Origin of the sequence: Chelativorans xinjiangensis, assembly GCF_009812055.1 — a bacterium.
In the GTDB taxonomy this organism is placed as follows: Bacteria; Pseudomonadota; Alphaproteobacteria; order Rhizobiales; family Rhizobiaceae; genus Chelativorans; species Chelativorans xinjiangense.
The window spans coordinates 1-55,976 of the sequence record NZ_WQNH01000042.1; the positions used below are offsets into that span (position 1 = coordinate 1).

General features: G+C 65.3%; 54 protein-coding genes (1 of these 54 running past the window's edge). 20 read left to right on the top strand and 34 right to left on the bottom strand.

Annotated elements, in window-relative coordinates:
- Nucleotides 1–330 precede the first annotated feature (330 nt).
- From GM910_RS20550 to GM910_RS20570, 5 genes are all read left to right on the top strand, one after another.
- Nucleotides 331–693, top strand: coding sequence for an ArsR/SmtB family transcription factor (locus tag GM910_RS20550; RefSeq protein ID WP_159590697.1), 363 nt, complete (start codon nt 331–333; stop codon nt 691–693).
- 47 nt (nt 694–740) lie between these two features.
- Entirely contained in the window at nt 741–2,585 is a 1,845-nt protein-coding gene (locus GM910_RS20555) for an ABCB family ABC transporter ATP-binding protein/permease (RefSeq protein ID WP_159590861.1), read from the top strand.
- Nucleotides 2,586–2,699: 114 nt separating this feature from the next.
- Nucleotides 2,700–3,359 (top strand): dihydrofolate reductase family protein, encoded by a 660-nt coding sequence (locus GM910_RS20560; RefSeq protein WP_159590699.1) that lies wholly within the window; start codon nt 2,700–2,702, stop codon nt 3,357–3,359.
- Nucleotides 3,360–3,558: 199 nt separating this feature from the next.
- Entirely contained in the window at nt 3,559–4,257 is a 699-nt protein-coding gene (locus GM910_RS20565) for a phosphatidylserine decarboxylase (protein ID WP_159590701.1), read from the top strand.
- The gene (locus GM910_RS20570) at nt 4,257–5,072 is read left to right on the top strand and encodes a CDP-alcohol phosphatidyltransferase family protein (protein WP_159590703.1); all 816 of its coding nucleotides are present in this window, start codon (nt 4,257–4,259) and stop codon (nt 5,070–5,072) included. The genes GM910_RS20565 and GM910_RS20570 overlap by 1 nt, the downstream gene beginning before the upstream one ends.
- A gap of 10 nt (nt 5,073–5,082) precedes the next feature.
- Here GM910_RS20570 and GM910_RS20575 read toward each other — a convergent pair whose 3' ends face one another.
- From GM910_RS20575 to rpsF, 11 genes are all read right to left on the bottom strand, one after another.
- On the bottom strand, nt 5,083–5,802 hold the full coding sequence (locus GM910_RS20575; protein WP_159590705.1) for a 2-acyl-glycerophospho-ethanolamine acyltransferase: 720 nt from the start codon (nt 5,800–5,802) through the stop codon (nt 5,083–5,085).
- A 195-nt stretch (nt 5,803–5,997) separates the two neighbouring features.
- Nucleotides 5,998–6,744, bottom strand: a complete 747-nt coding sequence (locus tag GM910_RS20580; RefSeq protein WP_159590707.1) for an SDR family NAD(P)-dependent oxidoreductase — start codon at nt 6,742–6,744, stop codon at nt 5,998–6,000.
- Between the two features lie 27 nt (nt 6,745–6,771).
- Nucleotides 6,772–8,244 (bottom strand): amidophosphoribosyltransferase, encoded by a 1,473-nt coding sequence (gene purF, locus GM910_RS20585; protein ID WP_201285561.1) that lies wholly within the window; start codon nt 8,242–8,244, stop codon nt 6,772–6,774.
- A 53-nt stretch (nt 8,245–8,297) separates the two neighbouring features.
- Complete coding sequence (locus GM910_RS20590; RefSeq protein WP_159590709.1) at nt 8,298–8,843, bottom strand: CvpA family protein; 546 nt, start codon at nt 8,841–8,843, stop codon at nt 8,298–8,300.
- Nucleotides 8,844–8,927: 84 nt separating this feature from the next.
- Nucleotides 8,928–10,313, bottom strand: a complete 1,386-nt coding sequence (radA, locus tag GM910_RS20595) for a DNA repair protein RadA (RefSeq protein ID WP_159590711.1) — start codon at nt 10,311–10,313, stop codon at nt 8,928–8,930.
- Nucleotides 10,314–10,530: 217 nt separating this feature from the next.
- A complete protein-coding gene (alr, locus tag GM910_RS20600; RefSeq protein ID WP_159590867.1) occupies nt 10,531–11,682 on the bottom strand; it encodes an alanine racemase in 1,152 nt (383 codons plus the stop codon).
- A 20-nt stretch (nt 11,683–11,702) separates the two neighbouring features.
- Nucleotides 11,703–13,193, bottom strand: a complete 1,491-nt coding sequence (locus GM910_RS20605) for a replicative DNA helicase (protein ID WP_159590713.1) — start codon at nt 13,191–13,193, stop codon at nt 11,703–11,705.
- A gap of 217 nt (nt 13,194–13,410) precedes the next feature.
- Nucleotides 13,411–14,664, bottom strand: coding sequence for a cyclopropane fatty acid synthase (locus GM910_RS20610; protein ID WP_159590715.1), 1,254 nt, complete (start codon nt 14,662–14,664; stop codon nt 13,411–13,413).
- Between the two features lie 253 nt (nt 14,665–14,917).
- Complete coding sequence (gene rplI / locus GM910_RS20615) at nt 14,918–15,553, bottom strand: 50S ribosomal protein L9 (protein WP_159590717.1); 636 nt, start codon at nt 15,551–15,553, stop codon at nt 14,918–14,920.
- Nucleotides 15,554–15,830: 277 nt separating this feature from the next.
- On the bottom strand, nt 15,831–16,079 hold the full coding sequence (rpsR, locus tag GM910_RS20620; protein ID WP_159590719.1) for a 30S ribosomal protein S18: 249 nt from the start codon (nt 16,077–16,079) through the stop codon (nt 15,831–15,833).
- Nucleotides 16,079–16,540 carry a 30S ribosomal protein S6 gene (rpsF, locus tag GM910_RS20625; RefSeq protein WP_159590721.1) on the bottom strand — a complete coding sequence of 154 codons (462 nt, stop codon included), beginning with the start codon at nt 16,538–16,540 and terminating at the stop codon, nt 16,079–16,081. Before rpsF ends, rpsR begins: the two co-directional genes overlap by 1 nt.
- A 358-nt stretch (nt 16,541–16,898) precedes the next feature.
- Between rpsF and GM910_RS20630 the strand changes: the two genes are divergently transcribed.
- Nucleotides 16,899–17,237, top strand: a complete 339-nt coding sequence (locus GM910_RS20630; RefSeq protein WP_159590723.1) for a type II toxin-antitoxin system TacA family antitoxin — start codon at nt 16,899–16,901, stop codon at nt 17,235–17,237.
- 35 nt (nt 17,238–17,272) lie between these two features.
- On the opposite strand, the gene GM910_RS20635 is transcribed toward GM910_RS20630, so the two are convergent.
- From GM910_RS20635 to GM910_RS20650, 4 genes are all read right to left on the bottom strand, one after another.
- Nucleotides 17,273–18,181 carry a S66 peptidase family protein gene (locus tag GM910_RS20635; RefSeq protein WP_246226245.1) on the bottom strand — a complete coding sequence of 303 codons (909 nt, stop codon included), beginning with the start codon at nt 18,179–18,181 and terminating at the stop codon, nt 17,273–17,275.
- Between the two features lie 15 nt (nt 18,182–18,196).
- Nucleotides 18,197–18,958: an ABC transporter permease gene (locus GM910_RS20640; protein ID WP_159590725.1), complete on the bottom strand. Its 762-nt coding sequence runs from the start codon at nt 18,956–18,958 to the stop codon at nt 18,197–18,199.
- Nucleotides 18,955–19,884 (bottom strand): ABC transporter ATP-binding protein, encoded by a 930-nt coding sequence (locus GM910_RS20645; RefSeq protein ID WP_159590727.1) that lies wholly within the window; start codon nt 19,882–19,884, stop codon nt 18,955–18,957. Before GM910_RS20645 ends, GM910_RS20640 begins: the two co-directional genes overlap by 4 nt.
- 180 nt (nt 19,885–20,064) lie before the next feature.
- The gene (locus tag GM910_RS20650; protein ID WP_159590729.1) at nt 20,065–20,352 is read right to left on the bottom strand and encodes a hypothetical protein; all 288 of its coding nucleotides are present in this window, start codon (nt 20,350–20,352) and stop codon (nt 20,065–20,067) included.
- A 285-nt stretch (nt 20,353–20,637) separates the two neighbouring features.
- On the opposite strand from GM910_RS20650, the gene fabD reads away from it, so the two are divergent.
- The 7 genes from fabD (at nt 20,638) to gmk (ending at nt 26,981) form a co-directional block, all read left to right on the top strand.
- Nucleotides 20,638–21,579, top strand: coding sequence for an ACP S-malonyltransferase (fabD, locus tag GM910_RS20655; RefSeq protein ID WP_159590731.1), 942 nt, complete (start codon nt 20,638–20,640; stop codon nt 21,577–21,579).
- Between the two features lie 47 nt (nt 21,580–21,626).
- Entirely contained in the window at nt 21,627–22,364 is a 738-nt protein-coding gene (gene fabG, locus GM910_RS20660; RefSeq protein ID WP_159590733.1) for a 3-oxoacyl-[acyl-carrier-protein] reductase, read from the top strand.
- Nucleotides 22,365–22,550: 186 nt separating this feature from the next.
- Nucleotides 22,551–22,787, top strand: a complete 237-nt coding sequence (locus tag GM910_RS20665; RefSeq protein ID WP_159590735.1) for an acyl carrier protein — start codon at nt 22,551–22,553, stop codon at nt 22,785–22,787.
- Between the two features lie 57 nt (nt 22,788–22,844).
- Nucleotides 22,845–24,101 carry a beta-ketoacyl-ACP synthase II gene (gene fabF / locus GM910_RS20670; protein WP_159590737.1) on the top strand — a complete coding sequence of 419 codons (1,257 nt, stop codon included), beginning with the start codon at nt 22,845–22,847 and terminating at the stop codon, nt 24,099–24,101.
- Nucleotides 24,102–24,203: 102 nt separating this feature from the next.
- Nucleotides 24,204–25,388 (top strand): endolytic transglycosylase MltG, encoded by a 1,185-nt coding sequence (gene mltG, locus GM910_RS20675; RefSeq protein WP_159590739.1) that lies wholly within the window; start codon nt 24,204–24,206, stop codon nt 25,386–25,388.
- 42 nt (nt 25,389–25,430) lie between these two features.
- A complete protein-coding gene (locus GM910_RS20680; protein WP_159590741.1) occupies nt 25,431–26,318 on the top strand; it encodes a YicC/YloC family endoribonuclease in 888 nt (295 codons plus the stop codon).
- Between the two features lie 6 nt (nt 26,319–26,324).
- Nucleotides 26,325–26,981: a guanylate kinase gene (gmk, locus tag GM910_RS20685; protein WP_159590743.1), complete on the top strand. Its 657-nt coding sequence runs from the start codon at nt 26,325–26,327 to the stop codon at nt 26,979–26,981.
- A 124-nt stretch (nt 26,982–27,105) separates the two neighbouring features.
- Here gmk and rsmA read toward each other — a convergent pair whose 3' ends face one another.
- The 6 genes from rsmA to lptF form a co-directional block, all read right to left on the bottom strand.
- On the bottom strand, nt 27,106–27,933 hold the full coding sequence (rsmA, locus tag GM910_RS20690; protein WP_159590745.1) for a 16S rRNA (adenine(1518)-N(6)/adenine(1519)-N(6))-dimethyltransferase RsmA: 828 nt from the start codon (nt 27,931–27,933) through the stop codon (nt 27,106–27,108).
- Nucleotides 27,930–28,958: a 4-hydroxythreonine-4-phosphate dehydrogenase PdxA gene (gene pdxA, locus GM910_RS20695; protein ID WP_159590747.1), complete on the bottom strand. Its 1,029-nt coding sequence runs from the start codon at nt 28,956–28,958 to the stop codon at nt 27,930–27,932. The genes rsmA and pdxA overlap by 4 nt, the downstream gene beginning before the upstream one ends.
- A 25-nt stretch (nt 28,959–28,983) precedes the next feature.
- Entirely contained in the window at nt 28,984–29,937 is a 954-nt protein-coding gene (locus tag GM910_RS20700; protein ID WP_159590749.1) for a peptidylprolyl isomerase, read from the bottom strand.
- A gap of 81 nt (nt 29,938–30,018) precedes the next feature.
- Entirely contained in the window at nt 30,019–32,229 is a 2,211-nt protein-coding gene (locus tag GM910_RS20705) for an LPS-assembly protein LptD (RefSeq protein WP_159590873.1), read from the bottom strand.
- Between the two features lie 161 nt (nt 32,230–32,390).
- Entirely contained in the window at nt 32,391–33,476 is a 1,086-nt protein-coding gene (lptG, locus tag GM910_RS20710) for an LPS export ABC transporter permease LptG (protein WP_159590751.1), read from the bottom strand.
- The gene (gene lptF / locus GM910_RS20715; protein WP_159590753.1) at nt 33,473–34,654 is read right to left on the bottom strand and encodes an LPS export ABC transporter permease LptF; all 1,182 of its coding nucleotides are present in this window, start codon (nt 34,652–34,654) and stop codon (nt 33,473–33,475) included. Before lptF ends, lptG begins: the two co-directional genes overlap by 4 nt.
- A 400-nt stretch (nt 34,655–35,054) precedes the next feature.
- Here lptF and GM910_RS20720 point away from each other — a divergent pair, with 400 nt between their 5' ends.
- On the top strand, nt 35,055–36,554 hold the full coding sequence (locus GM910_RS20720; RefSeq protein WP_159590755.1) for a leucyl aminopeptidase: 1,500 nt from the start codon (nt 35,055–35,057) through the stop codon (nt 36,552–36,554).
- 2 nt (nt 36,555–36,556) lie between these two features.
- On the top strand, nt 36,557–37,003 hold the full coding sequence (locus GM910_RS20725) for a DNA polymerase III subunit chi (RefSeq protein ID WP_159590757.1): 447 nt from the start codon (nt 36,557–36,559) through the stop codon (nt 37,001–37,003).
- Between the two features lie 259 nt (nt 37,004–37,262).
- Here GM910_RS20725 and GM910_RS20730 read toward each other — a convergent pair whose 3' ends face one another.
- From GM910_RS20730 to GM910_RS20740, 3 genes are all read right to left on the bottom strand, one after another.
- Nucleotides 37,263–37,964 (bottom strand): HAD family hydrolase, encoded by a 702-nt coding sequence (locus tag GM910_RS20730; protein WP_159590759.1) that lies wholly within the window; start codon nt 37,962–37,964, stop codon nt 37,263–37,265.
- Nucleotides 37,961–39,838, bottom strand: coding sequence for an ABC-F family ATP-binding cassette domain-containing protein (locus tag GM910_RS20735; protein WP_159590761.1), 1,878 nt, complete (start codon nt 39,836–39,838; stop codon nt 37,961–37,963). Before GM910_RS20735 ends, GM910_RS20730 begins: the two co-directional genes overlap by 4 nt.
- Nucleotides 39,839–40,123: 285 nt before the next feature.
- Nucleotides 40,124–40,636: a DinB family protein gene (locus tag GM910_RS20740; RefSeq protein WP_159590763.1), complete on the bottom strand. Its 513-nt coding sequence runs from the start codon at nt 40,634–40,636 to the stop codon at nt 40,124–40,126.
- Between the two features lie 158 nt (nt 40,637–40,794).
- On the opposite strand from GM910_RS20740, the gene GM910_RS20745 reads away from it, so the two are divergent.
- Together GM910_RS20745 and ndk are read left to right on the top strand one after the other, a co-directional pair.
- The gene (locus GM910_RS20745) at nt 40,795–41,487 is read left to right on the top strand and encodes a glutathione S-transferase family protein (protein ID WP_159590765.1); all 693 of its coding nucleotides are present in this window, start codon (nt 40,795–40,797) and stop codon (nt 41,485–41,487) included.
- A gap of 77 nt (nt 41,488–41,564) precedes the next feature.
- A complete protein-coding gene (gene ndk / locus GM910_RS20750; protein ID WP_159590767.1) occupies nt 41,565–41,987 on the top strand; it encodes a nucleoside-diphosphate kinase in 423 nt (140 codons plus the stop codon).
- A 323-nt stretch (nt 41,988–42,310) separates the two neighbouring features.
- Here ndk and GM910_RS20755 read toward each other — a convergent pair whose 3' ends face one another.
- The 5 genes from GM910_RS20755 to GM910_RS20775 all read right to left on the bottom strand — a co-directional run bounded on the left by GM910_RS20755 (nt 42,311) and on the right by GM910_RS20775 (nt 46,569).
- Nucleotides 42,311–42,784: a molybdenum cofactor biosynthesis protein MoaE gene (locus GM910_RS20755; protein WP_159590769.1), complete on the bottom strand. Its 474-nt coding sequence runs from the start codon at nt 42,782–42,784 to the stop codon at nt 42,311–42,313.
- 2 nt (nt 42,785–42,786) lie between these two features.
- On the bottom strand, nt 42,787–43,038 hold the full coding sequence (moaD, locus tag GM910_RS20760; protein WP_159590771.1) for a molybdopterin converting factor subunit 1: 252 nt from the start codon (nt 43,036–43,038) through the stop codon (nt 42,787–42,789).
- A gap of 5 nt (nt 43,039–43,043) precedes the next feature.
- On the bottom strand, nt 43,044–43,655 hold the full coding sequence (gene pgsA / locus GM910_RS20765; RefSeq protein ID WP_201285563.1) for a CDP-diacylglycerol--glycerol-3-phosphate 3-phosphatidyltransferase: 612 nt from the start codon (nt 43,653–43,655) through the stop codon (nt 43,044–43,046).
- Nucleotides 43,656–43,852: 197 nt separating this feature from the next.
- The gene (gene uvrC, locus GM910_RS20770) at nt 43,853–45,808 is read right to left on the bottom strand and encodes an excinuclease ABC subunit UvrC (RefSeq protein WP_159590773.1); all 1,956 of its coding nucleotides are present in this window, start codon (nt 45,806–45,808) and stop codon (nt 43,853–43,855) included.
- The gene (locus GM910_RS20775; RefSeq protein WP_159590775.1) at nt 45,805–46,569 is read right to left on the bottom strand and encodes an SDR family oxidoreductase; all 765 of its coding nucleotides are present in this window, start codon (nt 46,567–46,569) and stop codon (nt 45,805–45,807) included. The genes uvrC and GM910_RS20775 overlap by 4 nt, the downstream gene beginning before the upstream one ends.
- A 239-nt stretch (nt 46,570–46,808) precedes the next feature.
- On the opposite strand from GM910_RS20775, the gene GM910_RS20780 reads away from it, so the two are divergent.
- Nucleotides 46,809–47,471, top strand: a complete 663-nt coding sequence (locus tag GM910_RS20780; protein ID WP_159590786.1) for an outer membrane protein — start codon at nt 46,809–46,811, stop codon at nt 47,469–47,471.
- A gap of 286 nt (nt 47,472–47,757) precedes the next feature.
- Nucleotides 47,758–48,426 (top strand): outer membrane protein, encoded by a 669-nt coding sequence (locus GM910_RS20785; RefSeq protein WP_159590789.1) that lies wholly within the window; start codon nt 47,758–47,760, stop codon nt 48,424–48,426.
- 181 nt (nt 48,427–48,607) lie between these two features.
- On the opposite strand, the gene GM910_RS20790 is transcribed toward GM910_RS20785, so the two are convergent.
- From GM910_RS20790 to GM910_RS20805, 4 genes are all read right to left on the bottom strand, one after another.
- A complete protein-coding gene (locus tag GM910_RS20790) occupies nt 48,608–49,279 on the bottom strand; it encodes a ribonuclease T2 family protein (protein WP_159590791.1) in 672 nt (223 codons plus the stop codon).
- A 260-nt stretch (nt 49,280–49,539) separates the two neighbouring features.
- Nucleotides 49,540–49,977: a hypothetical protein gene (locus tag GM910_RS20795; RefSeq protein WP_159590793.1), complete on the bottom strand. Its 438-nt coding sequence runs from the start codon at nt 49,975–49,977 to the stop codon at nt 49,540–49,542.
- A gap of 363 nt (nt 49,978–50,340) precedes the next feature.
- Nucleotides 50,341–50,877, bottom strand: coding sequence for a DUF1007 family protein (locus GM910_RS20800; RefSeq protein WP_159590795.1), 537 nt, complete (start codon nt 50,875–50,877; stop codon nt 50,341–50,343).
- Entirely contained in the window at nt 50,877–51,974 is a 1,098-nt protein-coding gene (locus GM910_RS20805) for a DUF3500 domain-containing protein (RefSeq protein ID WP_159590797.1), read from the bottom strand. The genes GM910_RS20800 and GM910_RS20805 overlap by 1 nt, the downstream gene beginning before the upstream one ends.
- Before the next feature lie 1,618 nt (nt 51,975–53,592).
- Here GM910_RS20805 and GM910_RS20810 point away from each other — a divergent pair.
- Entirely contained in the window at nt 53,593–55,698 is a 2,106-nt protein-coding gene (locus GM910_RS20810; RefSeq protein ID WP_159590799.1) for a molybdopterin-containing oxidoreductase family protein, read from the top strand.
- 59 nt (nt 55,699–55,757) lie between these two features.
- Here the strand turns inward: GM910_RS20810 and GM910_RS20815 are convergent, their stop codons facing one another.
- A protein-coding gene (locus GM910_RS20815) for a LacI family DNA-binding transcriptional regulator (protein WP_159590801.1) crosses the window boundary here: on the bottom strand, nt 55,758–55,976 show its 3' end. It continues 852 nt past the right edge of the window; the window shows 219 of its 1,071 coding nt (coding positions 853–1,071); the start codon falls outside the window, past its right edge; the stop codon is at nt 55,758–55,760.

Consider the following 55,976-nt stretch of genomic DNA (forward strand, 5'->3'; position numbering starts at 1 on the left):
CAAGCCAATCGCCAGTAAAATGCGCCGCGCAAACTGGAATAGAGACTTCTTCCATGAGCTCTTTACTCATATGCGATAGCCCTGCCCGCGAGGGGGGAGATTGGCCGTCACGGTGACTTTCGCCAATCGCCAACGTTGCAGGGAAAAGCGCCTGAGCAAGCGGCCGGCGCAATCTCCCCCCTCGCGGGGGAGATGTCCGGCAGGACAGAGGGGGCGCGAAGGGGCGCCGGCGTTCCGAGAACCAGAGCAGACCCTTGATCGCCCGCGATCCCCAAGGAAAACGCAACACCCCTTGGCAATTCCCTATTCATCGTATATCGACGATGAACGATGAATAGCTTGGCAAACATCTCCGAACCGTCAGCGCCCGCTTCCGGCTGTTGCGCGCCCGATGTGCTTTCCCGCGGCCTTTTCGCCCTGGCGCATCCCGCGCGCATCGAGATCCTGCGCTATCTCTCGGGTGTCGATTACTGCTGCTGCAAGGACGTGGTCTGCCGGCTGCGGCTTGCCCAGTCGACCGTCTCGCAGCATCTGAAAATCCTCCTGGAGGCGGGGCTGGTGCGCATGAGCCCGCAGGGGCAGCGCTCACGCTACGCGGTGGACAGTAAGGCGCTGCTGGCGCTTTCCGAGGCGGTGGGCGGCCTGCTCGATCCCTGCGCCGCGCGGGCGGACGAGAACGGCAAGGAAATCTGAGGCAACACGCATTGGCCCAAAAAACCGTCTCCGCCGAATCCGGCTCCATGCTCCACACGCTTGTGAACCTGTGGCCCTATATGTGGCCATCGGACCGGCGGGATCTCAAGTTTCGCGTGGTGATAGCCACCGTCTTCCTCGTCCTGGCGAAGGTGATCCTCGTTCTCGTGCCCTATTTCTACAAATGGGCCACCAACGTTCTTTCGGGCGAGGGCACGGCACCCGCCTATCTGCCCGCCATCCTCGCCGGCCCCCTGATGCTGGTGGTCGCCTACAATCTGGTGCGTGTCGTCCAGCTCGGCTTCAACCAGCTTCGCGACGCGCTCTTCGCCAGCGTCGGCCAGCACGCCGTGCGCCAGCTCGCCTACCGCACCTTCGTGCACATGCACGCGCTGTCGCTGCGCTTCCATCTGGAGCGGCGCACGGGCGGCCTGTCGCGCATCATCGAGCGCGGCACCAAGGGCATCGACACCATCGTCCGCTTCACCATCCTGAACACGGTGCCGACGCTCCTGGAATTCGCGCTTTCGGCGGTCATCTTCGCCGTCGCCTATGGCTGGGCCTATGTGGCCATCATCGCCGTCACCGTGTGGCTCTACACCTGGTTCACGGTGCGGGCGAGCGACTGGCGCATCACCATCCGGCGGGAGATGAACGAGTCCGACACCGACGCCAACACCAAGGCGATCGATTCGCTGCTCAATTTCGAGACGGTGAAATACTTCAACAACGAGGCGATGGAGGCCAATCGCTTCGACCGCTCCATGGGGCGCTACGAGGAGGCCGCCACCAAGACCTGGACCTCGCTCGGCTGGCTCAACTTCGGCCAGGGCGTCATCTTCGGCCTCGGCATGGCCGCCGCCATGGGGCTTTCGGCATGGGAAGTGATGCGCGGCACGCAGACGGTGGGCGACTTCGTCTTCATCAACGCAATGCTGATGCAGCTTTCCATTCCGCTCAACTTCATCGGCTTCGTCTACCGCGAGATCCGCCAGGGCCTTACCGACATCGAGCAGATGTTCGATCTGCTCGACGTTCCAGCCGAGGTGCGGGACCGGCCGGGCGCGGCACCCCTCGCGGTCGATCGGGGCCATGTGCGCTTCGACGATGTCGCCTTCGCCTATGACGGGGACCGGCCGATCCTAAAAGGGATCAGCTTCGACATCCCCGCCGGCAGGACGGTGGCGGTGGTGGGGCCCTCGGGCGCCGGCAAATCGACCATCTCGCGCCTCATCTTCCGCTTCTACGACGTCCAGGAAGGCGCCGTCCTGATCGACGGTCAGGACGTGCGCGACGTCACGCAGGAAAGCCTGCGCGCGGCGATCGGCATGGTGCCGCAGGACACCGTGCTCTTCAACGATACGATTGCCTACAACATCCGCTACGGCCGTCCCGACGCTACAGAAGAGGAGGTGCGCCGCGCCGCCGAACTGGCGCAGATCGCCGATTTCATCGACGGCCTGCCACATGGCTACGACACCATGGTGGGCGAGCGGGGCCTGAAGCTTTCAGGCGGCGAGAAGCAGCGCGTGGCCATCGCCCGCACCATCCTGAAAGCGCCGCCGATCCTCATCCTCGACGAGGCCACTTCGGCGCTCGACACTCACACCGAGCAGGAGATCCAGGCCGCCCTCGACCTGGTCAGCCGGGGCCGCACGACGCTGGTCATCGCCCACCGGCTTTCCACCGTCATTGGCGCCGACGAGATCATCGTCTTGAAGGACGGCCGCATCGCCGAGCGCGGCACCCATCACGGGCTCATCGCCGCGCGCGGCCTCTACGCCGAGATGTGGGACCGCCAGCGCGAGGCGAGCGAGGCCGAAGAGCGCCTGCGGCTTGCCCGCGAGACGGACGAGATGGGCGTGGTGGTGAGGAAGGTGCCGAGCTACTGAGCCGGCCGCCGGCCGCCGTTCAATGGTGCGGCGAGCCTTCTTTTTCGGATCGCTGTCGGAATGCGAGGCCTTGAGACGTCCTCGATACATAACGCGAGCCGAAGGAGTGCAGAGATGAGAAAGATCATTGTTGGCGCATTTGTAAGCCTCGACGGAATCATGCAGGCGCCGGGCGGCCCGGACGAGGACCCCACCGGCGGCTTCGAATATGGCGGCTGGGTCGCTCCCTATTTCGATGAAAAGATGGGAGAGGCGGTGGGCGAGATGTTCGCCAAGCCATTCAACCTTCTGCTCGGCCGCAAGACCTACGACATTTTCGCCGCCCATTGGCCCTATGTCGACGCCGACGATCCGATCGGGCCGCTGTTCGACCGCATCGACAAATATGTGGCGACCCGCAATCCGGATTTTAGGCTCACCTGGCAGAACAGCCACCTGCTGGGCAAGGACGTGGTCGCCGCGGTCAGGAAGCTGAAAAGCGAGGACGGGCCGGATCTGTTGACCCAAGGCTCGACCGATTTCCTGCAGACCCTGTTCAAAAACGATCTTGTCGATGAGATCAACGTTTCGTTCTTTCCGGTCGTGCTCGGGAAGGGCAAGAAGCTGTTCGGCGGCGGTGCCTTTCCCGGTGCGCTGAAACTCGTCGGTTCGAGGGTCTCCGATTCCGGCGTTACGACCAACAAATACGTCCGCGCCGGAAAGGTCACGACCGGCTCGTTCGAATTCGACCAGCCAACCGAGGCGGAATTGGAGCGGCGCAGGAACCTGAGCTGATACGAGCGGCCTTATGTTCGACCGCTGTTAGCGCGTCGATGTTCAGGCATGGATCCTCGGGCTTGACCCGAGGATCCATGCCTGAACCGTTCCAATAAACAAAACGGTCAAAGCTAAGGGCTGTTGCCTGCGCGTTGCAGCCTGTCGCTCTTTCCGATAGGAAATCCGCACCTGATATCCACCGGGGCGCGGAGAACCGATGAGCTTGACCGACACGATCCGAAAGACATTCGTGCCCATCCATCGCGAGGGCTATCCCTTCATCGCCGGCTTCGCGGTGGCTTCCCTCGTCCTCGGCCTCATCTGGGAACCGCTCTTCTGGATCGGCATGCTGCTCACGGCCTGGTGCGCCTATTTCTTCCGCGATCCGTTGCGCGTCACACCGGTTGACGACAGGCTGGTGATCGCGCCGGCCGACGGCTCGGTCTCCTCCGTCGGCCCCGCCACGCCGCCCGCCGAACTCGGCCTCGGGGCGGGCGAGATGATGCGGATTTCCATCTTCATGGACGTCTTCTCCTGTCACATCAACCGCGCCCCCGTGCGCGGGCGCATCTCGCTGATCGAGCATCGGCCGGGCCGCTTCCTCAACGCCGATCTCGACAAGGCGAGTAGTGAGAACGAGCGCAACAGCCTCGTCATCGAAAGCCCGCATGGGCCGGTCCCCGTGGTGCAGATCGCCGGCCTCGTCGCCCGTCGCATCCTCTGCTGGGCCGAGGCGCCGGGTGAGATCGCCGTCGGCGAGCGATTCGGCCTCATCCGCTTCGGCTCGCGCGTCGACGTCTACCTGCCGCAAGGCGCCCGGCCGCGCGTGGCCGTCGGCCAGACGGCGATCGGCGGCGAGACGGTCATCGCCGAGTTCGGCAGCGAGGAAGCGCCAACGCTCGTGCGCGTCTCCTGATGGCCGGGCCGTTTCCGCCTTTCGAGCCGCACGGCGGCGGGGGGCCGCGCATCCGCGAGATCCCGCTGCGCCTGATGGTGCCGAACCTGATCACGGTTCTGGCCATCTGCGCCGGGCTCTCCGGTATTCGCCTTGCCTTCGAGGGGCGGGTGGAAACGGCCGTCATCATGGTGCTTTTCGCCGCCTTCCTCGACGCCGTGGACGGGCGCGTGGCGCGCATGCTCAAGGCCTCGTCGAAGTTCGGCGCGCAGATGGATTCGCTGGCCGACATCGTCAATTTCGGTGTCGCTCCGGCGCTTGTGCTCTACGCCTACCTGCTCGACAGGGCCGGGGCCATCGGCTGGATCGCCGCGCTTCTCTTCGCCATCGCCTGCGCGCTGCGCCTTGCCCGATTCAACGTCATGCTGGACGATCCGGACCGCCCGGCCTGGCAGGCCGACTATTTCGTCGGCGTGCCGGCGCCGGCGGGCGCCGCGCTCGTCATGCTGCCGGTCTATCTCGGGTTTCTCGGCGTTGTGCCGGACCGTCCGATAGCGTTTGTCGCCTCGGCTTATACGCTGGCTGTCGCGGTCCTGCTGATCAGCCGTCTGCCGGTCTATTCAGGCAAAAGCTCCGGCAGCCGCGTGCGCCGCGAACTGGTGATGCCCCTGATGCTCGTCGTCGTCTTCTATGCTCTGCTTCTGGCGAGCTACACCTGGCAGACCATGGCGGCCTCGGCCATCGCCTATCTCGTCTTCCTCGTCTTCAGCGTGCGCGCCTATTCGCGCCGTGCGGCGCGCGAGGAAGCCGCCGCCGCGAAGGATGACGAGGACTGAGGGCGTTACGCTACGCCATCTCGCGGTCTTCCATCTTCTGCGGTGTCGCGCGGCGGACCGCCAGCATGCGGTCGAACAGCGCGTTGGCGGCCACCGGCTTTGCCTCGGTCGGCGCGAGCGCTATCATTTCGGCGATGGTCAGGGGTTCGAGCGTGGCCACCGTCAGGCGCGGCAGAAGCTGCCGCCCGCCGTTCGGCGCCAGCGCGAAGAGCGACCGCCCCGAACCCTCCACATGGATCGGCACTACGCGCGCCTCCGCCTTTGCGGCGATGCGGGCGATCGCCCGGAAGAGGCGGAAGGCTTTGGCGTCCGGCGCCTCGTTGTCCGGCAGATAGACCGCAAGCCGCCCATTGCCCCGGAGGCGGCGTACCAGCCGCCGGCTGACGAAGATATGGCGGGCGTTGAAGGCGATGGTGCGCGCCAGCGCCCGCCAGGGGTCGAGCCACCAGGAGCGCGCCGAGGCCTCGTCCAGGATATGCAGCGTGTCGTTCGGCAGCAGCGCCAGCATCAGCGCCGGCTCCAGCTTCGACCGGTGCCACACCGCATAGATGACGGGCGGCTCCGCCGCGCGGGCCCTGGCGATGGCGCCGTCGCCGATGCGGAAGAAAACCTTCAGCGGCGCATAGAGCATCGCCTGGTGAAGGCTCATGCCCCGCCGCATTCGGCAATAGGCCGCGGCGGCAAGCCACAAAGCCAGGATCGCTGCCACAAGCGCAATGGCTATCGTCATTCTTCCGCACCTCCCAGCCGCAGGCCGGTCTCCGCAATCGGTCTAATTTTCACATAAACAATGAGTTGGAGCCACGACTTGATTCACCGCAACAATGGCCGACGGTGCTCTCTCCCTGCCGCGGCTTCTGGTGGCCGCTCCGCGCGAGGGTAACCGAAGACCGGGCAAGGTCAATCGCGTTTTGGGGAAAGGGCCCTATTCCGGCAGCCGGTAGTGCAGGAAGCGGTCCTTGCGGACGTCGAAGACGAGCCCGGTCTCCGTCAGCGCCGGGCTCGCCAGCGGCAGGATTTTCGCCGCCACTTCCGCCGGGTGCGGCAGGGTCTGCGGGTCCTCGCCGGGCATTGCCTGCGCCCGCATCGCCGTGCGCGTGGGCCCCGGGCTGACCGAGTTGACCCTGAGCGGCATGTTCTTGGTCTCGTCCGCCCACGAGCGCACCAGGACCTCGACAGCCGCCTTGGAAGCCGCATAGGGCGCCCAGAAGGCGCGGGCGACATGGGCGGCACCCGACGACATGACGATGGCGCGCCCCGCGTCCGAGGCCCTCAGAAGCGGGTCGACCGAGCGTATCAGCCGCCAGGTGGCCGTCACGTTGATGGTCATCACCTTCTCGAAGGTCTTCGCCTCTACATGGCCGATGGGCGAAATGGTGCCGAGGATGCCGGCATTGGCCACCAGGATGTCGAGCTTGCCCCAGCGCTCGTAGATGGCGCCGCCCAGGCGGTCGATACCGCCCATGTCGGTCAGGTCCAGCGGCGCCAGCGTCGCCTCGCCGCCGCCGGCCTTGATCTCGTCGTCCAGTTCCTCAAGCCCGCCCACGGTGCGCGCCACGGCGACCACATGGGCGCCCGCCGCCGCCAGCTCCTTGGCGAGGAAATAGCCGATGCCGCGCGAGGCGCCGGTGACGAGCGCGATGCGGCCTGAAAGGTCGAGGGAGTCGGTCATGGATGAATGGTCCCGCTTGCGTGGCGCCTACTGCCCGCCGGCGGCCAGCAGCGAGAGCTGGCGCACGTTGTCGGTGCCGTGGTGGTCGGTCAGCTCCGTCGGGTATTCGGTGGTGAAGCAGGCGTCGCAGAACTGCGGCTCACCGTTATTGCGCGCCGCTTCGCCGACCGCGCGGTAAAGCCCGTCGATGGACAGGAAGCCGAGCGAATCGACGCGGATGAACTCCGCCATCTCCTCAACGGACATGCGGGAGGCAAGCAGCTTCGCCGTCTGCGGCGTGTCGACGCCGTAGAAGCAGGAGGCGCGCGTCGGCGGCGATGCGATGCGCATGTGCACTTCCGCCGCCCCCGCATCGCGCACCATCTGCACGATCTTCTGGCTCGTCGTGCCGCGCACGATGGAATCGTCCACAAGCACCACGCGCCTGCCCTCGATCAGGCGGCGGTTGGCGTTGTGCTTCAGCTTCACCCCCATGTGGCGGATGGAATCGGTCGGCTGGATGAAGGTGCGGCCCACATAGTGGTTGCGGATGATGCCGAGCTCGAAAGGAATCCCCGCTGCTTGCGCGAAGCCGATGGCCGCCGGCGTGCCCGAATCGGGCACCGGCACGACGATGTCGGCCGCAACCGGGCTCTCGCGCGCCAGTTCAGCGCCGATCTGCTTGCGCACCTCATAGACGTTGCGCCCTTCGACCGAGGAATCGGGCCGCGCGAAATATACGTATTCGAAGATGCAGAAGCGCTGCTTGGCCTTCTTGAAGGGGAAGAAGCTCTCGATCCCCTGTTCGGTGACCACCACCATCTCGCCCGGCTCGAGGTCGCGGACGAAGCGGGCGCCGATGATATCGAGCGCGCAGCTCTCCGAGGCCAGGATAGAGGCGCCGTCGAGGTCGCCCAGCACCAGCGGGCGGATGCCCAGGGGGTCGCGGCAGCCGATCATCTTCTTCGATGTCAGCGCCACCAGCGAGAAGGCGCCTTCGAGCTGGCGCACCGCGTCGATGAAGCGGGCGTTGGTGTCGCGCTCCTTGCTGGTCGCCACCAGGTGCATGATGGTTTCGGTGTCGGAGGTGGAGGAGAAGATCGAGCCCTGCTTCTGCAGCCGGCGCTGTACGGTCATCGCGTTGGTGATGTTGCCGTTATGGGCAACCGCCAGCCCGCCCTCGGCAAGCTCGGCGAAGAAGGGCTGCACATTGCGCAGGCCAGAGCCGCCGGTGGTCGAATAGCGGGTGTGGCCGATGGCGCGGGAGCCGTTCAGCCGCTCGATGACGGTGGGTTTGGTGAAAGTGTCGCCGATGAGCCCGATATGCCGCTCGACATGGAACTGGGTACCGTCGAAGGAGACGATGCCGGCGGCCTCCTGGCCGCGGTGTTGCAGGGCGTGCAGGCCCAGCGTGGCGATGGCCGCCGCGTCCTGGCGCCCGAAGATGCCGAACACGCCGCACTCGTCGTGAAAATGATCGTCGGCTTCGCCCATGAAAGGCAAATTTGTGTCGTCCGCCATCGCTGGCCGCCTCGTGCCTTGGTTAACTTACCTTCTGGCGGCCTTCCGGGCCGTCAGTTGTTCGTCTCCGCCTCGCCCGCCGCATTCGAGCCGGGCGACACGCGGTCGAGGATCGATGTCTCCGGGTCGTCGGGCAGCAGGTCCTGCAGCCACTCTCCGACGCCCTCGAGGAGCGGGCGCGACTTCGCTTCCGCGACCCAGCTCGGCGGGTTCGCACCCAGGAGCCAGTTCAGGAACAAAAGCGCCACCGCCATCACCAGGATGCCGCGCACCGCGCCGTACAGGAAGCCCAGCGTGCGGTCGAGCGCGCCGACCCTGGAATCGATGATGAAGTCGGCCAGCTTCATCGTGATCACCGTCACGATGATGAGCGCGACAAAGAACACCGCTGCCGCCGCCGCCACCAGAGCGACCATCGCATTGCCTATATAGGGCGTCACATAGGGCAGCACCAATGGGTAGAAGAAATAGGCGGCGATCGCCGCAAGCGCCCAGGAGGCGATGGACAGGATTTCGCGCGAGAATCCGCGCACCATGGCCAGCATCGCCGAGACGAGCGTGAAGCCGACGAGGATTCCGTCAAGCAGCGTGATTGGCATCGTCAACCCAACTCCGTTTTAGGAAGCACGCCCAATACCGCTTCTTCCCGTATCCTGCCAGCCAATCCGCCAAGGTTTTCTCCTTCACGGCGCACGCGACCCGGCTATCCGGGCAACGAGATCCGCAAGTCCCTCCGGCCGCCATGCCTGCGCCGAAATGCCGCCCGCGGGCTCTTCGTTTCCCGGCGGCATGACGGCCTGGCCGAAACCGAGTTTCTCGGCTTCCTTGAGCCGGCTTGCCGCATGCGCGACCGGACGGACGGCGCCCGAGAGGCTGATTTCGCCGAAATAGACGCAATCGGCGGGCAGAGCAAGCCCGGTGAGCGAGGAGACGAGGGCGGCCGCCACCGCCAGATCCGCCGCAGGCTCCGAGATGCGGTAGCCGCCGGCCACGTTCAGGTACACGTCATGGGTGGCGAATCGCACGCCGCAGTGCGCTTCGAGCACTGCCAGAACCATGGAAAGCCTGGGCGAATCCCAGCCCACCACGGCGCGCCGCGGCGTGCCGAGCGGGGAGGGGGCGACGAGCGCCTGGATCTCCACCAGCACCGGCCGCGTGCCCTCCATGCCGGCGAAGACGGCGGCGCCGGGTGCGGCCGCGCTGCGCTCGCCGAGGAAAAGCTCCGATGGGTTCGGCACCTCGCGCAGGCCCTTGTCCCCCATCTCGAAGACGCCGATCTCGTCCGTCGGGCCGAAACGGTTCTTCACCGTGCGCAGGATGCGGTAGTGATGCCCGCCTTCGCCCTCGAAATAAAGAACGCCGTCCACCATGTGCTCGACCACGCGCGGGCCGGCGATCTGCCCGTCCTTGGTCACGTGGCCGACAAGCACGATGGCCGCCCCCGTCGACTTCGCATAGCGGATCATCGCCTGGGCCGCCGCACGCACCTGCGTCACGGTGCCCGGCGCCGATTCGGCAAGGTCGGTCCACAGCGTCTGGATGGAATCGAGGATGACGAGGTCGGGCCTCTTGCCGTCGCCGATGGTGGCCAGGATGTCCTCGACATTGGTCTCGGCGGCAAGCTCCACCGGCGTTTCCGCCACGCCGAGCCGCTGTGCCCTGAGCCTGATCTGCGCCACCGCCTCCTCGCCCGAGACGTAGATGACGCGGTGGCCCCTCGCGGCAAGGGCGGCCGCCGCCTGGGTCAAAAGGGTGGATTTACCGATGCCCGGATCGCCGCCCACCAGAAGCGCCGAGCCGCGCACGAAGCCGCCGCCCGTCGCCCGGTCCAGTTCGCCGATGCCGGTGACGATGCGCGGCGCATCCTCGATGTCGCCGGAAAGCGTCGTCAGCGCCACGGCGCGGCCGGCCCGCGCCTTGCGCAAGGACTGCGGCCCGGCGCCGATGCCGCCGACGGTGCCTTCCTCGACAAGCGTGTTCCACTCGCCGCAGCCATCGCACTTGCCCGCCCAGCGGGCATGCACGGTGCCGCAGTTCTGGCAGATGAACTGGACGCGGGATTTGGCCATTAGGGGAACATCCTGTTGCCGCCGGCGCCCGTCTCGCCCCCCTCTGCCCTGCCGGGCATCTCCCCCGCAAGGGGGGAGATTACGCTGTCAGTGCTGCCTCGCCTCGACCGTTGCGGTTTAGGAGCCGACATCGCCGCCAGCCAATCTCCCCCCTTGCGGGGGAGATGCCCGGCAGGGCAGAGGGGGGCGAGACGGGCGCGACACACCGGTAATCGATTCACACCCCACCCCCCACATACTCGCGGTGATACCGCCGCCCCAGCGACGTCAAAAGCTCGTAGGCGACCGTCCCGGCAGCCTCCGCCACGGCATCGATCGGCATGTTCGGCCCGAACAATTCGATGTGGTCGCCCACCGCCACCGCGTCCGGCCCGAGCGCGGTGACGTCGAAAAGTGAGAGGTCCATCGTCACCCGGCCGATGACCGGCGCCTCGTGCCCGTGGATGAAGCCGCTGGCGCCGCCGCGCACGTCGCGCAAGGGCACGCCGCCGCCCGAGGCCGCGCGATGGTAGCCGTCGGCATAGCCGGTGGAGGCGACGGCGATGATCGTGTCGCGATGAAGCGGGGCGGCGCCGTAGCTTACGGTGTCGCCGGCGCGCACCTGCTTCACTTGCGCCACACGCGCTTCCGCCGTCACCACCGGCCGCATCGGGTTTGCCGCGTCGCTGACCGGCGCCCCGCCGTAGAGCGCGATGCCCGGCCGTGTGACATCGCACAGGTAATCGCCGCCGAGGAAGATGCCGGCGGAGTTGGCAAGGCTTGATTCGGTTTCTGGGAAAAGCGCCCGAAGTGCCTGAAAGGATTCAAGTTGCCGCCGGTTCATGGGGTGGCCGGGCGTGTCCGCGCAGGCGAGGTGGCTCATCACCAGGACCGGGGTGAGCGCATTCGTCAGCGCGTTTTCTTCCGCCAGGGTGCGGGCCCGCTCCGGCGCCAGGCCAAGCCGGTTCATGCCCGTCTCTACATGGATGGCGCAGGGGCGCGGCGTCTCGCCGTCGTCCCAGCCGTAAGCTTCCCAGATGGAAAGGTCGCTCTGCGCGTTGAGAACCGGGATCAGCCGCCCCTCGCGGTAGGCGGCCGCCGCTTCCGGGCCGAAAAGCCCGTTGAAGACGAAGATTTCCGCGTCCGGCAGGACGTTGCGCAGCGCCAGGCCCTCCGCCGGCAGCGCCACGAAGAAGCGCCGGCATCCCGCCGCCCAGAGCGCGCGCGCCACGGGGCCAAGGCCGAGCCCGTAGGCGTCGGCCTTCACCACGGCGGCTGCCTGCGCCGGCGCCGAGCGTTTTGCCAAAAGGCGATAATTCGCGGCGAGCGCGGAAAGATCGACGGTCAGCCGCCCCCCGGCCAGATGCGGCGCTGGTCCACTGCCGGTCATGTCGGGCAAATAGGGCACCTCTACTCGAAACGCTCCGGTAGGTGAGAATCCTCGGCAAGGTCCGAGAAGCGGGTGAACTCGCCCTGGAAGCCGAGATTGACGGTGCCGGTAGGCCCGTGGCGCTGCTTGGCGATGATGACCTCGGCCTTGCCGCGCGCCTCGTTCATCTCGCTCTCCCACTTGATGTACTCTTCCGTGCCGGGCTTCGGCTCGCGGTTGCCCAGATAATACTCCTCGCGGTAGACGAAGAGAACCACGTCGGCGTCCTGCTCGATGGAGCCCGATTCGCGCAGGTCCGAAAGCTGCGGGCGCTTGTCCTCGCGGCTTTCCACCTGGCGGGAAAGCTGGGAGAGGGCGAGGATCGGCACGGCGAGCTCCTTGGCGAGCGCCTTCAGCCCGGTGGTGATCTCGGTGATCTCCTGCACGCGGTTCTGCTGGGCGCGGGCGCTGGTGCCCTGCATGAGCTGCACGTAGTCGATGACGAGAACGTCGAGCCCGCGCTGGCGCTTCAGCCGCCTTGCGCGCGCGGCGAGCTGGGCGATGGAGATGCCGCCCGTCTGGTCGATGAAGAGCGGGATCTTCTGCATCATCTGGGCGCAGCCCACCAGCTTCTCGAAATCGGCCTCGGAGATCTCGCCGCGGCGGATCTTGGAGGAGGGGATTTCCGTCTGCTCGGAGATGATGCGGGTGGCGAGCTGCTCCGACGACATTTCCAGCGAGAAGAAGCCGACGACGCCGCCATTGGCCGCGGCGAAGGAGCCGTCGGCCTGCGGCGCCGGCTCGTAGGCGTTGGCGATGTTGAAGGCGATGTTGGTGGCAAGCGACGTCTTGCCCATGCCGGGGCGGCCGGCGAGGATGATGAGGTCCGACGGCTGCAAGCCGCCCATGCGCCGGTCGAGGTCGCGCAGGCCCGTGGCGATGCCGGACAGATGCCCGTCGCGCATGAAGGCGGCGTTGGCCATGTCGACGGCGATCTTGGTGGCATCGCCGAAGCTTTCGAAGCCGCCGTCGTAGCGCCCGGTCTCGGCAAGCTCGAACAGCCGCCGCTCCGCATCCTCGATCTGCTCGCCCGGCGCCATGTCGACAGGCGCGTCATAGGCGATGTTGACCATGTCCTCGCCGACGGTGATCAGCGCCCGGCGGATGGCGAGGTCATAGATGGCGCGGCCGTAGTCGGCGGCGTTGATGACGGTGACGGCCTCCGCGGCGAGCCGCGCGGTGTACTGCTGCACCGTCATCTCGCCCACTTTCTCATCGGCGGGCAGGAACGTCTTGATGGTCACCGGATTGGCCATCTTGCCCATGCGGATGAGTTCGCCCGCCACCTCGTAGATCTTGCGGTGCAGCGGCTCGTAGAAATGGGTCGGCTTCAAGAAGTCCGAAACGCGGTAGAAGGCGTCGTTGTTGACGAGGACGGCGCCGAGGAGCGCCTGCTCGGCCTCGATATTGTTGGGTGCCTCGCGATAAAGAGGCGTTTCCGCCGTGTTCAGCTTGCGGACTGCGTCAGCCATCGGATTTCCGTTGTCGCTATTATGGCTGCCGGATAACAGCGGACCAATCCGGCGCCCCCAAAACCGTTCTCTCGTAGACCTTTGCGCGCCGCTGCGTAAGGCTGTTGTGCCGAAGCATCCCGCTATCCACACGCAATCACGCCACGCACGGTGGAAAACGCGTTCCCGCGTTTTCCATGCTTGACAGCGAATCACCTGGGTAGGGTGGATAATATTCCTATTCGGCCGCGTCGGTAAACGTCTTTCGCCCGTTGGGGGCGGCCAGCCGCTTCTCCGTCTCGCCGATATAATCGCGCGTCAGCGGCAGCGTTTCGCGCTTCTTGGCGAGCTGGATCTGGAAGACCACCATGTCCTGCCAGCGGAAGGAGGCCTCGGAGCCGGCGAGATAGAATTCCCACATGCGTGCGAAGCGCTCGTCATAGATCTCCAGAACCTTGTCGCGATTGGCCAGGAAGCGCTCGCGCCAGTTCTTCAGCGTCTCCGCGTAGTGCAGCCGCAGGACCTCGATATCGGTGATCAGGAGGCCGGACTTCTCGATCGCCGGAATCACCTCCGAAAGGGAAGGGATGTAGCCGCCGGGGAAGATGTGCTTGCGGATGAAGGCGTTGGTGACCGTCGGTCCGGAGGTGCGGCCGATCGTGTGCAGGAGCATCACGCCGTCGTCGCTCAAGAGCTGTGCGCACTTGTCGAAGAAGGTGCGGTAGTGGTTGATGCCCACATGCTCGAACATGCCGACCGAGACGATACGGTCGAACGGTCCGCAAAGCGCCCGGTAGTCGGCGATCTCGAAGCGCGCCTTGCCGTCGAGCTTCTCCTTCTTCGCCCGCTTCCGGGAGACCGCGTGCTGCTCTTCCGACAGGGTGACGCCGAGGAGATCGACATCGAACTGGCGCGCCAGATAAAGCCCCAGCCCGCCCCATCCGGAGCCGATGTCGAGCACCTTCTGGCCCGGCTCCAGCGCCAGCTTGGCGGCGATGTGGCGTTTCTTGGCGCGCTGCGCCTCTTCCAGAGACGTGTCCGGCTCGGGGAAATAGGCGCAGGAATACTGCATGTCCTCGTCGAGGAAGATCCGGTAGAGCTCGCCGGAGAGGTCGTAATGGCGCGCGACGTTGCGCTTGGAACGGCCGGCGGGGTTGAACTGGTGCAGGCGGCGGAAAAGATAGCGCACGCCTTCGCCCACCTTCATGACGAACGCCTCCGCGCCGGCGCCCTCCAGGTTCTGATAGCTGAGCTTGAGCAGCGCCAGGACGTCGCCCTGCTCGAAATCCAGTTCGCCCTCCATGTAGCTTTCGGGGACCGCCAGCATCGGGTCGATAGCGATCGCCCGCTCGGCCCGCCTGGAATGGATGACGATATGTACCGGTTCGCCGGACCCGTCGCCGAAACGGTGCACCGCGCCGTCCGCGTCCGTGATGCTCAGGGAGCCAGCCCGCACGAGGCGGGAAGCAAGTTTCGCAAGCAACTGGTTCATCACTCACCCCGCTAGCCTGGGATGTTGCGATTATGTATCACAAGCGTCACTGTTGAAAAGGGTTCCGAGGGCTCGGCCGCGCCGAGGCGAAAAGACTGCTGACATCGCGAAAGACGCGGCAATCCGCCCACTCTGGCGCTGGCGGCCGTCTGGACACAATTGGCTCAATTCGCCTGAAATATTGGCTCACAAAAAGTGTGGGGCCGGACGTTGCCGCCCGGCCCCAAATGCGCGCTCAGGGAAGAATCGACCCTCAGGCCTTCTCTTCCTCCTCGCCCCCGGCGGGCGCCTCCTCGGCAGCGGTTTCCTCCGCCTCTTCCGGTTCAGCGAACTCGGCTTCCGGATCGAAGAACTCCTCCGGCCGGGCGCTCTCGTTGACGTCCTCGCCGTAGATCGCCTCGGCCGAATCCAGCGTCTCGCCCTGCGCCTGACGCTCCGCCTCTTCGGCCGAGCGGGCGACGTTGAGGCTGATGGTCACGACGACCTCGGGATGCAGCGCGATCGCTACGTTGATCACACCGATCGTCTTGATCGGCTGGTTGAGATCGACCTGGTTGCGGCCGATCTTGAAGCCGTTCCCGTCCAGCACCTCAACGATGTCGCGCGGCGACACGGAGCCGTAGAGCTGTCCCGTCTCGGCGGCCGAGCGGACGACGACGAAGCTCTGGCCGTCGAGCTTCTCGGCGACGCCCTCGGCTTCTTGTCTCCGCTCCAGGTTGCGCGCCTCGAGCTCGACGCGCTGCGTCTCGAACTTCTTCCTGTTGGCCTCGTTGGCGCGCAGCGCCTTGCCCCGCGGCAGCAGGAAGTTGCGCGCAAAGCCGTCCTTGACCTTCACGACGTCGCCCATCTGGCCGAGTCGCGGGATGCGTTCCAGGAGAATGATTTCCATCGTTCCGTTTCCTTCTTCGGCGGCTATAAGCCGCTTTGGCTTCGGCGGCTCTCAGCCGCTTTGGCTTCGGCGGCTCTCAGCCGCTTTGGCTTCGGCGGCTCTCAACAGCCGCTTGAGCATGGAAGGCAGGTCAGGAAACGGGTGCCTTGCGGCTTCAGGTTCGCTGTCCTGCCCTTCTGGCAGTTAGGGGCCTCGCCCCAACTCGGGATTTTCCTGTCCCTCGATCCGCGCCCGCCGCGGGGAGGGGGCGCGGGCGCCGATGCGCCCGCGGCCGGTCTTACTTCACCACGTAGGGCAAAAGGCCCAGGAAGCGCGCCCGCTTGATCGCCCTGGCAAGCTCGCGCTGCTTCTTCTGGCTCACTGCGGTGATGCGCGACGGCACGATCTTGCCGCGCTCGGAAATGTAGCGCTGCAGGAGCTTGACGTCCTTGTAGTCGATCTTCGGCGCGTTCGAGCCGGAGAACGGGCAGGTCTTGCGGCGGCGGTGGAAGGGGCGCCGCGTCGGAATCTGGTTGATGTCGACCATTATTGGCCTCCCTCACTGGCGTCGCGCGGCTGGCGCGGGCGGTCATCGCGATCATGGCGCGGACGGTCGTCGCGGTCACCGCGCGGGCCGCGGTCGTCACGGCGCGGGCCACGGTCGTCGCGGCGCGGGCCGCGGTCGTCGCGGCGCTGCATCATTGCCGACGGGCCTTCCTCGTGTGCGTCCACGCGCACGGTCATGAAGCGCAGCACGTCCTCGGACAGACCCATCTGCCGCTCCATCTCCTTGACGGCGTCTGCCGGCGCGTCGATGTCCACGAGCGTGAAATAGGCCTTGCGGTTCTTCTTGACCCGGTAGGCGAGGGACTTCAGTCCCCAGTTCTCGACCCGGCCGATCGTGCCTCCGCCGTTCTCGATGACGCCCTTGTATTGCTCAAGGAGCGCATCGACCTGCTGCTGCGAGAGGTCCTGCCGGGCAAGAAACACATGTTCGTATAGAGCCATTGTCTTGCCTTTCTTCTGTTCCGTCCGTCGGGCCCCAGCGGCTAAAGCCTCAGCGACCTATCTTGCCGGCTTGGCCGGAGAAGAAAGGCGCGTATTGGAGACGGTCGAGAGCGGAGACACGGGAGGCGGAAGACTTTTTGCCTTCACAACGGGCAACAAGCGCCCGGCCCTCCGTTCAGCCCCCAACTGGGACCGGCAGACGGCGCGTATATACAGGGTTTTGGGCTGGATGCAAGGGCGCGGGTCGGCTGAGAATGCTGGCAGTGCGAGTGAACCGTGATATTGTGGGCATATGGCCGAGAGAAGTTCTATCAAACGTGATGCCCGAACTGGCAAGTTTATCGTCGGACGTGAGGCAATGACAAAGCTGAACGAGATCGAAGGTGTCTGCCTATCCGTCTCGTCTCGGGCGATGTTCGCTGATTTCGATGACAAGGGTATACCGCATGAGGGGCGTCGCATGGCTATTTGGGAGAAGTACAGTAAAAGTGTGCACCAACTCTTGGAGCAGGCGAATGTCCTGCGTCTGACGCCCGAAGACCAGATGCGTTTCGCGGAAGCGCTCATCAATCCGCCAGAGCCTAACGCGCGGCTTCGTCGCACTGCCAAGCTTCATGGAGAGCTTGTCGAACAGACGGATTTATCTGGTTCAGGGCGCCGAACTGGTCCCTCGTTGCCACCGAACTCCCACACCTGATCTGCTTAAGATAGCGTGGTCGTAAGCAGCGCCATTCAGTGAGAATTTGTTGTGCTTCTGGCTGCCGTAAGCTTTCCAGCCGCAACGTCCAGAAACGCCCACGCCCCCACAAGGGTGGCAAGTGGCTCCTTGTCATGGCCCAACGGCAATCCACCGAGAATCGGAACATCCAATTGGCCAAGATGCTCCCGCAGCAGATCGATGATTGTGAACTCGCCTGTAAGCTCGAAGCCCGTGAATCGACCGACGGCAACCCCCGCCAAGCCTTCCAGGTGGCCAGCCTTGCGGAGCATTGTCAACTGCCGGTCGACCTGGCCCAGACGGGAGTTCACCGCTTCCACCAGAAGAATAGCTCCCTTCAGGCTTGGCAATGCCCAGCCCGCGGCCGTCGCGAGCATGTCGAGATTGCCCCCGATAAGCCGGCCCCGCGCGCGCCCTTCCGTCGTTAGAGCGGATGTCGGCTCCTCCGCGCGGGACTGGATCACGATGTCGTCGGACCCCATCAGAATATTTTGCATAAAGGCGCGGCAGGGCTCCCAAAGGGTCACTGCTCCGTGCACGCCGATCAGCCCACACTGCTTCCAAAGCATCAGATGCAGGATGGTGATGTCGCTGAAGCCGACGAGGAGCTTCGGATCGCGTCGAACGGCGTCGAAGTCGAGCCGGTCGGCGATCCGGTAGGAGCCCTTGCCGCCGCGTGTGGCAATAATCCCCCGCACCTCGGGGGCCCGGAGCGCATCGTTGAGGTCGGCGAGGCGCTCTTCATCGGTGCCGGCGAAACGGGCGAAGCTGGAAAAGGCGTGTGCGCCGAACCCCACCTTGAGGCCCCAGCTCTCCAGCAACTCGGCACGCCGGAGAATCTGGTCCTTCTCAGGCGTGCTTGCGGGAGAGACGAAACGGACCGTGTCACCCGGTTTCAGCCTTGGCGGCATCACGGCAATCACGCTCGGCTCCATCCCTCACACCTTCAGCCGATACCCGGTCTTGAAGATCCACCACACGAGCCCCAGGCACAGCGCCAGGAACAGCGAGATCATGGCGATGCTGACGGTCACGCTCACATCCGATGTCTCGTAGAAGCTCCAGCGGAAGCCGCTGATGAGGTAGAGCACCGGATTGGCGAGCGTCACCTTCTGCCAGAACTCGGGCAGCATCTCGATGGAGTAGAACGAGCCGCCGAGGAAGACCAGCGGCGTGACGACGAGCAGCGGGATGAGCTGCAGCTTCTCGAAATTGTCGGCCCAGATGCCGATGATGAAGCCGAACAGGCTGAAGGTCACGGCAGTCGCCACCAGGAAGAACAGCATCCAGAAGGGATGCCGGATCTCGATGGGCACGAAGAGATGCGCCGTCGCCAGGATGATGGTGCCGAGGATGAGCGACTTGGTCGCCGCCGCCCCCACATAGCCGAGCACGATTTCGAGGAAGGAGATGGGTGCCGACAGCACCTCGTAGATCGTTCCGACGAATTTCGGGAAATAGATGCCGAAGGAGGCGTTGGAGATCGAGTTCTGCAGGAGCGTCAGCATCATCAGCCCCGGCACGATGAAGGAGCCGTACGGAACGCCGTTGATCTCCTCGATGCGCGAGCCGATGGCGGCGCCGAAGACGATGAAATAGAGCGAGGTGGAAAGCACCGGCGACACCACGCTTTGAAGCAGGGTGCGCCGCATGCGCGCCATCTCGAAGATATAGATCGCTTTGACGGCCTCGAAATTCACCGTGTTTCCTCCACCAGGGTGACGAAGATGTCCTCAAGCGAGCTCTGCTCGGTGTCGAGGTCCTTGATCGAGATTCCCGCCCGGTTGAGGTCGGCAAGCAGCGAGCCGATGCCTGTGCGCTCGGCCTGCGTGTCGTAGCGGTAGACGAGGCGCTCGCCGCCGTTTTCCAGATCGAGGTCGTAGCGGCCGAGCGCTTCGGGGAGCGTTTCCAGAACGTCGTTCAGGTCAAGCGTGAGCTGCTTCTTGCCGAGCTTGCGCATCAGCTCCTTCTTCTCCTCCACCAGGATCAGCCGGCCCTTGTTGATCACGCCCACCCGGTCGGCGATCTCCTCCGCCTCCTCGATATAGTGGGTGGTGAGGATGATGGTCACGCCGCCCTCCTCGCGCAGCCGCCGCACGAGCTGCCACATGTCCTTGCGCAATTCCACGTCGACGCCCGCCGTCGGCTCGTCGAGGAACAGGATCTTCGGCTCGTGCGCCAGGGCCTTGGCGATCATGACGCGCCGCTTCATGCCGCCGGAAAGCTCGAGGATCTTGTTGTCTTTCTTGTCCCACAGGGTGAGATCCCTGAGAAGCTGCTCGATGAGTTCGGGCTTCGGCTTCTTGCCGAACAGGCCGCGGCTGTAGCTCACCGTGTCCCACACGGTCTCGAAGGTCTCCACGTGCAGTTCCTGCGGCACCAGCCCGATGAGTTCCCGCGCGGCACGGAACTCGCTGATGATGTCGTGGCCCTGCACGCTGACCTTGCCGTTGGTCGGATTGACGATGCCGCAGACGATGGAGATCAGCGTCGTCTTGCCGGCGCCGTTGGGGCCGAGCAGGGCGAGGATCTCGCCGTTGCGGATGTCGAGGTCGACCTCCTGCAGGGCTGCAAGACCCGAATCGTAAACTTTGGAAAGCTTGGAAATGGAGATCGCGTGCTGCATGGAAGACCGTCGATGTGGCTGGGGAATGGAACGGCACTCGATACGCGCCATGGTGCGGCACACTGAGCGGCACCGGAAGCCAAAGCCGGTCTCATATAGGCCACTTGGCCTCCGGTTGCCATACCGGCGTTTCGGAGAGGGTGACATCTCCTGACACGGCCGCCGCAGCGGCCCGCAAAATCAATCGTTTGCCGGGTCCAACTCGGCGATCAGCGCAAGCTGCGCGCACTTGAAGACCGCATAGAGCGCGGGCAGGCCGATCAGCACGGCCACCACCTCCGTCCCCATTGCGCCAAGGCCGAGGAGCCCGGAGAGCGCCCATACGCTTGCTCCCCAGCCGGCGAACACTTCGGTGGCGATGAAGAGCGTCACGGACACGAAACCGACGGCGCGCATCAGGGTCCATCTACGGGTGGAACGGGCAGGGCCGGTCGTGTCGCCGGCGGAAGCGGGAGCGCTTTGAGACATGAGAGTGGTTCCGAATACGGGGCAACGCGCGAAAAGCCAGTGGTGCGATCCCTGACAGATGGTACCCCTCTGTCAGGGCAAATCGCCCCACCAGATCAATAGCTTGTGGGCTGACTTATCCAAAGAGGTGGGTACCATCCGTTTGGATCAGACCACTAGCGGACCGAATTGTGGAGTTTTCGTGTCCGCCGCCGGCGCAGACACCGGCAAAAGGCTTGACGCGGCTTGGCTGTTGCGCCACCACGTGCGCCCCAACGGGCAATCAAGACGTGGGAGTAGCCGGCAATGAGCATCGCCTTCACTTTTCCCGGCCAGGGCAGCCAGGCGGTCGGCATGGGACGCGATCTGGCAGAAGCTTTTCCGGAAGCGCGCGCGGTCTTCGACGAGGTGGACGAGGCGCTCTCCCAAAGGCTTTCCAAGGTCATGTGGGAAGGGCCGGAAGACGAATTGACGCTGACAGCCAACGCCCAGCCCGCTCTGATGGCCGTCTCCATGGCGACTATCCGCGTGATGGAGAAGGGCGGCCTGTCGCTGAAAGACAAGGTCGCCTATGTCGCCGGCCATTCGCTGGGCGAATATTCGGCCCTTTGCGCGGCCGGCACCTTCAGCCTTGCCGACACGGCCCGCCTCCTGCGCATCCGCGGCAACGCCATGCAGGCCGCCGTCCCGGTGGGCGAGGGCGCCATGGCGGCCATCATCGGCCTTGAGACGGGTGATGTCGAGGCGATCTGCACGGAAGCCGGAAAGGGCTCCGTCTGTCAGGTCGCCAACGACAATGGCGGCGGCCAGCTTGTCATCTCCGGCGCCGCGCCCGCCGTGGAGGAGGCCGCCAGGCTTGCCACCGACAGGGGGGCCAGGCGCGCCATCATGCTGCCGGTCTCCGCCCCCTTCCACTCCGCCCTCATGGCGCCTGCCGCCGAGCGCATGCGCGAAGCCCTGGCCGACGTGGCCAAGGGCGCCCCTGCCGTGCCGGTCCTCGCCAATGTCACGGTCAGTCCGCTCAGCGATCCCGACGAGATCGCCGCCCGCCTGGTCGAGCAGGTCACGGGCCGTGTGCGCTGGCGCGAGACGGTGGAGTGGTTCGGTGAGAACGGCGTCGGCACGCTCTACGAGATCGGCTCGGGCAGGGTGCTGACCGGCCTTGCCCGCCGCATCAACCGGGATCTCGAGGCGATCGCGGTCAATGCGCCGGTGGATATAGACGCGGCGATCAAGGCGCTCGCCTGAGCGTTGTGGTAGGAATTTCCCGAGCAGATTCGAAAAAGGATCAGGTCATGTTCGATCTCAGTGGCCGCAAGGCGCTCATCACCGGAGCATCCGGCGGCATCGGCGAGGCCGTTGCCCGTGCTCTTCACGCACAGGGCGCCATCGTCGGCCTGCACGGCACACGCGTCGAGAAGCTGGAGAGCCTTGCAGGCGAGCTTGGGGAGCGCACGAAGGTTTTTCCCGCCAACCTGTCCGACCGCAACGAAGTCAAGGCCATGGCCGCAAAAGCGGAATCGGAGCTTGAAGGCGTCGACATCCTCGTCAACAATGCCGGCATCACCCGCGACGGCCTGTTCGTGCGCATGAGCGACGAGGACTGGGACGCGGTGCTGGAGGTCAACCTCACCTCCGCCTTCCGCCTCACGCGCGAGCTTACCCACCCCATGATGCGCCGCCGCTTCGGCCGCATCGTCAACATCTCGTCCGTGGTCGGCGTCACCGGCAACCCCGGCCAAGCCAACTACTGCGCCTCCAAGGCCGGTCTCATCGGCTTTTCCAAATCGCTGGCCCAGGAGATCGCCACCCGCAACGTCACCGTCAACTGCGTTGCCCCCGGCTTCATCGAATCGGCCATGACCGAGAAGCTGAACGAGAAGCAGCGCGACGCGATCATGGGTGTCATTCCCATGAAGCGCATGGGCTCCGGCGAGGAGATCGCCTCCGCGGTCGTCTATCTGGCTTCCGCGGAAGCCGGCTACGTAACCGGCCAGACGATCCATGTGAACGGCGGTATGGTGATGATCTGACGGAGCAGCTTGGCGCGTGCCCTGCATCGTGATATGGCGCGCGCGGTACGGCTGGCTGTCTATAAAGAAGGCGAGGACGGCTGGTGAAGGGCGAGAAAGCCGTTGATCCGGTCATCTTTTCAGCTTGATTAGCGGCAAGCCTGCCGCTAACGAAGACCGGAAATTCATGAAGTCGAGGGTTCCCACATGAGCGATACTGCAGAACGCGTCAAGAAAATCGTTGTCGAGCATCTTGGCGTCGACGCCGAAAAGGTCATCGAACAGGCCAGCTTCATCGACGATCTCGGCGCGGACAGCCTCGACACCGTCGAACTGGTGATGGCTTTCGAGGAAGAGTTCGGCGTCGAAATTCCTGATGATGCGGCCGAGACGATTCTCACCGTCGGTGACGCGGTGAAGTACATCGACAAGGCGACTGCCTGACGCCGGCGTGCCCGGCTCCCGGCTGAAACTGCCACAATGGCGGGACATTCCGTAAAAATGAGACGCGTCGTCGTCACCGGTATCGGGCTCCTCTCGCCGCTTGGCCTCGGCGCCGAGCAGAGCTGGAAGAGCCTGCTTTCCGGCAAGAGCGCGGCAAGGCGTATCGACCAGTTCGAGGTCGACGACCTGCCGTGCAAGGTTGCCAACACCATCCCGCGCGAGGGGGAGGGGGCGTTCGATCCGGACGCCTTCCTGGAGCCGCGCGAGCAGCGCAAGGTCGGCGATTTCATCATCTACGGCATCGCCGCCGCCGACCAGGCGCTGGCCGATTCGGGTTGGGAACCGAAAACCGAAGCCGACCGCTACGCCACCGGCGTCATGATCGGTTCCGGCATCGGCGGCATCGAGGGCATCGCCGAGAACGCGCTCATTCTGCGTGATCGTGGCCCCCGGCGCATCAGTCCGTTCTTCATTCCCGGCAATATCATCAATCTGGTTTCCGGCCAGGTGTCGATCCGCCATCGCTTGAAGGGGCCGAACCACGCCGTGGTCACCGCGTGCTCCACCGGCGCTCACGCTATCGGCGACGCATCGCGCCTCATCATGCTGGGCGATGCCGACGTGATGCTCGCCGGCGGCACCGAATCGCCCGTCACCCGCCTGTCGATCGCCGGCTTCTCCGCCTGCAAGGCGCTTTCCACCCGCTTCAACGATACGCCCGAAAAGGCCTCGCGCCCCTATGACCGCGACCGCGACGGTTTCGTCATGGGCGAGGGCGCCGGCGTCGTGGTGCTCGAGGAGCTGGAGCACGCCAAGGCGCGCGGCGCCAAGATCTACGCCGAGGTGGTCGGCTACGGCCTGACGGGTGACGCCTACCATATCACGGCACCCGCCGAGGACGGCGACGGTGCGTTCCGCTGCATGAGCGCGGCGGTCAAGCGTGCCGGCCTGACGCCGGCCGACGTCGATTATATCAACGCCCATGGCACCTCCACCATGGCCGACACCATCGAGCTCAAGGCCGTCGAGCGCCTGATGGGCAACGCGGCGGGCAAGGTGTCGATGTCGTCCACCAAGTCCTCTATCGGCCATCTTCTCGGGGCCGCGGGTGCCGCCGAGGCGATCTTCTCGATCCTGGCCATCAGAGACGGTGTGGCACCGCCGACCATCAATCTCGACAACCCGGAAGCCGAGACGGCGATCGACCTCGTCCCGCACAAGCCGCGCAAGCGCAGGATCGACGTGGCCTTGTCCAACTCTTTCGGCTTCGGCGGCACCAACGCCTCGCTGGCGTTCCGGCGCTTCGAAGCCTGATCGCGCGTGCGATCGGCGCTTTGACGCCGGAAATTTGACGCTATTGTGCCTCACTTTGTGGCGATGAATCCGCTGATCGCGGGAGAGGAGACGGCTGACGCGATGACGGAAGAATCGGACAATTTCGGCAGAAGGTCGGAGCAGGCGGCAAGGCCGCTCGCCGCCAGGTCGGCGCGCGAGGCACTGCGCCCCGAGGCGGGAACGCCGCCTCCGCCCAAGCGCTCGCGCCAGTCGCGCAATCAGTTTGTCGTGTTTCTGAATTTCGTCGTTTCCTCCGTCGTCTTCCTGGTGATCGTCACCGGCGTCGTCCTCTATCTCGGCAAGCGCGAGTTCGAGGGCCCGGGACCGTCGACGGCGGCCGAGACGATCCTCATTCGGCCCAATACCGGCGTGCGCGAGATCGCCGAGATGCTGGAGCGCCAGGGCCTCATCAGCGACCAGCGCATCTTCCTCATCGGCCTGCGCGTGCATGGCGCCGACGCCAGCCTCAAGGCCGGCGAATACGAGATCAAGGCCGGCGCTTCCATGGCCGAGATCATGGAGCTTCTGGAGAGCGGCAAGTCCGTGCTCTATTCGCTCACCATCCCCGAGGGCCACACGGTCGCCCAGGTGTTCAAGGCGGTGGCCGCAACCCAGGAACTCTCGGGCGACATGCCCGAGGAAACGCCTCCCGAGGGAAGCCTCGCCGCCGATACGCTGCGCTTCACCCGCGGCATGCCGCGCAGGGATGTTATCGCCAAGCTGAGGGCCCAGCAGGACGAGCTGGTCCAGAGCATCTGGGAGAGGCGCGCCGAGGACCATCCGCTGCAGAACATCGACGAATTCGTGACGCTGGCCTCCATCGTCGAGAGGGAGACGGGGCAGGCCGACGAGCGCTCGCGCGTGGCGGCCGTCTTCCTCAACCGGCTGGAGCGGGGCATGCGCCTGCAGTCCGACCCCACGGTCATCTATGGGCTGTTCGGCGGCGAGGGCAAGCCGGCCGACCGCCCCATCTACCGCTCCGACCTTGCCAAGGAAACGCCCTACAACACCTATCTGGTCGACGGCCTGCCGCCGACACCGATCGCCAATCCGGGCCGCGCCGCGCTCGAGGCGGTGGCCAATCCGTCGCAGACGGACGAACTTTACTTCGTCGCCGACGGCTCGGGCGGGCACGTCTTCGCCACGACACTCGAAGAGCACAACGAGAACGTGGCGCGCTGGCGCAAGATCGAGCGCGAGCGGAGGGCCCACGCCGAGGCGGAAGCCGCCGAGACCGATGCCCCAGAGGGCGAAGAGCGCAACTGACGCGGCCGCTCGCGGCAGGAATCGCAGGCGGTGGGGAAGAAGATGGCACTACAAAGCATGACGGGCTTCGCCCGCGCCGGGCTCGACGACGAGATGGCCGCGGTCACCTGGGAGCTTCGCTCGGTCAACGGCCGCGGATTGGAGGCGCGCCTGCGCCTGCCGCCGGGCTTCGAGCGGCTGGAGCAGCCGGCCAAAGGCGCTGTTGGCAAGCGCTTCTCCCGCGGCAACATACAGGCCAGCCTTTCCGTCACGCGCGGCGAGGCATTGCGCCGCCCCGTGGTCGACGAGGCGTTCCTGGCCGAGGTGGCGAAGCTCGCCCACCGGCTGGAGCAGGAGCACGGCGCCGCCCCGGCGACGGCCGACGGCCTTCTGGCGCTGCGCGGGGTCATGGAGATGCCCGATGTCAGCGCCGACGAAGAGGCGCGCGCACGGCTCGACGAACTCGCCCTGCGGGCGCTGGATACGGCGCTGGACGAGCTTGCGACGGCACGCCGCGAGGAGGGCGCCTCGCTCGGCGTCGTCCTGGAAGGTCACCTGGCGGCAATCGAGGCGCTCACCCTGCGGGCGGAAGCGGACGCTTCGCGTGAACCCGCCAACATCCGCGCCCGCCTCGAAGAGCAGGTACGGCTTCTCATGGACGCCGCGCCCGCCCTCGACGAGAACCGCCTGCACCAAGAAGCGGCCTTCCTCGCTACCAAGGCCGATATCCGCGAGGAAATCGACCGGCTGAAGACCCATGTCGCCTCCGCCCGTGCGCTTCTTGCCACCGGCGGTCCGGTCGGGCGCAAGCTCGATTTTCTTGCGCAGGAATTTAACCGCGAATCGAATACGTTGTGCTCCAAGTCCAATGCCGCTTCCGTGACGGCGATCGGCCTCGAACTGAAGGCGGTCGTCGACCAGTTCCGGGAGCAGGTGCAGAATCTGGAGTAGCAGGCAATGAAACCGGACCTTTCATCCAACGGCATCCGCCGCAGGGGCCTGATGCTTGTCCTGTCGTCGCCGTCCGGCGCCGGCAAGTCCACCATCGCCCGCACGATCCTCGAAAAGGTGCCGGGCTTCGAGCTCTCGGTCAGCGTGACCACGCGGCCGCGCCGCGGCAGCGAGATCGAGGGCGTGCACTATCACTTCAAGTCCCAGCGCGACTTCGAGATGCTGCGCGACAACGACGATCTCCTCGAGTGGGCCGAGGTCCACGGAAACCTCTACGGCACGCCGAAGAAGCCGGTCGAGGAGGCGATCGCCGAAGGCCGCGACATGCTGTTCGACATCGACTGGCAGGGCGCGGCGCAGCTGCGCGAGAAGATGCGCGGCGATGTCGTCTCCATCTTCGTCCTGCCGCCGACGATGGACGAATTGCTGGCGCGCCTGAAGCGCCGTGCCGAGGATCCGCAGAACGTCATCGAGACGCGGCTGAAGAACGCCCGCTTCGAGATCGAGCAGTGGCGGGAATACGATTACGTCATCGTCAACGACGATCTGGACCGCGCCTTCTCAAGCGTGCGCGCCATCATCACCGCCGAACGCCTCCGCCGCGACCGCCTGCCGGGGTTGTTCGACTTCGTGGCTGGGTTGTTGGAGGAGAAGCCGGAGTAGGTGCCCCTTTCCTTCCCCGCAAGGGCAGGGCTGTCGCATATGGAGGAGTCTTTGTTCGGCTTCGCCGGTAAAAATGACCCATATGCAATAGCCCTGTCCGCAAGGGAGAGGGGAAGGTGCCTCCTCACACCAACCGCGCGAGCGCCACGAATTCCTCGACCGAGAGCGTCTCCGCCCGCCGCGTCCCGTCGATCCCCGTTTTCGCAAGCAGGGCTTCGCCGCCAAGGCTCTTCAGGCTCTGGCGCAGCATCTTGCGCCGCTGGCCGAAGGCGGCTTCCGTCACGCGCGCCAGCTTTCCCGCCTCGACCGGCAGCGGCTCGGCCTGCGGCACGATGTGCACCACCGACGACGTCACCTTGGGGGGCGGGGTGAAGGCCTGGGGAGGGACGTCGAAGGCGATCCGCGCTTGCCCTCGCCAGCCGGCGAGCACGCCGAGCCGCCCGTAATGGCCGCTGCCCGGGCGGGCGACGATGCGCTCCGCCACCTCGCGCTGGAACATCAGCGTCATGGATGCGTAGAAAGGCGGCCAGCGCTCCGGCGTCAGCCAGCGGATCAGCAGCTCCGTGCCGATGTTATAGGGCAGGTTGGCGACGATCTTCACCGGCTCCGCACCCGCCGCAAGGGCCGCGAAATCCGTCTTCAGGGCATCGCCGGCCACGATCTCCAGACGGCCGGGATAATGCCCGGCGATCTCCTCCAGCGCCGCGATGCAGCGTTCATCGCGCTCGATCGCGATCACGCGCGAGGCCCCCTCGCTTAAGAGCGCCCGCGTCAGCCCGCCGGGGCCCGGCCCCACTTCGATGACGGTCGCATCCTCGAGCTGGCCTGCGGTGCGGGCGATGCGGCGTGTCAGATTGAGGTCGAGCAGGAAGTTCTGGCCGAGCGCCTTCTTGGGCGTGAGCCCGTGCCGCCGGATGACATCGCGCAGCGGCGGCAACCCGTCCATCGTCATGGTGCGCGCTTTTCCGCATTGTCGGCAAGGCGCCGGGCGAGCTTGATGGCCGCGATCAGGCTGTCGGGGCGGGCAACGCCCTTTCCGGCGATGTCGAAGGCGGTGCCATGGTCGGGCGAGGTGCGGATGAAGGGGAGGCCCAGCGTCACGTTCACCGTATCGTCGAAGGCCAGCGTCTTCACCGGGATCAGCGCCTGGTCGTGATACATGCAAAGGGCGGCGTCATAGTTCGTCCGCGCCGCTGCATGGAACATCGTGTCCGCCGGCAGCGGGCCAAAGGCGTCGATGCCCTTTTCGCGCAGGGCCGCGATGGCCGGCGCGATGATGTCGATATCCTCTCTGCCCATCGCGCCGCCTTCCCCCGCATGCGGGTTGAGGCCGGAAACGGCAAGCCGCGGGGAGGAGACGGCGAAGCGCTCGACGAGGTCGCGGGCGACGATCTCGCCCGCGGTCTCGATCGCTTGCCGGGTCAGGCTTCCGGCCACCTCGCTCAGCGCCTGATGCACCGTCACCGGCACCGTGCGCAGGTCCGGCCCCGCCAGCATCATGATGGCGGTGGCCGGCCTGCCGGTCGCCTCTTCCGCCAGATGGCCGAGATATTCCGTGTGGCCGGGATACCGGAAGCCCGCGTCATAGAGCGGCTTCTTGGCGATGGGGCAGGTCACGACGGCGGCCGCACGGCCCGAAAGCGTGTCCTCCACGGCGCGCGTGATCGCCTCGACCACGCCGGCGGCGTTGGCCCCGGAGGGCGTGCCGGGCGTATCGGCCAGCCTGTTCTCCAGCGGTACCACGGGAAGCGCGGTCGCAAAATGCGCCGCCGTATCCTCCGGTGAAACCTCGATGAGCGGGACATCGAGCGCCAACCGCCGCGCCCGCGCCGCGATCAGCGCCGGATCGCCCAGAACGTAGAAGGACGGCAGTCCCAACGCCTCGCGCGCCAGCCACGCGCCGAGCAACACCTCCGGCCCGATACCGGCGGGCTCGCCGATCGTCAGCGCCAGCGGGGAGGGGACAGATCCGGTCACGAGACAGCCGCAGCCTCGAGCGCCGTCAGCGCTTGGCGATGCGCGCTTTCTCGCGCAGCTCCGTCATCAGCTCCTCCGACATCTGCTGGACGGTTCCGTCGCTCTGTTCCTCGCTCTGGAAAACCATCTGCGCCACGTGATCGTCCGAGACCTCGCGCGCGCTGCACACGCCGATGAACTCGACGCCGCGTTCCGTCTCGCGCACGGGCGTGGCGCTGCCGGGGCTGGTGCTCTGCACCTGTTCCTTCCACTCCGCCGGCAGCTCCGGCGCCAAAACGCGGCCCATGTCCTGCACGGTTACGTCGATCAGCCCCTTGGCGAACTGAATGCTCGTATCGCAGCTCTGGAAGCGGTCGCGCATGGCTTGTGCCTCCCTCTTGCGCTTGGCAAGCAGCTGCGATCGCTCGGCGGACGGGATGACGAAGATCACCCGCTGCAGCATGTACTCGGTCGCCGTCGGCTTCTGTCCGCCCTGCTGCAGCATCCTGTGCACAACGTCCTGCTCGGTCAGCGAATTCCCGGAGCGCTGGCGCGCCTGCAGCAGGCGGCCCCACCCGATCTGCGTGCGCATGAACTCCTTGAAGTGTTCCTTCGTCACACCCGACTGAGCCAGGATCTGGTCCAGTTGCGCCTGCGAAAGATTGTTGGAGGAGGCGAAGCCCGCGTAGGACTGGTTGACCATTTCCTCCGTCACGGGAACCCGCACCCGCTCTATCTCCTGCTGGCGCAGTGTCTGGTCGATCATCTCCTGCTCGGCAAGCTCGTTCAGATTGCCGTTCCGCCGCATCAGCTGCAAAAGGGCGACGCGGCGCTGGATATCGTAGCTCGTCACCGCCTTGTCGTTGACGACATAGCGGATCTCCGCCGCCATTGCGGGGGCCGTCGGCGCCATGGCAACCGCCGACAATGCCGCCGCCAGGAGCGCCGCCGTCAGAAGGCGGGACCTGCCCGCCAGCGGGATTTTTTCTCTATTCTTCATGACATACTGACCATTCGAATTCGGCTTTTCCCTTCATACGCGCCACGAGAGGCAAAACCGTGGCACGGATCGCCGATCCTTCTATTCCGAAAATTGCGTGAGCGCGCCCGTACTGCTGCCGAACTCACCGAGCGTACGCAACGCAATGGTGAAACCGATTTTGTTCTCCGGCTCGTCGGTGGTGCGACTGCGCGTCTGGCTGAAGCTCATCGTATAGATGAAGCACTCGTCGTCATAGGCGAAGCCGAACGCGTTTTTCACGAGCACGTTGGTTTCCAGATCGTAGGTCGCCGACGCAAATCCACGCCAGTTTTCGTTGAAGCGCAGCGAAGCGCTTCCGCCGATCTCCCGGCGATCTTCGTTGAAGCCGTAGAGCGGCTGGCTCTGGATGAAGGCGTATTGCGCGTTCACGCTGAGCGGGCCCAGCCTGGCCCCCGCCCGCACGTCCGTGCGGCGCAGTTCGAACGTCTCTTGGTCGAAACGCCCCGCCAGGGAAGCGGAGAAGCCGTTCGGCGCCGTGAAGCCGATCAGGCCGACATAGTCGGACACATCCGTGTCTAGGCCCGAATAGGCGCCGGCGTTCACCAGGTCGGGCGCGGCATAGGAGTTCACGCCGCCCAGATGATAGGACTGGCCGAACAGGCCGTGGGCCGTCCAGCCGCCCGCGAACATGCCCGAATAGCGGATGCCGAGATTGGCCCTGGTGCCGCCCTCGATGCGGTCGTATCCGGAGAACTTGTCGCGTTCGAACAGCGTGGAGGCATCGAAGACGAGCGATTGGGCGTCCTCGTTCGGGATGCCGAGATCGTCGTGATAGGGTTCGTCTGGCCGCACGAAGATCTGCGCCATCGGCTCCAGAACATGCGAGGCGCTGGCGGTGGAGAACAGGATCGGCCAGCGCGCCTCCAGGCCGGCGGTCACCATGGACCTGTAGTAGGCGGAGCGTATGTCGCTGTTCGTCGCCTGGTTGCCGATAGTGAAGTCGCTGATCCGCGTTTCCGCGCCGGCCGACAAGTCGCTGTAGATGCCGTCGCCGCGGGCGTGCAGCATGGGAGTAAGCACCAGCCCCATGCTGGTCACGAAGGAACGCTTCCACTCGGCTTCCGCCGTCAGCCGCCCGGAATTGCCTTCCAGCCCCTGCAGCTTCGTGCCGTACATGCCCTCGCTGCGGTGCAGCGCCTGCACGTTGACGTCGAGGTTCAACTCGCCACCGGCGACCGGCTCGTCGGGCGTGTAGGAATAGTCGAGATTCGGCGCCACCCAGGGCTGCTTGTCATTGCGCGCAAGCGAATGGCTGTCGAGCCGGTTTTCCTGCACCTGGAAGTGATAGCCCCTCAAATCGAAATAATTGCGATCGTTGAGGCCGGTCAGATAGATCTCCGAGCGGTGCACCGAATCCGCGAAACCCTCGATGCCGTAGGTTTTGGAGAAGTTCTTGTCCGTTTGCGCCAATACGTCCCAGCCGAAGGCCCAGCGCGGATTGATATCGAAACGGCCCGTGGAGCCGATCATGCCGCGACCGGTCTCGAAGCGGTCGACCTTGTTGGTGCCCCATTCCTCGGGGCTCCGCTGGTGGATGCCGGCAATCTTGAGGTTGTATTGACCGTTGTCGAATTGCTGGCGCCACTCGGCCTCGCCGAGGAAACCCTGATTGGTGTAGCCGGTAACCGCTACGGTGAGATCGTAGGTCGGCGACAGCGCCAGGTAATACGGCACCGTCAGCCCGTAGCCCAATTCACTGCCGCCCTTGATGCTGGGCATGAGGAAGCCGGACTTGCGCTTCACCGTCGGATCGGCGATCTCGAAATAGGGCAGGAAGGCGATCGGCACGCCGAAGAACTCGAAACGCGAGCGCTCGAAGCGCACCGTCTTGGCCTCTCCGTCCCAGATGATCTTCTTTGCCTTGATCTGCCACAGCGGCGGCCTGTCCGGGTTTTCCTCGCAGGGTTCGCAGGCGGTGTAGACGGCCTTGTTGAAGGTGGTCAGCCTGTTTCCCGAACGCTCCGCGCTTTCCGCGGCGAAATAGGTCTCGTCGACCGTTTCCACCCTGAGCGCGTTGACGAAACCCTCGCTGAAATCGTCGGTGACGTCGATCTGGTCGGCATAGATGCGGTTGCCGTCTTCCTCGATGATCTCGACGTTGCCGCTGGCGATTACGCGCGAAGTCGCGCGGTCGTAGGTGACGCGCTGGGCCACCAGCCGATTGCCGGCATATTCGATCTGCACGCCGCCGACGGCGCTGATCGTGTTGCGGTCGTTGTCGTAGACGAGCGTATCGGCGGACAGCAGCATCTGCGCGTCCCGCGGCAACTCGCTCCTATCGAACCCCTCCACCTGCGCGGCGGCGACGGAGACGGTCGCGATAAGGGCGACAAGCGCCACGCCCAACCTGGCGCGCCGCCGGCACGCCAAGAGAGAGGCTTTGCGGCCCCCCTTCACCGCTTCCCCCGCCACTAGCCGTCCTCCTTGAACAACAGGAAGGTTACTCCGAAAAACATCGCTACGACCACCGGCACCCACGCCGCCACGAAGGGCGGCACGAATCCGGCGCTGCCGAACGCCTTGACCAAAACCGAAACGACATAAAGCAGAAAGCCGGCAAGGACGCCACCCAGAATCACCGTCACCGATTGCCCCATCCGTGCAAATCTCATGGAAACCGTCGCCGCGATCAGCGTCATGGCCACGAGGAGGGGAGGCAGCGTCACCAATGAATGAAAATGCATGGCGAAGGCATTGGCGCGCAAACCAAAAGAGCGCGCCACCTCGATCTTCGCCGGAAGCGTGAAAACCGATACCGCTTCGGGCTGTGAGAGCTGTTGGCCGACGAATTCGGACTCAAGGTTTGTCGGTACGTCTACGGTTTCCAGCGTCTCCGGGGCGCTCCCGCCGCGCCGCCTGGTGACGTCGTTCAGTTCCCAGTGGCCATCACGAAGCCATGCGCGGCGCGCGTCCAGCCTTTCGACGATCCGGTCCTCCTGGTCCATGATGAAGAACACCGGCCGCACCAGCTCCGTGCCACCCTCAAGGGCGGCATCCGCGCCGATGACCGTCTCGCCTGATTCGGTCCGCTGCTTGATCCAACGCTCGTTGCCCGTGTTTGCCCTGGTCTTGGCGCCGCGCACCTCGGCTTCGACTGTCTGCGCCCTGGAGTAGCCGGCTGCCGCGATGGGGTTCAGGACGAGCACCGCAAGCAAGCCGAAGATGAAGGCGCCGAGCGCGATCGGCGTCAGGAACTGCCAGGCGGAGATGCCGGCCGCGCGCGCGACCACCAATTCGTATTTGCGGTTGAGGCTGATAAGCGTGGCCATTGCCGAGATCAGCCCGACGAAGGGCACGACCTGCTGCATGATGATGGGCAGTTGCAAGGCGGCAAGCCCCAGCGCCCACTTCGCCGAGTAGCCTTCGAGATCGCCCGCCCGTCCGGCAATCTCGGTGAAGGTGACGATGAAGACGAGCGCGGCGATGCCGATGAAGTTCCATACCGTGATGGCTGTGTAGCGGCGAAAGAAATAGCCGCCGAGCGTTCTGCCGATCATGCGCGCCTCCGCGCCCGGCCGAACCGCCGGGAAAGATCGTCACGAACGCTCTGGAGACGCTCGTTCAGTTTTTCCGTCCAACTCGTCGGCAGTTCCATCATGCGGTTCGTGGCGATGAAACCGGCGCAGACGGCGATCATGCCGAGGGGCGCGGCATAGAGGACGAAGGAGAAGAACGGCTTCGTCTCCGCCTGGTTATTGGCATAAAAGCCCATCCAGCGCACCAGGAGGCCGATTGCCAGGGTGGTGATCATCGGATGCACCCGTGCCTCCCGGAAGGAGCGGGCATCGCCCGCCACGGCGATGCCTATGAGCGCGAAGACGATGGGATAGAGCCAGTCGGTAAACCGCTTGTGCAGTTCGGCGCGATAGCTTTGCGGGTTCGCTGCAAAGGTCTTGTCGTTCGGATCGGGGTTGAGAAGGTAGGTGAGATAATGGTCCTTGCGGTAAAGCGTCGGCGTATCCGAACCACGGGTGAACTGGGACAGATCGAAGGCGTAGGCCTCGAAGCGGATCACCGAGACGTCGCCGTTGCCGGATTGCCGCTGCACCTCGCCGTCCTGCATGACGAGAATGCTGCCGCCCTCCCGCTCCACCGTCAGGCCGCGGCGTGCGTGGTAAATCAGCTTCATGCCCTTTTCGCGGGTATCAGTGACGAAGATGCCTCCCAGTTGCCCGTCCGGCAGGCGCTCGGAAATCTGCACGAACACCCCGTCGTCCATCTTCTGAAAGCTGCCTTCCTGCAGGACCGTGGAGATCAGGTCGGCATTCGCGCCGGCCAGGATCTGGCGCAGCGCCTGGCGCGAATAGGGCTCCAGCGTGTTGTTGATGGTGAAGGCGGCGATGCTGGTGGCGATGGCGATCAGCAGGATCGGCCGGATGACGGTAAGGCGCGGGCCCCCTGCGGCGCTGATGACCACCAACTCCGAATCCGCGTTCATTGTCGCCAGCGTATGGGCGACGGCGATGCCGATGGCAAACGGCATGACGATGGGGATGACGGCCGGCAGCGTCAGCGCGCCGGCGATGAAGAAGGTCGCAGCCGACTGCCCGCTGCTCGTCACCAGGTCGATGCGGTTGAGCACCTGGGTCGTCCACACGATGAGAAGCACCCACGCCAGCGAAGCAGCGAAAATCGACAGCGTGCGCCGCAGGATGTAGAGCTCGATCACCTTCATCGGCAGATGTGTCACCTGTGTTGACGGCCACTATATGGCGCGCACGGCTCCCGTACGCCGTGGTGGTACAACGCGGACCCGCCGGTTTGAAAGGTTCGGCAGAGATTGTCCCCGTGCCAGTCTGTCGCGGACAGGCCTAACGAAGCGGAAAAGAACGCGGTTAACGATTCCCTGCACGCACTCCCCGGTGGTCTGACCCAAACAGATGCTACCCATCTGTTTGGAAAAGTCAGCCCACAAGCTATTACTCTGATGGTGGGATCCTGACAGATGGCTACCATCTGTCAGGATCCCACCACTAAGCATCGTCTAGAGGCTTATCCCATTCCACCCCCTTGTCAATTCGCTTAAAACCGCCAAGATCGCGCCAGCCCGCAAACCCTACCGGACAGGAAGCTCCATGACAGACAAACCGATCGTCGCCTTCGCCAAATTCGCTGCGCCCAAGAAAGGCAGTGTCATCGTATTGGCGCCGGAGGGCGGCAAGCTCGGCGAGGCAGCCAGGGCGTGCGACCCGGCCGACATCCTGCCCAAGGTTTTCGCAGCTGCGGATTTCTCCGGTAAGCTGGCGGCAAGCGTCGAGGCGCTGGCGCCGCAGGGCACGGATTATGACCGTCTTGCCGCCGTCGGCGCCGGCAAGGCGGATGCGCTCGATGAACAGGCCTGGCTTAAGATCGGCGGCGCCGCTTCGGCCGCCGCCAGGAACGCGACCGAGGTGACGGTCGTCGCGGAGGTCGCCGACGCCGAGGCGAGTGCCAGCGACGTGGCGCTGATCGCCCTCGGCGTCGTGCTGCGTTCCTATACCTTCGACAAGTACAAGACCCGCAAGGATGAGAACGGCGCGCCGAAGCCCGCCGCCGGCAAAGCGGTGAAGTTCACCATCCAGTGTGCCGACCCGGCGGCCGCGAAAAAGGCCTTTGCAGAGGCGGCCTCCGTGGGCGACGGCGTGCTTCTGGCCCGCGACCTCGTCAACGAGCCGCCCAACGTGCTGGGTCCGGTGGAGTTCGCGGCACGCGCCAAGGAGCTGGAGGAGCTCGGCGTCAAGGTGGATATCCTCACCGAGAAGGAGATGAAGAAGCTCGGCATGCGCGCGCTTCTGGGCGTGGCGCAAGGCTCGGTTCGCCCGCCGCGCATGGCGGTCATGCGCTGGAACGGCGGCAAGGCCAAGCAGAAGCCCGTCGCCTTTATCGGCAAGGGTGTCGTCTTCGATACCGGCGGCATCTCCATCAAGCCGGCCGCCGGCATGGAGGACATGAAGGGTGACATGGCAGGGGCGGCGACCGTCGTCGGCCTCATGCACGCGCTCGCCGCCCGCAAGGCCAAGGTGAACGCCGTCGGCATCATCGGCCTTGTCGAAAATATGCCCGACGGCAACGCGCAGCGGCCGGGCGACATCGTCACCTCCATGTCCGGCCAGACGATCGAGATCATCAACACCGACGCCGAAGGCCGCCTCGTTTTGGCCGACCTGTTGTGGTACTGCAACGAGGAGTTCAAGCCCCAGTTCATGGTCAATCTGGCGACCCTGACCGGCGCCATCCTGGTTGCGCTGGGCAACAGCCATGCCGGCCTGTTCTCCAACGACGACGCGCTTGCCGAGCGCCTGACGGCGGCCGGAACCGTGACGGGTGAGAAGGTCTGGCGCATGCCGATGGGCAAGGAATACGACAAGCTCATCGACACCAAGAACGCCGATATGAAGAACACCGGCGGGCGCCACGCCGGCTCCATCACCGCCGCCCAGTTCTTGAAGCGCTTCGTCGACGGCACGCCCTGGGCGCATCTCGACGTCGCCGGCACGGCCATGGCCTCGCCGTCCTCCGAGATCAACCAGTCCTGGGCCTCGGGCTACGGCGTGCGCCTGCTCGACCGGCTGGTCGCCGACCACTACGAGAGGTGAGGGTGGAGGTCCTCTTCTACCACCTGACCGAATCGACGCTGGAAGAGGCGCTGCCCCCGCTCGTGGAGAAGAGCCTGGAGCGGGGGTGGAAGGTCGCCGTCCAGACGGCCGGCGAGGAGCGCCGCGATGCCATTGACGCCCGGCTGTGGACCTTCCGCGACGACAGCTTCGTGCCGCACGGCACCGACCGCGAGCCGAACGCGGCCGAGCAGCCGGTGCTCCTGACCACCACCCCCGACAACCTGAACGGCGCAACGATCCGCTTCCTGGTCGACGGTGCCGAGCCCGGCTCCCTCGACGGCTACGCGCGCGCCGTCTTCCTCTTCGACGGCCACGACACGGCGCAACTCGACGCCGCCCGTGCCCAGTGGAAGGCCATGAAGGCCGCCGGCCACGACGTCACCTACTGGCAGCAGGGCCCGGACCGGCGCTGGGAGAGGAAGGGGTGAAGGGGGGTGGCTTAAGCAGGAGGGGCTTTGGCGGGTGACGGAATTGAGATGCCGGCGCTCCTTCGCGCCCCCCTCTGTCCTGCCGGACATCTCCCCCACACGGGGGGAGATTGCGCCTGCCGCTTGCTACGGCGCCTATTTTGAAACGTTGCCGATTGGCGAAAGTCACCGTGCCAGCCAATCTCCCCCCGTGTGGGGGAGATGTCCGGCAGGACAGAGGGGGGCGCGAAGGGGCGCCGGCCTACCCATATAGCCCCGACTAACCCTGCCCAATCTCCCCAAGCACCCCCTCCAACTCCCCCAGATGCCTGATCTGCCGAAAGCGCTCCACCCCTTCCGGCGCCTTCGCGTGCTCGTGCGCCCAGGTCAATTCATGCGGCACGAGCACGCCCCAGCCGCCGGCCTCGATCACCGGCAGCACATCCGATCTCATCGAGTTGCCCACCATCACGGCCTTGCCGGCGCCGTCGCCATGTTGCGCGAAGATGCGCTCGTAGACGGCACGGTTCTTGTCGCTGACGATCTCCACCGCGTCGAAGAAATCGCCGAGGCCCGAGGCCGCCAGCTTGCGCTCCTGGTCGAACAGGTCGCCCTTGGTGATCAGCACGATGCGGTACTGCCCGGCAAGCCGCTCCAGCGTCTCGCGGGCGTGCGGCAATGGCTCGACCGGGTGGTCGAGCATCTCGCGCCCCGCCTCCAGAATGCCCTTGATCGTCTGCGCCGGCACGCCCCCCTCGGTGACCTCGATCGCCGTTTCGATCATCGAAAGGGTAAAGCCCTTGATGCCGAAGCCGTACTTGCCGAGATTGCGCGTCTCCGCCTCAAGAAGCCGCGCCGAAAGATGGTCGGGCTCGGCATAATCGCCCAGAAGCTCGGCGAAGCGCGCTTCCGTGAGCCGGTAAAAGCGCTCGTTCTGCCACAGCGTGTCGTCGGCGTCGAAGCCGATGACGATCGCGCTCATTCCGCCATCTCCCCCTCATACTCCGCCGAGAGCGCCAGCCATTTCTCCTCCTGCCGCTCCATCGTTCGCGCAAGCTCGGCGCGCTCCTTGGCGAGCGAGGAAGCCTTGCCCGGATCGCGCTCGTAGAGGCCGGCGTCGGCCATTTGCGCTTCGATGGCTTCGAGGCGCTTGCGCGTACGCTCGATCAGGCCTTCCGTTGCCTTGATTTCCTTGGCCAGCGGCTCGAGTTCGGCCCGGCGCCTCGCCGCTTCGCGCCGGCGCTCGGCTTTCGAAGCCTTTTCCGCCTCGCGCTTCTCGCGGTTGCGGCTCGCCCCGCCGGTGGTCAGCGCGCGGTAGTCCTCCATGTCGCCCTCGTAGGGGCGCACCGTGCCCTCACCGACCAGCCACAGGCGGTCCGCGCACGCTTCGATCAGGTGCCGGTCGTGGCTGATGAGGATGACCGCGCCCTCGTAGGTGTTGAGCGCATCGACCAGCGCCTCGCGGCTGTCGATGTCGAGGTGGTTGGTCGGCTCGTCGAGGATGAAAAGATGCGGCGCCTCGAAGGAGGCGAGCCCCATCAGAAGCCGCGCCTTCTCGCCGCCGGAAAGGTCGCGCGCCGGCGTGTCCATCTTCTCCGTCGAAAGGCCGAACTGCGCAACGCGCGCCCTGACCTTGGCCTCCGGCGCGTCCGGCATCAGCCGGCGCACATGCTGGTGCGCGTTCTCGTCGGGGCGAAGGTCCTCGAGCTGGTGCTGGGCGAAGATCGACACCTTCAGCCCCGGCGCCAGCGTCATCGTGCCCCTTTCGAGGCCGAGCCTGCCGGCGATCAGCTTGGCGAAGGTGGACTTGCCGTTGCCGTTGGAGCCGAGAAGGGCGATGCGGTCGTCCTCGTCGATGCGCAGCGACATGTTCTTCAAGACAGGCTTGCCCGGCTCGTAGCCGACGGCCCCGCCTTCGAGGGCGACGATGGGGGAGGCGACGGCCTTGGCCGGATTGGGAAAGCGGAAAGGCCGCACATGCTCGTTCACCGCCGCGCCGATCGGCTGCATGCGCGCCAGCGCCTTGAGCCGCGACTGCGCCTGCCTCGCCTTCGAGGCCTTGTAGCGGAAGCGTTCGACGAAGGCCTCCATATGCTTGCGCTGCGCTTCCTGCTTGACGCGCGTCTTCTCCTGCAGCTCGGCCTTTTCCGTATACTGCCGGGCGAACTGGTCGTAGCCGCCGCGCCAGAAGGTGAGCTTCTTGTGCTCCAGATGCACGATCGAGGAAACGGCATTGTTCAAGAGGTCACGGTCGTGGCTGATGAGAAGCACCGTATGCGGATAGCGCATCAGGTAGCTCTCCAGCCACATCGTGCCTTCAAGGTCGAGATAGTTGGTCGGCTCGTCGAGGAGAAGCAGGTCCGGCTCGGCGAACAGCACCGCCGCAAGTGCAACGCGCATGCGCCAGCCGCCGGAGAAGGCGGAGGCCGGGCGCTTCTGCGCCTCCGTATCGAACCCGAGGCCGGAAAGGATGGAAGCTGCCCGCGCTTCCGCCGAATGGGCGTCGATGTCGGCAAGCCGCACGTGGATCTCGGCGATGCGGTGCGGGTCCTCAGCCGTTTCGGCCTCGCGCATCAGGCGCTCGCGCTCGGCATCCGCCTTCAGCACGATGTCGATCAGCGGCTCTTCTGTGCCCGGCGCCTCCTGCGCCACCTGGCCGATGCGCGTTCCCTTCGGCAGGCCGACCGCGCCCGTCTCCGGCGCAAGCTCGCCGGTGACCGCGCGGAACAGCGTCGTCTTGCCGGTGCCGTTGCGGCCCACAAGCCCCGCTTTGGTGCCAGCCGGCAGGGTGAGCGAGGCATGCTCGATGAGCAGCCGCCCGGCGACGCGTAATGAAAGGTCGTTGATCGTAAGCATGACCGCGGGGTTTAGGACGAGGCCGCCGCCACTTGCAAGCCCCTTGCTGGTGAAGTGCAGAGTAATCGCCTAAAAGGGCGGCACCCGTCGCGTCGACCCCCCTCCGCCTGCCGGCACCTCCCCCGCAAGGGGGGAGGCAGGCCGGCCGCCGGCGCTGCTTCTGCAACAGTGGAGATTGGTGAAGGCGGCCGCGACGGCTTTCCTCCCCCCTTGCGGGGGAGGTGCCGGCAGGCGGAGGGGGGTCGACGCGACGGGTGCCGAGTTATCAAACTCCCAAGCGCCCCCTCAGGCATACCCCCTGCCTTCCGGCGTCCTATGAAAATAGATCATATCCAGCGACGGCGGCTCTTTCCCCAACACTGACAGGATCATATGCGCCTGGCCGCGATGGTGCGTCTGGTGGTTGAAGAAATGCGTCAGCGCCGGTGCCAGGCGCTGCGAGATCGTGCGCGGGTTGACGACCGTCATGTAGGTGAACCGCCCTTGCAGCGCGTCCTCGTCAAGGCCGGCGATCCAGTCGGCGATGCGCTCGTCCTCCGCCTCGCGCGCCTGTCTCAGCGCCGGCAGGGCCGGATGAAGGATCGTGTCGAGCCGTGCCGGCGCCCCACCCTTGCCGGTGAAGCGCTTCATCCAGATGCGGTCGGCCGCCAGAATGTGGTTGAGCGTGCCCTTCATGGACTTGAAGAAGGCGCCCACGTCGCGCGCATAATCTTCCTCGCTCAGATCGGCCGCGGCCTCGTAGATGAGGCCGTTCGCCCACCGGTTATAGGCCGCCATCATCTCGAAATGTTGCTTCATGGTGCTTCCCCGCTCTTGGCCCGCTCTTACAGTGCCCCATGATTAGCGCATCCTCCCCGCCGCCACCTATCAATTCCATACATCCTTGCCTTGCAAAAAAGCGATTGGAACCTTCGCTCGGTGCGCGGTAAGCCGAAGGCCCGAATGGAGAGATACCGATGACGATCCTGCTCTACGACTTGGTCGGAAGCGATGAGCGCCGCCCCTTCAGCCCGCATTGCTGGAAGGTGGCGCTCGCGCTCGCCCACAAGGGCCTTTCCTTCAAGGCCGTTCCCACCCGCTTCACCGAGATCGCCGGTATCGAGAACGGCGCCACAAGGACCGTGCCCCTCATCCGCGACGGCGACCGCGTGGTGAGGGACTCCTTCGCCATCGCCCTTTACCTGGAGGAAGCCTATCCGGACCGGCCGACGCTGTTCGCAGGCGAGGGCGGCAAGGCGATGGCGCGTTTCGTCGAGCGCTGGTCGCAGCTCACGCTCCACGCCTTCATCGGCGAGGCGGCGCTGACGGATATCCATGGCCTGCTCGGCGCTAACGACCAGGCCTATTTCCGGGAAAGCCGTGAGGCGCGCTTCGGCAAGGTGCTGGAAGAGGTGCCGGCCGGCCGCGAGGCGAAGCTCGAAGGCTTCCGCACAAGCCTCGCGCCGCTGCGCACGCTCTTCGAGCACCAGCCCTTCATCGGCGGCGAAGGCCCGCTCTTTGCCGATTACATCGTCGCCGGCGCCCTGCAATGGGCGCGCGTGGCCTCGCCCTTTCCCTTCCTGGCGCCAGACGATCCGGTGGCCGCGTGGTTCGCCCGCTGCCTCGACCTTCACAGTGGCCTCGGCCGCGGCGTGCCTGCCGCGGCGTGATCGCTCTTCACACGGGCCTCCCGCACCGCTATAGACCCGCCATCTCAATTCTTTCCCCTTAAACGCAAGGACCTGAAATGGCGATTGAACGCACCTTCTCCATGATCAAGCCGGACGCCACGGCACGCAACCTGACCGGCGCCATCACCAAGATGTTCGAAGACGCGGGCCTCAAGGTCGTCGCCTCCAAGCGCGTGTGGATGAGCCGCCACCAGGCCGAAGGTTTCTACGCCGTCCACAAGGAGCGGCCCTTCTTCGGCGAGCTGTGCGCCTTCATGTCCTCCGGCCCCACCGTGGTGCAGGTGCTGGAAGGCGAGAACGCCATCGCCTTGAACCGCGAGATCATGGGCGCCACCAACCCGGCCGATGCCGCCGAGGGCACCATCCGCAAGCTCTATGCCAACTCCATCGGCGAGAACTCCGTCCACGGCTCCGACGCGCCGGAGACGGCGGCCGAGGAAATCCGCTACTGGTTCTCCGACGTCGAGCTGGTCGGCTGAATCGATCTTGCAGCTTTCGGCTGCAAGCGGTTGAGAAGATTCGAGAAGCCGGAGGCACGCCTCCGGCTTTTTATTTGAGCGTTTTGCCGGCTTGACCGTTCAGGCATGGGTCCTCGGGTCATCCTCGGGTTAAACCTGGGGACCACGGACGACGAGGGTGGAAAGGCAGCCACCTCACCCCACGCGACGCGCGTCATCCCGGAAGCCGGAGCGATAGCGGAGGCTGTCCGGGACCCATTCCGGATGGTGGGCGAGTCACGGAATGGGTCCCGGACAAGCCTTCGGCTTTCCGGGATGACGAGGGCAGCGCTCGGCGCCTCCCGTCAAACCTTCCCCCAGCGCCCAAGCGCCTTCTCGTCCTCCGTCTTCGCCTCCACCCAGCGGCCTTCCTCGCCACCGGCCGGATGCTCCTTCTTCCAGAAGGGCGCGCGGGATTTCAGGTAGTCCATGAGGAAATCCGCCGCTTCCAGCGCCGCCTTGCGGTGCGTCGACGCCGCCACCACCAGGACGATGTTCTCGCCCGGCCGGAGCTTGCCGAAGCGGTGGATGACGGTAAGCCCGGTGAGCGGCCAGCGCTCCACCGCCTCATCCGCGATGCGGCCGATCTCGGCCTCGGCCATGCCGGGATAGTGTTCGAGTTCAAGCGCGGCGAGCCGCCCGCTCTCATCGCGGCAGCGCCCGGTGAAGGTCACCACCGCGCCGACGTCCTTACGCCCCGCCGTCAGCCGGTCGATCTCGGCGGCGATGTCGAAATCCTCGGCCTCAACGCGCACGAGGGGCTGGCAGCGCTCCGCCACGGTCAGCCTCCCGTCATCGGCGGGAACAGCGCCACCTCGCCGTCGGCCGGCAGCTTGGCCTCGTGCTCCACATGCTCGTGGTCGACCGCGACGCGGATCACCTCCGGATACTCCAGCGCCGCCGCATAGCCGTCGCCGCGCCCCTTCAGCCAGGTCAGGAGATCGGTCACCGTCTCCACCTCTTGCGGCAGGGCCACCGTCTCGATCTCCCGGCCGATGCGCTCGCGCACCCATGCGAAATAGACGAGTTTCATGGCCGTTATTCCTCGATGATATGCTTCAGCCCGGCACGGAAATAATCATATCCGGTGTAAAGCGTCACCAGCGCCGAGAACCATAAAAGCGCAATGCCGGTCTCGGTCGTATAGGGCACCACCTTGTCGCCGGCGGGGCCGGCAAGCAGGAAGCCGATCGCCAGCATCTGGATGGTCGTCTTCCATTTGGCAAGTTGCGTCACCGGCACGCTCACCTTGAGCGCGGCCAGATATTCGCGCAATCCCGAGACGAGGATCTCCCGGCACAGGATGATGATCGCCGCCCACAGCGTCCATCCGGCGATGGTGCGGTCCGTGTCGGCGGCCAGAAGCAGAAGGCAGGTGGCCACCAGAAGCTTGTCGGCGATCGGGTCCAGCATCTTGCCGATATTCGAGGTCTGCTGCCAGGTGCGGGCGAGATACCCGTCGAGATAGTCGGTGATGCTGGCCGCCAGGAAGATGCCGAGCGCCGTCCAGCGCGCGAAGTCGCTCGACTGCAGCCGCCCTTCGAGGAAAAAGCACAGGACGATCAGCGGCACCGCCATGATGCGCGCATAGGTGAGCAGGTTGGGCAGATTGAATGCGCTTTGCGGCTGTTGCATGGATTGCTGGCTCATGGATGGCCTTTCAAATCAGACGCCGTAGTGTGCGGTCTAGTGGGGCGATTTGTCCTGACAGATGGCACCCATCTGTCAGGACAAATCGCCCCACCGGATTATTAGCTTGTGGGCTGACTTTTCCAAACAGATGGGTACCATCTGTTTGGGTCAGACCACTAGCTGACATATGGGCGGGGCCTTCGCTCGGTAAAGCACTATCTGCCCTCGTGGAAGTGGTTGTAGATCAGCCGGGCGATGGATTCGGAGATGCCGTCGACCTCCATCAGGTCCTCGACGCCCGCCCGGCTGACTGCCTTCGCCGTGCCGAAGTGATGCAGAAGCGTCCGTTTGCGCCCCGGCCCGATGCCGGCGATCTCGTCGAGCGGGTTCCTCACCATCTCCTTCTTGCGCCGTGCCCGGTGCGTGCCGATGGCGAAGCGGTGCGCCTCGTCGCGCAGCCGCTGCACGAAATAGAGAACGGGATCGCGCACCGGCAGCGAGAAGGGCTGCTTTTCCTGCATGAAGAATCGCTCGCGCCCGGCGTCCCGGTCCGGCCCCTTGGCGATGCCGATCGCGGTGACGAGATCGGCGATGCCGAGATCGTCGAGGATCCGCCGCACGGACGACATTTGCCCCTTGCCGCCGTCGATCAGGATGACGTCCGGCCAGGCGGGAAAGGCATCGGCCTCGCTGTCGGTGCCGTTTTCCGGCAGGCCCTGCTCGTTGATGAGCCGGGAAAAGCGCCGCTGCATCACCTCCCGCATCATGCCGAAGTCGTCGCCGGGCGTGATGTCGGTCGAGCGGATGTTGAATTTGCGGTACTGGTTCTTCACGAAACCTTCCGCGCCCGCCACGATCATCGCGCCGACGGCGTTGGCGCCCATGATGTGCGAGTTGTCGTAGACCTCGATGCGCCGCGGCGCGGCTTCCAGCCCGAAGGTCTCGGCAAATCCCTCCAGAAGCCGCGTCTGCGACGAGGTTTCGGCGAGCCTGCGCCCCAGCGCCTCGCGCGCGTTCCGCAGGGCGTGCTCGGCGAGGTCCTTCTTCTCGCCGCGCTGCGGCACCGACACGGAGACCTTGCGTCCCGCCCGCGTCGACAGCGCCTCGGCCAGCAGCGCCTGGTCCTCCACCGTGTGGGACAGGAGGATGGCGCGCGGGCAGGGCTTGTCGTCATAGAACTGGGCGAGGAAGGAGCCGAGCACCTCTCCGGGCGCGAGCGCGGGGTCCGCCTTGGGGAAATAGGCGCGGTTGCCCCAGTTCTGCCCGGTCCGGAAGAAGAAGACCTGGATGCAGCTCTGCCCGCCTTCCTGATGGATGGCGAAAACGTCGGCCTCCTCGATGCCTTGCGGGTTGATGCCCTGGTGGGCCTGCACATGGCTGAGCGCGGAAAGCCGGTCGCGGTAGACCGCCGCCCGCTCGAAGTCGAGCGCCTCGGAGGCCTCCTGCATGGCCGTGGCGATATCCGCCTTCACCTTGCTGGAGCGGCCGGAAAGAAACGCCTTCGTCTCCGCCACCAGCGCCGCATAGTCCTCTTCGCTGATCTCGCCCGTGCAAGGGCCGGAGCAGCGTTTGATCTGGTAGAGGAGGCAAGGCCGCGTGCGGCTTTCGAAGACCGAATCCGTGCAGGTGCGGATGAGGAAAGCCCGCTGCAGCGAGTTGATGGTCCGCCCCACCGCGCCGGCCGAGGCGAAGGGGCCGAAATAGTCGCCCTTCTTCGAGCGTGCGCCGCGATGCTTGAAGATGCCTGGGGCAGGGTGGTCGCCGGTCAGGAGGATATAGGGAAACGACTTGTCGTCGCGCAGGAGAACGTTGAAGCGCGGGCGCAGGCGCTTGATGAGGTTGGCTTCCAGAAGAAGCGCCTCGGTCTCGGTGCGCGTGACGACGAACTCCATCGACGCCGTCTCGCGAATCATGCGCGTGATGCGGTTCGTGTGGCCGCGCCCCTGGGCGTAGTTCGTCACCCGTTTCTTCAGGCTGCGCGCCTTGCCGACGTAGAGCACGTCGCCCTCGGCGTTCATCATGCGGTAGACGCCCGGCGCGTTGGGCAGGCGCTTGACGACCGCCTGGATCACCTCCGCGCCGACGGCGGCACTGTCTGCACCCGCGCTGTCCCACTCGACGGCCTTGCCGGGCAGGGGGCTTATTTCCGGGGAAAGATCGGGTGTGCTCATTCGGCCACTCCGGCGATATCCGGCGTTTGCCAGGCCAGATGCTGCCCGCCGTCGAGCGCGATCATCTGTCCGGTCACCGACGGCGTTTCCCACAGATAACGGATCGTGGCGCCGAATTCCGGCAGTTCCGGCCCCCGCTCTAGGATGAGCGCCCTGGTCTGGCGCCGGAAATCCTCTTCGTCCTGGCGGTCGTTGGGCAGCGCCGGGCCCGGGCCGATGGCGTTGACGCGGATGCGCGGGGCCAGCGCCTGCGCCATGGTGCGCGTGGCCGTCCACAACGCCGATTTCGACAGCGTGTAGCTGAAGAAGCGCGGCGTCGGCTTCCACACGCGCTGGTCGATCATGTTGACGATCAAACCTTCCTCTCCCTGCGGCAGTGCCCGCGCGAAACTCCTGGCGATGATGGCGGGCGCCTTCACGTGGATGGCGAAGTGCCGGTCCCAGACCTCATCGGTAAAGTCGGTCACCGAATCCTCCTCGAAGACGGAGGCATTGTTGACCACGAGCCCGACCGATCCCAGTGCCACCGCCGCCTCGTCCACCAGCATCTCGACCTGCTTCGTATCGGCAAGGTCTGCTTGCAGCACGCACGCCTCGCCGCCCTCGGCAATGATCGCCGCCGCCAACTGGTCGGCTTCCTCGCGGGACATGCCGCAATGGATAGCGATCCTGAAGCCATGCGCCGCCAGATCGAGCGCGATGGCCCTGCCGATCCTTTTCGCCCCGCCTGTCACGAGGGCGCACTTATCTGTCTGCCGCATCCGTTCACCCGTTCTCCGCGGCTTATATATGACCTCGCACCGCGTATTTATAGCACCTTCCAGACGGCCTTGCCGCAGCAGTGGAAGGGTAGGTGGCGGGGGACGATACAGTTTTTACAAATAACAAAATGTCGAACTTCTGCCGTATTCACCGCTGTTATTGAACAGTGCTTCACCGTTGAGCTTTTTTTGGTGAAGTTTGATGGTTTTCACTAATATTTTGATCAATAGGTGATTTGATGAAGATCGTACGTACGCTGCTTCCGTGCGCAGCACTCCTTGCCTTTGCAAACGCGGCCGTTGCTGCGGATGCGATTATCCTGCCCCCGGCCGACATCGCGGTGCCGCCCATCACGTCCGCGCCGTCGGACTGGAACGGCGGGTATGCCGGTGCTACCGTGGGCTATGCCTTCTCCGGTGAATCGAAAGTGACCGACGGCAATGCTTCCGGAAAGCGCGACGAAAAGGGTTTTGTCGGCGGCGTTTTCGCCGGCTGGAACTGGCAGTCCGGCAACTTCGTCTATGGCGTGGAAGGCGACGTCGGCGTTGCCAAGCAAAGCGAGGACCTGCGGAGTGGGAAGAAGAAGTGGGCCATCGACACCGCCACCCTGCGCCCGCGCCTTGGCTATGCCGTCACCGACAACATCCTGCTTTACGGCACCGCGGGAGGAGCCGCGCAGCCGAAGAGCTACTACGACGGTGCGGGCAATTCCGATTCCAAGGTCATGCTGGGTTGGACCGCCGGCGTCGGTGCCGATGTGAAGCTCACCAAGCGCACCTTCGCGAAGCTGGAATACCGCTATACGGACTTCGGGAAGGAGAAGTTCGATATCGGTGGAACCTCCTACACCGACACCACCAAGCAGCATAAGATGCTGGTCGGCCTCGGCATCTCCTTCTAGTTCCAGGCACCTTGCCGGCGCGGATTGGACGACCGGGCCCGGCCTGAATGGCCGGGCTCGTTCTGTTCATGTGTCCTTTCGGCAACAGCGAAAGACCGCGAGGAGGCTGTTCTCGCCGAAAGCCATCATGCGGCCATCTTTGGCGTCTTTCTCCGTCGCCATGGCGGAACCGCTTGGCCGTTCAAGATGTTTGTAAGCCGGCGGTTGGGGCACATCGGGGCGTTTTTGCCGACTTCCCGGCAGACACCGCCTCCCCGAACTGCAGATGTGGCAAGGAGTTCACACGATGAGAGTCAAGAGTTTGATGCTAGGCACGGCTGCGGCCGGCCTGTTTGCAGCGGTGGCCATCCCGGCCTTTGCCGCTGACGCGGTTCTGGAGCAGCCTCCGGCACCGCCCGCTGCGCCCATGGAAGTGGCGCCTGTGGCCACCTGGGCCGGCCCCTATGCGGGTGTCGCTGCGGGCTACGGCTTCGGCGGCAGCACGGAAGCCGAGCTCGGTGGCGTGACCACCGACATCGACACGGACGGCTTCGTCGGCAACGCTTTCGCCGGCTGGAACTGGCAGTCCGGCACCTTCGTATACGGTGTCGAGGGTGACATCGGCTACAACGGCATGGACGGCAGCGATGCCGGTCTCGATACGGAAGGTGGCGTCGACGGCACGTTGCGCGCCCGCCTCGGTGTCGCGGCCACGGACAACATCCTGCTCTACGCCACTGCCGGCGGTGCCGGTGGTCGTCATGAACTGTCCGACGGCGCCTCCTCCGACAAACAGACCATGTGGGGCTGGACGGCCGGTGCCGGTGCCGACGTGAAGCTGACCGAGCAGGCCTTCGGGCGGCTCGAGTACCGCTATACGGATCTGGGCAGCGAGACCTTTACGGTCGGCGGCGCCGACTACGATGTCGACGCCAACAGCCACAAGGTCCTTGTCGGTATCGGTATGCAGTTCTAGCGCAACTGCGACAAGACAACGCGTTGGCGTGACCGCCGACACGAAAGCCGGGCCTCGTGCCCGGCTTTTTCTTTTAGAGCAATTCCAGGAAAAGCGGATCCCGGTTTTCGGATAAGATCATGCTAAAACAAACAGCTGGATCATGATGACGAACCAACGAAGCGACATCATGATCTAGAGCCTATCCGCCCCGTGCCGGCGGCATCAGCGCCGTGTCCAGCCTGCACGCCTTGCGGTCGACCTCCCGGCAGGCGCGGAACCGCAGGTCCCGCGTCAGGCAGATGCGCACCTCGCGCAGATACCGCCGGTCGCAGATAACCGCGATGCCCTCCGGCTCGATCCCCGGATTGGCGGCGATGAACAGCTCCTCCACTGCATCCGGTGCCACCATGCGCGGCGCCGCAAGCCGCGAAAATTCTGCCGGCACGGAGACCCGTTCGCGCGCCGCGCGCGTGAGCGCGAAATAGTCCGCCTGTCCAAGGCCGGAGCAGGAGCCGTGCTTGCGCCACTGATGGCCGATCAGCCCCGCCGAGGGCACGATGTCGAGATGGTCCTGCACCAGCCGGTCCGGCACCCGGTCCGGCTGGCGGCTGCGGCAGAACTCGGGATAGCCGCGCTCGTATTGCGGCCACAGCCCGTGCACGACGAAGGCATAGGGCCGGGCGCCGCCGCATTGCCGCTCGTTCGCCCCGGCGCCTTCCGCCGCGCAGTAGCTGGGCGACCAGGAAAGCGACAAGACGTAGAAGTCGAAGGCCCCCGGCTCGGCATCCCGCTCGCCGGAAACGGCGGGGGAGGGCGCGATGGCGAGAAGGGCCGCCGTGATTGCCCTGCGAAGAAAGCGCACGCCTAGCATTACAGTTGCCCTTGAAAAGCGCACGGTTCGGCCGACGTCATACCCCCACCCCTAACCCCTCCCCCTCAAGGGGGAGGGGGGCGCCGACGCCTCAGAATCCCCCTCCCCTTTGAGGGGAGGGGTGAGGGGTGGGGGGCCGACCAAGGACTCAAAATCCATATGCAATAGCCCTGCCCTTGTGGGGAGGGATCGAAGGTGGGGGTATGACGCCAGCCGAACCGCGCGCACATTTCTCGCACTTTTCAAGTGCAACCGCGAGGCTAGCGCAGCACGCTGCATTCGGCGTTGTACACGTTCCAGCGGTCGAAGCCGGAGACGCAGAATTCCACATTGTCGCCGAGGCCGGCAAAGCCCTGGCCGTATTCGACCAGGTACCAGATCGGCCGGTCCTGCCCGTCGGTCAGCCGCACGGTCGCCGCGCAGTAGCGCCGCTCGATGGGGCTGTCCGCCGTTGCCGGCTCATAGCGTGTCCCCCGGGCGCCGTAGAAATCGGCGATGCCGACATCGGGCAGATTCGGCACGTGGGTCACCTGATAGCGGAAGCGGTGCACGATGGCTCCGCGCACGCTTTGATGTGCGCAGATGGGGTCGTCCGCGGCGTAGATGCCGATAGCGTCGGCAGCTTGCGCCGGAAGCGGCGGCATGGTGGCCGCCATCGAAGCGGCAAGGCCTGCGAGGAGGGCCGGTAGGCGTGCCATGAGCGAATCTCTCCCGATGGTGACTCTTTGAGCGCCGGCGGCAGTTTCCGCCACCCGTGCACGGCGGTCAAGATGCCGCCGTGCCCGTTGTAGCCCGCGCGCCCTCGTTTGTCTCGCCCCGGAACGAGCAGCACGCGCCGATGCATGCTTGTTGAAGAGCCGTCAAGACGGTCGCCGGCCGAACCCGGCGCCCAACACCCGCCCATGTCGCCCTCGCGTCCATCTGGTCGAAGTCAAGAGCCGCCTTCGACGCGTTCCAGCCGTTCATCCTACGATGAGTCAAGGACCGCTTCCTATGCAGACCTCGCTTCAGGAACGGGGTTGGCCGCTCTCGCAATTCTGACGTGCTCGACGATCCGGAGTTCAGGGACCATTGAAGCGAATGACAACTTTGCCGTCCGCCTTCGTCCGATCCACCGAGCGCGAAGACGTTTTTTCGATCAGGTCGGGATGGAAGAACGGCTGGACGAACCAGTCGTGAGAGAACACCCCGTACCCGATGCCGAAATCCACTTGATGCGCTTCGGCCTCAGACAGACTGATCGGGGTCGATGCCTTGATGACGATTGCGCCCGCGCCTTTGGCGGCCTCATCGGCACTCGGGATTGTAACGTCGGCTTCGGTGAAAGCGAATGCCCGGCCGTCGACCGTCAATTCCGCGGTCGCAAGGACATCGGCGCCAAACGCCTGCGCTTCCTCATTGGAGGCCGTGCCGTCTCCGTCGAGATCGATGTGGGAGAATATGGCGGCGCCGTCTCCCGTTGACGGCACGATGACGACGCTCACGTCAGCGACTTCGAGACCAACGGAAAGCTGCACCTGCTGGTCCGTATAACTGTGCGGATGCGCAGCCGCCGCAACGGGAAGCGCAACGAGCGCCGCGATGAAAAGCCCGCGCATCAATGGGATCCGATCCATGCCACGCCATAGTCGTTTTCGGGATCGCGGTACATGTTGTGCGCGTGATCGGTCGGATCGCCGTCCATGTCTTGCGGTGCGTATTCCATGACCAGCGACGGCGCCGTGACGCGGAAATAGGCTGCGCCCAGGGTCCCGACCGGACCCCACCAGCCAAAGTAGGTGTCGTCGATCTCGCTGCGGACCGTCTCCATCTTCGCGGCGAAGTCGTCGTCGTTTATGAAATTGAGCCGCGCTTCGATGACATCCAGAAGCAGCTTCTTCTGCTCATCGGTCAGGTTGCTGCCCTTGATCCCCTCCGGTGCGAGCACGGTTCCGAATTCCCCGGGGCCCAGCAGGAGGTTGATCGGCTGATCGCCAATGATGGCCACTTCCTTCTGCTCGGCCGTGAGGGCGTCCATGAAAGCTTGCGCGGCTGCGGTCTCCGTTTCTGTGATGTAGATGTCCTGTTCTTCATAGGTGATGTTCAGTGGCTCTCCGCCCGTCAGCATCGGCGAGAAGGAAATCTCCGGTCCGAAGACCGTGACGTTGATCGCAAGGTGATGGCCGCCGAATTGAAACATCCACGGCTCGGATGTCGAAGGTTCGCCCAGGAAGGAGGCATAGTAGAAATCGCTGCCGAAATTGGGGCCGCCAATACCACTGTCCAGCATGTCCTCCGCTGCCAGTTGGTAGGCGACGTTGCGCACACCATCCTCGCTCAGGACCTCGCCGAGAAGGGCTTCAAGGGCGGCGTTCTGCTCGTCGGAGAGGTTGCCGCGCATCACGCCGCCACGCTGAACGGGGCCGTCCGGGAAGTTGGACCAGTTGGATCGTTGGGTGTTGTCGTTGAACGGGTAGACCGCGGCCTTTCTCTGTTCTTCGTCCAATGTGTCAAGGAACGCATCCGCGGCTGCGACGATTGCCCCCGTCTTTGCATCGGCAGCCGGCAGGTCAAAGCTTTCCTTGATCGCGATATCCACCGGAGGGGTCTGCAGGCTGCTTTCCTGCGCCGCGAGCGGCCCGTACCTGAGCAGCAAGAAACCCGCCGCCGCGACAATAACGGCAACTCCAGCAACACCGTACAAGCTTCGCTTCATGTCATTCTCCTTCTGGAAATACCTCACACCTCGATCGGTCCGACTTCCGTCGCACGACACTGGCGCATGTCATCAGCAACCTAGCATTGATACGATTCCGAGCAATCCACAAAAGCCCAGAGCCCTCTGATCAAAAAGGCAACTTCGTCCTGCAGTGCCGTCACTCGACGCTCCCATCAACTTCCGCTCACCACCCCTCTACGACACTGAATGAACGCTAAAAATCGACCCCGATGCGGTTATCCCGATGCTACGGCGCAACTTGGGCCGCAGGAAACCTCCGAGCCCCAGGCACCAACTTTCGGGGGATAAATTCATCGGCCAATTTCCGCCAACCCCATTGATCCCAAACAACCTGAAAACTTTTCTCGCGCCCGCGTCATCCCGGAAAGCCGACGTGTCAGCCGAAGCCCGCAGGGCGAAGGCTGAAGGCTTGTCCGGGACCCATTCCGTGGCTCGTCCACCTTCCGGCCCGCTTCGCCGGAGCTTCAGCGAGGCGAGAATGGGTCCCGGACAGTCTCCGCTTCGCTCCGGCTTCCGGGATGACGCGCGTTGGAGGAACCGTGCAGCCCTTCCGGCCCAAGGCGCGCCAACCTTGCCGCGGGGATAAATCCGGCGGCCAGAATCCGTCAACCCACCCCGCTCTACCTTCGCCCTTCAGGCTTCGTGGACGGGTCGCGGCAGCCCTCTCGGGGCATCATCCCCACCCCACCCGCGCGCGTCATCCCGACCGCGCGACGACATGTGTGTACTACGTGCCCATCCCCACCCACCCGCGCGCGCGTCATCCCGGAAGTCGGAGCGAAGCGGAGACTGTCCGGGACCCATTCCGGAAGGTGGGCGAGTCACGGAATGGGTCCCGGACAAGCCTTTCGGCTTTCCGGGATGACGCGCGCGGGTGGGGATGGGGATGACGCGCGTTGGAAAGGCGGCGGGCGCCCCTTCACCTCAGCCGGCGATGCCTCGCCTGCGCGGGGATAAAATGTGGCGACAAAGATTTTTTCTTCCCCACCAACCCATTGGTTTCCTTCGCTTCGGAATAATTTCTCCAACTTTTTTCGCAGGAAAATACGCCCCCCTGCCCAGCCTGCCCTTAAAATCCTCCCCGTCGCTCTCGCGGGAACCGGGTCCGGACCGGGGATCAGGGAGAGTGGCGGAGACCTCTCCCTTCGGGCTCGGTACCCGGAGGCCTGGGGGCCCGCGACAGGCCGGCGGTGCCGGGAGCGCTGGTGACAGCGTCGCCGGCATTGCGGAGAAGCCGCCAGGGCTTCTCGTCCGGCCCGGCAAAGCTCCCCAATCGGGTGCAGCCGGGAAGGACGGGGAGGCCGAGTGACCGGCCGACCGTCGGGACAGACTCCGGCGGGGCGCGTTGGACGCGCCTTATTGAGGCGCTCCAAAGGCGCCTCGTGCGGTGCCGAAGACGCGCCCCGCTTCCCACCCTGAGCTGTGAGCTTGTCGAACAGTCGAAGGGTCAATAGCCAGACGGTGTAACAGCCGGGCGTGGCGCGGATGAAGCACGCCCGCAGGGAGGGACATCAACGGCATGAATGGGTGGCGCAAACATTTTTGGCCGAACTGGGCCTACGCGCCGCCGCGCAAAACGGCTAGTGTCTCGCCCATGAACACACACGCCAACGTAAAGATCGGCCATTCGGCCTGCCCGCACGACTGCCCCTCCACCTGCGCGCTCGATGTCGAGATCGTTGATGGCCGCATCGGCCGCGTGCACGGCGCCAAGGACAACAGCTACACCGCCGGCGTCATCTGCGCCAAGGTGGCGCGCTATGCCGAGCGCGTGCATCATCCAGACCGCCTTTTGAAGCCGCTGGTGCGCACTGGGGCCAAGGGGGAGGGGGCGTGGCGCGAGGCGAGCTGGGACGCCGCGCTCGACCGCGTGGCCGAGGCGTTCCTGAAGGCCGAGGAAAGGTTCGGCAGCCAGACCGTCTGGCCCTATCAGTATGCCGGCACGATGGGCCTCGTGCAGCGCGATTCGATCCATCGCCTGCGCCACGCCAAGCGCTATTCCGATTTCTTCGGCACCATCTGCACAAACCCCGCCTGGGCCGGCTACGTCATGGGCACCGGAGACCTGCGCGGGCCGGACCCGCGCGAGATGGTCAAGGCCGATTGCGTCGTCATCTGGGGCACCAACGCGGTCGCCACCCAGGTCAACGTGATGACCCACGCCATCCGGGCGCGCAAGGAACGCGGGGCGAAGATCGTCGTCATCGACGTCTACGACAACGCAACCATGAAGCAGGCCGATCTCGGCCTGATCGTCAATCCCGGCACCGACGGCGCGCTCGCCTGCGCGGTCATGCACGTGCTCTTCCGCGACAATCTCGCCGACCGGGAGTATCTGGAAAGATACACGGACGACCCGAAGGGGCTCGAAGCGCATCTTTCCACCCGCACGCCCGAATGGGCAGAAGCCATCACCGGCGTGCCGGCGGCCGAGATCGAGGTTTTCGCGAGGCTGGTGGGCGAGACCAGGCGCACCTATTTCCGCCTCGGCTACGGCTTCACGCGCAACCGCAACGGCGCCGTCAACATGCATGCGGCGCTTTCCATTGCCGCCGTCACCGGCTGCTGGAAATACGAGGGCGGCGGCGCTTTCCACTCCAACTCGTCGATCTTCGGCCTCGACAAGTCGCTTATCGAGGGGCACGCCTTGCGCGATCCTTCCGTGCGTTCGCTCGACCAGTCGCAGATCGGCCGCGTTCTCACCGGCGAGGAGGCGGCGCTCCACGGCGGCCCGCCCGTCACCGCCATGCTGATCCAGAACACCAACCCGGCCAATGTGGCGCCGGAGCAGCGGCTCGTGAAGCGGGGTTTCCTGCGCGACGACCTCTTCGTGTGCGTGCACGAGCAGTTCATGACCGACACGGCCATGTTCGCCGATGTCGTGCTGCCGGCCACCATGTTCCTGGAGCATGACGACATCTATCGCGGCGGCGGCCACCAGCACATCCTGCTCGGCCCCAAGCTCATCGATGCGCCCGGCGAGGCGCGGCCGAACCTCTTCGTCATCGAGGAGCTCGCCAAGCGCCTGGGTGTCGCGGACAAACCGGGCTTCGGCCTTTCGGCACGCGAGCATCTGGACTGGATGCTCGGCCGGCGCGGTCTCGGCACCTTCGACAGCTTCCGCCACGACCGCTGGGCCGATGTGCAGCCGGATTTCGACACGGCGCACTTCATCGGCGGCTTCGCCCACCCCGGCGGCAAGTTCCGCTTCCGCCCCGACTGGACGGGTACGCCCGGCCCGACGCGCCCGCCGGCATCGATCGGTATCCAAGGCCCTTACGCGCGCCTGCCCGAATTTCCCGACCATGTGGACTTCATCGAGGCAGCGGATGCCGCGCATCCCTTCCGGCTCGCCACCTCGCCGGCCCGCACCTTCCTGAATTCGAGCTTCACCGAGACGCCCGGCTCGAAAAAGCGCGAGGGACGGCCGGAGCTGATGCTGCATCCCGACGATGCGGCGGGGCTCGGCATCGCCGCGGGCGACCGCGTCGAGGTCGGAAACGAGCGTGGCGAGGTGGTGCTGCATGCAAAGCTCTTCGACGGCCTGCGCCGTGGCGTCGTCATCGCCGAAGGCATCTGGCCCAACGGTGCCCACGAGCGCGGCGAGGGCATCAACGTGCTGACGGGAGCCGACGCCGTCGCGCCGCACGGCGGCGCTGCGTTTCACGACACCAAGGTGTGGGTGAGGGCGGCTCCCTAACTCATTATTTTGTCGCAATTCCGGACGGAAAACCGGCTTCCACTTTTCCTGGAATTGCTCTAATCCCGCGGCGGCGCCGTCGACCCGCGGACGACGAGCTCCGTGTCGATCTTCTCCCGCCAGGTCTCACCGTGGTGATCCAGGATCGCCCGCACGGCCCGGCGGCCGATTTCGGCGATCGGCTGCCGGATCGTCGTAAGGGGAGGGGTGGAGGTGGCGCTTTCCGGCACGCCGTCGAAGCCGATGATGGAGACGTCGGCGGGCACGGAGATCCCTTT

Bases quoted from the DNA above. Each gene is read 5' to 3' on its own strand.
- GM910_RS20740 (WP_159590763.1), bottom strand. From the start codon at position 40,636: ATGAAGCAACATTTCGAGATGATGGCGGCCTATAACCGGTGGGCGAAC.
- GM910_RS20800 (WP_159590795.1), bottom strand. From the start codon at position 50,877: ATGCGCGGGCTTTTCATCGCGGCGCTCGTTGCGCTTCCCGTTGCGGCG.
- uvrC (WP_159590773.1), bottom strand. From the start codon at position 45,808: ATGAGCACACCCGATCTTTCCCCGGAAATAAGCCCCCTGCCCGGCAAG.
- rpsR (WP_159590719.1), bottom strand. From the start codon at position 16,079: ATGGTCGACATCAACCAGATTCCGACGCGGCGCCCCTTCCACCGCCGC.
- GM910_RS20775 (WP_159590775.1), bottom strand. From the start codon at position 46,569: ATGCGGCAGACAGATAAGTGCGCCCTCGTGACAGGCGGGGCGAAAAGG.
- GM910_RS20780 (WP_159590786.1), top strand. From the start codon at position 46,809: ATGAAGATCGTACGTACGCTGCTTCCGTGCGCAGCACTCCTTGCCTTT.
- GM910_RS20810 (WP_159590799.1), top strand. From the start codon at position 53,593: ATGAACACACACGCCAACGTAAAGATCGGCCATTCGGCCTGCCCGCAC.
- rpsF (WP_159590721.1), bottom strand. From the start codon at position 16,540: ATGGCTCTATACGAACATGTGTTTCTTGCCCGGCAGGACCTCTCGCAG.
- GM910_RS20590 (WP_159590709.1), bottom strand. From the start codon at position 8,843: ATGCCAATCACGCTGCTTGACGGAATCCTCGTCGGCTTCACGCTCGTC.
- GM910_RS20650 (WP_159590729.1), bottom strand. From the start codon at position 20,352: ATGTCTCAAAGCGCTCCCGCTTCCGCCGGCGACACGACCGGCCCTGCC.
- ndk (WP_159590767.1), top strand. From the start codon at position 41,565: ATGGCGATTGAACGCACCTTCTCCATGATCAAGCCGGACGCCACGGCA.
- GM910_RS20570 (WP_159590703.1), top strand. From the start codon at position 4,257: ATGGCCGGGCCGTTTCCGCCTTTCGAGCCGCACGGCGGCGGGGGGCCG.
- rplI (WP_159590717.1), bottom strand. From the start codon at position 15,553: ATGGAAATCATTCTCCTGGAACGCATCCCGCGACTCGGCCAGATGGGC.
- GM910_RS20730 (WP_159590759.1), bottom strand. From the start codon at position 37,964: ATGAGCGCGATCGTCATCGGCTTCGACGCCGACGACACGCTGTGGCAG.
- GM910_RS20735 (WP_159590761.1), bottom strand. From the start codon at position 39,838: ATGCTTACGATCAACGACCTTTCATTACGCGTCGCCGGGCGGCTGCTC.
- fabD (WP_159590731.1), top strand. From the start codon at position 20,638: ATGAGCATCGCCTTCACTTTTCCCGGCCAGGGCAGCCAGGCGGTCGGC.
- gmk (WP_159590743.1), top strand. From the start codon at position 26,325: ATGAAACCGGACCTTTCATCCAACGGCATCCGCCGCAGGGGCCTGATG.
- GM910_RS20700 (WP_159590749.1), bottom strand. From the start codon at position 29,937: ATGAAGAATAGAGAAAAAATCCCGCTGGCGGGCAGGTCCCGCCTTCTG.
- mltG (WP_159590739.1), top strand. From the start codon at position 24,204: ATGACGGAAGAATCGGACAATTTCGGCAGAAGGTCGGAGCAGGCGGCA.
- GM910_RS20550 (WP_159590697.1), top strand. From the start codon at position 331: ATGAATAGCTTGGCAAACATCTCCGAACCGTCAGCGCCCGCTTCCGGC.
- GM910_RS20630 (WP_159590723.1), top strand. From the start codon at position 16,899: ATGACAAAGCTGAACGAGATCGAAGGTGTCTGCCTATCCGTCTCGTCT.
- GM910_RS20795 (WP_159590793.1), bottom strand. From the start codon at position 49,977: ATGGCACGCCTACCGGCCCTCCTCGCAGGCCTTGCCGCTTCGATGGCG.
- GM910_RS20665 (WP_159590735.1), top strand. From the start codon at position 22,551: ATGAGCGATACTGCAGAACGCGTCAAGAAAATCGTTGTCGAGCATCTT.
- GM910_RS20790 (WP_159590791.1), bottom strand. From the start codon at position 49,279: ATGCTAGGCGTGCGCTTTCTTCGCAGGGCAATCACGGCGGCCCTTCTC.
- rsmA (WP_159590745.1), bottom strand. From the start codon at position 27,933: ATGACGATGGACGGGTTGCCGCCGCTGCGCGATGTCATCCGGCGGCAC.
- moaD (WP_159590771.1), bottom strand. From the start codon at position 43,038: ATGAAACTCGTCTATTTCGCATGGGTGCGCGAGCGCATCGGCCGGGAG.
- GM910_RS20745 (WP_159590765.1), top strand. From the start codon at position 40,795: ATGACGATCCTGCTCTACGACTTGGTCGGAAGCGATGAGCGCCGCCCC.
- purF (WP_201285561.1), bottom strand. From the start codon at position 8,244: ATGGCGGACGACACAAATTTGCCTTTCATGGGCGAAGCCGACGATCAT.
- radA (WP_159590711.1), bottom strand. From the start codon at position 10,313: ATGGCCAAATCCCGCGTCCAGTTCATCTGCCAGAACTGCGGCACCGTG.
- lptG (WP_159590751.1), bottom strand. From the start codon at position 33,476: ATGATCGGCAGAACGCTCGGCGGCTATTTCTTTCGCCGCTACACAGCC.
- GM910_RS20560 (WP_159590699.1), top strand. From the start codon at position 2,700: ATGAGAAAGATCATTGTTGGCGCATTTGTAAGCCTCGACGGAATCATG.
- GM910_RS20565 (WP_159590701.1), top strand. From the start codon at position 3,559: ATGAGCTTGACCGACACGATCCGAAAGACATTCGTGCCCATCCATCGC.
- GM910_RS20605 (WP_159590713.1), bottom strand. From the start codon at position 13,193: ATGGCTGACGCAGTCCGCAAGCTGAACACGGCGGAAACGCCTCTTTAT.
- GM910_RS20680 (WP_159590741.1), top strand. From the start codon at position 25,431: ATGGCACTACAAAGCATGACGGGCTTCGCCCGCGCCGGGCTCGACGAC.
- GM910_RS20705 (WP_159590873.1), bottom strand. From the start codon at position 32,229: ATGCTGCTGTCCGCCGATACGCTCGTCTACGACAACGACCGCAACACG.
- GM910_RS20580 (WP_159590707.1), bottom strand. From the start codon at position 6,744: ATGACCGACTCCCTCGACCTTTCAGGCCGCATCGCGCTCGTCACCGGC.
- fabG (WP_159590733.1), top strand. From the start codon at position 21,627: ATGTTCGATCTCAGTGGCCGCAAGGCGCTCATCACCGGAGCATCCGGC.
- lptF (WP_159590753.1), bottom strand. From the start codon at position 34,654: ATGAAGGTGATCGAGCTCTACATCCTGCGGCGCACGCTGTCGATTTTC.
- GM910_RS20720 (WP_159590755.1), top strand. From the start codon at position 35,055: ATGACAGACAAACCGATCGTCGCCTTCGCCAAATTCGCTGCGCCCAAG.
- GM910_RS20645 (WP_159590727.1), bottom strand. From the start codon at position 19,884: ATGCAGCACGCGATCTCCATTTCCAAGCTTTCCAAAGTTTACGATTCG.
- GM910_RS20555 (WP_159590861.1), top strand. From the start codon at position 741: ATGCTCCACACGCTTGTGAACCTGTGGCCCTATATGTGGCCATCGGAC.
- GM910_RS20610 (WP_159590715.1), bottom strand. From the start codon at position 14,664: ATGAACCAGTTGCTTGCGAAACTTGCTTCCCGCCTCGTGCGGGCTGGC.
- GM910_RS20785 (WP_159590789.1), top strand. From the start codon at position 47,758: ATGAGAGTCAAGAGTTTGATGCTAGGCACGGCTGCGGCCGGCCTGTTT.
- alr (WP_159590867.1), bottom strand. From the start codon at position 11,682: ATGACCGGCAGTGGACCAGCGCCGCATCTGGCCGGGGGGCGGCTGACC.
- GM910_RS20575 (WP_159590705.1), bottom strand. From the start codon at position 5,802: ATGACGATAGCCATTGCGCTTGTGGCAGCGATCCTGGCTTTGTGGCTT.
- pgsA (WP_201285563.1), bottom strand. From the start codon at position 43,655: ATGAGCCAGCAATCCATGCAACAGCCGCAAAGCGCATTCAATCTGCCC.
- fabF (WP_159590737.1), top strand. From the start codon at position 22,845: ATGAGACGCGTCGTCGTCACCGGTATCGGGCTCCTCTCGCCGCTTGGC.
- GM910_RS20805 (WP_159590797.1), bottom strand. From the start codon at position 51,974: ATGAAGCGAAGCTTGTACGGTGTTGCTGGAGTTGCCGTTATTGTCGCG.